We start from the raw sequence: 55,394 nt of genomic DNA on the forward strand, positions 1-55,394 counted from the left end.
CAGCTGGCCAGCCGTTTTCTGTCGAGTGAGGCACTCATCGAGTCGCAGAAGCTGAAAACCGGCAATCTGGACGGTGACGACTGGGTAAAGATCGCGCGTGCGTCCGGCGTGCTGGCAGGACTGAATATCTATGTGGACGACAATCCGGCCATCACGGTTGCGGAGATCAAGGCGAAATGCCGCAGACTGGGCGACGAACTCGGTCTGATCGTCATCGACTATCTGCAGCTGATGCACGTCGGCGGCCGCCACATGGATAACCGTGTGCAGGAGGTCGCAGAGATTTCGCGTTCGCTGAAAATTATGGCGAAGGAACTCAATGTTCCGGTCGTGTGTCTGTCGCAGCTGTCGCGTGCGTCCGAGCAGCGCTCGGATAAGCGCCCGATGCTGTCCGACCTGCGAGAGTCCGGCGCGATCGAGCAGGACGCCGACATCGTTATGTTTATCTACCGCGACGATTACTACGATGATGAAAGCGAAAATAAAAATATCGCAGAAATTATCATTGCGAAAAACCGTCACGGTGCGACCGGCACCATTGAGCTGCAGTGGGTCGGTCAGTATACCACGTTCTCCAATCCGGACCGCATTCACGAGGAGTAAGCCATGCTGGATACGGTAAAACGGACGATTTCTGACTATATGATGCTTGAAACCAGCGAAAATGTGCTGGTTGCCCTGTCCGGCGGTGCGGATTCCACAGCGCTTCTGCTGAGTCTGCGCGAGCTGGGGTATCCGGTGCGGGCATTTCACCTCAACCACTGTCTGCGCGGTGCAGAGTCCGACCGGGACGAAGCCTTCTGCCGCAGGCTGTGTGAGAAGCTCGGCGTGGAACTGACGGTCGAGCGCGTGGACATAGCCGCTGCCGCAGGCGATTCCGCGGTGGAGGAGACCGCGCGGCGTATTCGCTATGCACGGCTGGAGCATGCCGCGCACGGAGCCAAAATCGCGGTGGCGCACAATGCGGACGACAATCTGGAGACCATGCTGTTCCATTTGGTGCGCGGCACAGGTGCGAAAGGTCTCACGGGCATTCCGCCGGTGCGCGGACGCATCATTCGGCCTCTCATCGCGGTCGAGCGCAGCGAGATCGAAGCCTTTCTGCGCGAGCGCGGACAGGATTTCGTCACGGACAGCACGAACGCGGATACAGTTTATACGCGCAACCGCCTTCGTCAGGAGGTCGTTCCCGTTCTGCGGGAATTGAATCCGCAGGCGGCGCAGGCGGCAGCACGGCTTTCGCGTCAGCTTCGGCAGGACGAGACTTGCCTGCAGAGTTATGCACAGACCTGTGTACAACTTTGTGCAGTCGGGAACGGCGCGTGGAAAATTCAGCCTCTGCGGGAAGCCGCACCGGCGGTTCGCAGCCGAGCGCTGCGGCTGCTGCTCGAAAATGCGGATATGCCGCTCAAAGACGTAACTGCAAAGCATATTACTGCGCTCGAGCATCTGCTGGAAACCGCGTCTCCGTCTGCGGAAACCGATTTGCCGAACGGCTATTTCGCAAGACGTGAATATGACGTTCTGCGCATCATTTCCAAGGCTGAAACTGCGGTCGAGCGGCCGGAAATCCCGCTTACCCTACCATTTGCAGGGACGATCTGGAAGGACACGGTAAAGCTCGCCGCAAAAAAATTAGAAAAATCCGAAGTTTTTTACAAAACATTCAATACTTTTTGCCTGGATTGTGGTACAATAGATTTTGAATCGCTGTGTGTTCGCACGCGGCGCACCGGAGATACCCTGCGGCTGACCGAAAACGGCGGCAGCAGATCGCTCAAAAAGCTGATGATCGACCGAAAGATTCCGCGCTATATGCGGAATGCGATGGCCGTCATCGCAGATAAAAACGGCGTGATCGCGGTGCAGGATATCGGTGCGGACTGCAGCAGAACAGCCAAAAATAACGCAAATACACTGCAGATTACAGTAAAGGGGTTATCGAAAAATGGCTTATAATATGCGAGATGACATCAAGGAAGTTTACTTTACCGAGGAGCAGCTTCACGAAAAGGTAGCAGAGCTGGGTGCGCGTATCACGGAGGACTACCGCGACAAGAACCCGCTGATCGTCAGTGTGCTCAAGGGCTCCTATGTGTTCATGGCCGACCTGACCCGCGCCATTGATACGCCGTGCAACGTGGATTTCATGGTCGTATCCAGCTACGGCAAGGGCACCAAGACCTCCGGCGAGGTGCAGATCATCAAGGATATCGCACAGCCGATCGACGGCCGCGACCTGCTGATCGTTGAGGATATTCTGGATTCCGGCGTAACGCTGCATTATCTGATGCAGATCCTTGCAGCACGCGGCGCAAATTCCATCCGCCTGTGCACGCTGCTCTCCAAGCCGGAGCGCCGCAAGATTCAGGTTGATGTGGACTATCTCGGCTTTGAGATTCCGGACGAGTTCGTAGTCGGCTACGGTCTTGACTACGCGGAAAAGTATCGCAATCTGCCGTATATCGGCATACTTAAGCCGTATGTTTACGGCGGCGAGTAATTTAGGGAAGAGGTGTTAAACCGATTTGAAAGGCAAAATGAAAGGCTTCGGCCTTTACCTGATCATACTGGTGTGCCTGCTGGCGGGCGTCAGCTATGTGGTCAGCCAGACACAGCAGACAGAAACGCTGTCCTATAATCAAATCTATAACTATTTTATGGATGGCGATGTTGACCAGTACGACGTGGACGACACCACGCTGACCATGCATTTGAAAAAGGAAAACCAGACGTACACTTACGATTTGGGCGACTACAGAAGCGTGTTCTATAATGATCTGGGTGAGACTATTCAGCAGCAGATGCGGGATGGCACGCTGACCAAGGTCGATTACCGCACGGCGATCATTCCGTGGTGGGCACAGTTCCTGCCGTATGTGATCCTGATCGTGCTGCTGATCGCGTTCTGGTGCTTTATGATGAACAAGCAGTCCGGCGGCGGAGCAGGTCCGATGCAGTTTGGCAAGGCCCGTGCAAAGCTGGCGCAGGACGATAAGCGCAAGGTCACCTTCAATGATGTGGCAGGCGCGGATGAAGAAAAGGCCGAGCTGCAGGAAATTGTTGAGTTCCTCAAGAATCCGCAGAAGTTCGTGCAGATCGGCGCGCGTATTCCGAAGGGCGTGCTGCTGGTCGGCCCTCCGGGCACCGGTAAGACCCTGATCGCGCGTGCGGTTGCAGGCGAGGCGGGCGTACCGTTCCTGTCTATTTCGGGTTCGGACTTCGTTGAGCTGTACGTCGGTGTCGGCGCATCGCGTGTGCGCGACCTGTTCGAGCAGGCCAAGAAGAACGCACCGGCTATCGTGTTCATCGATGAGATCGACGCGGTAGGCCGTCAGCGCGGCGCAGGTCTCGGCGGCGGCCATGACGAGCGCGAGCAGACGCTCAACCAGCTGCTCGTTGAGATGGACGGCTTTGGTGCAAACGAGGGCGTTATCGTCATCGCAGCCACCAACCGCAAGGATATTCTGGATAACGCGCTGCTGCGTCCGGGCCGTTTCGACCGTCAGGTCTATGTCGGTGCACCGGATGTCAAGGGCCGTGAGGCTGTCCTCAAGGTACATGCCCGCAACAAGCAGTTCGACCCGGATGTCAAGTTCTCTGAAATTGCCAAGACGACCGCCGGTTTCACCGGTGCAGACCTCGAAAACCTGCTCAATGAGGCAGCGCTGCTTGCGGCACGCCGCAACAAGAAGCTGATCTCGCAGGAGGAGATCGAGGAGTCGCTGCTCAAGGTCGTAATGGGCGTGGAGAAGAAGAGCCACATCATCAACGAGCACGACAAGCGCCTGACCGCGTACCACGAGGCCGGTCACGCTATCTGCTTCCACGTTCTACCGACGCAGGATCCGGTACACCATGTTACCATTATCCCTCGTTCGTCCGGCGCAGGCGGCTTTACCATGCCGCTGCCTGAGGAGGATCAGGCCTACCGCACCAAGAAGTATATGGAGGAGTACATCATCGTTTGCCTGGGCGGCCGCGTGGCTGAGCAGCTGACGATGGAGGATATCTCCACCGGTGCTTATGGCGACATCAAGCAGGCGACCCAGATGGCACGCGCCATGGTCACCAGCTACGGCATGAGCGAGCGTATCGGCCCGATCGACTACGGTTCGGATAATGGCGAGGTGTTCCTCGGCCGCGATCTGGCAGCCGGCAAGGGCTATTCCGAGGTTAAGGCGGCGGAGATCGACGACGAGATTCACCGCATTATCGAGCACGCATATCACGCCTGTGAAAAGCTGCTGAGCGAGCACATGGACGAGATGAAGCGCGTTGCCGAGTATCTCATCCGTAACGAAACGATGGACGGCGAGACCTTTGTTAAGGTCTACAACGGCGAAATCGTTCCGGATAAGATCGTCGGCGAGGATCTGATGACCGAGCTGCAGCAGGAGCTGCACGCCAAGGTAAGCAAGCCTGCGGAATCCGCAGAGGAGCTTGCCAAGGTCGAAGAAGCTGAAAAGGATCTCGACCCGGATAAGCAGGATCAGTAAACATTCACAAAACCCCACAGAAAATTCTGTGGGGTTTTTCCTTGCCTGAAATGTCAAATACTCTTGACATTTTGCTGTCCGCCTGTTATCTTGAAGATGTAAAGAGAACTTTACATTTTAGCGAACAGCATCAAGGGTAGGAGGTGCTTTTATGCGGTGGAATTTGTACACATCAGCCGAGAAAATGCAGGTATTGTGGGTCTGCATCGGTCTGCCGGTGCTCCTGCTGGCGGCATGGCTGGTAAGAGACTGGATGGATGCCGGAGGATCGAAAAAGGCCCGCAAAGCCGCCAAAGCACTCGGCAGCAGGACCGATGAGATGGAGCACGCCATCAGCATACAGGCGCAGGCGGTCGCGTACCGCGTGACGCAGGCGGGAATCCAGGTGTGCCTGTATTATCGGTTGCTGATAAAAGGGCAGGCGGCAATGGAGTTGTGTGCGCTGCTGGTCGTGTCCGGCATGGCGGAGGTGGCTGTTATACTTGTGCAGACGTTCCGCAAAGCAAAGGACGACGAGGAGCATCCGCCGAGACTGGCTTTCCTTATCGCAAAGCTGACGTTCTGTGCGGTGCTGATCGGATTGGCCGTCGGAATGACGGTTCTAACGCAAAACTGGTAGGAGGTGCGCTTATGAGCTGGGATATGTACGATATGACACAGAAGGTGCAGGTTGTTGTGGTTGCGATTGTGCTGCCGCTGGTTATTCTTGTAGCGAGTCTGTGGCACGACTGGGTAGAAGAAGGACAATCGCCGCGAGCGAGAAAAATCATGAAGGACTGGGAATGGAATATTGATGAGATGGCGCACGCCGTCAATGTGAAGGGTCGCTTGATCGGCTACCGTGTGCTGCAGGCCGGTGTTATCATTTATCTTGGTTACAGCCGCTTTTTTCGTGATTATCGCTCGATTGAACTCAGTGTCCTGGCAATCGTGTCCATTGTTGCTGAGGTGCTGTTTATTATCATCAAAACCATTCGTAATATGGCGGGCGATGAGGATAAAACGCAAATGTGGAAACAGATGGGACATAGTGTGTTCAATAATCTGATGTATCTGTGTATTGTGGTCGATGTTTTCTGGATGTAGGGAGGTGCACCTATGTTTACAACCGAAACCGGTATAGGCGTGGTCGTAATGGTTGTTTTTGCGGCATTCTGGCTGGCTTTTATGCTCTGGGAGGACTGGGGACAGGCCGGGAAAACCGCTCGTGCACGCGCTTCCGCGAAGGCTAACGGCTGGGAGCAGGACGAAATGCAGAACACGATCACACGCAATGGTGCGATTATCGCCTATCGCTTGATGACGGTCGGGCTGTTCGTGGTGATGCTGGTGGATATCATTGCATTCGGCAAAAATGTGAGCGAGTTTGCGATTCTGTGGTTCGTGTGCATGGTGTTCGAGGGTATTTACAGAACAATCGCGACCTACCGTGCCGCAAAAGACGACGAGGAAAATCCGCCGTCTAAAAGTGCGCTCGCCGGGGATATTGTAAAGCGTATTTTCATTCCGGTCGTGATATTCGCAGATTTGATATGGAAGTTCTGGCGCTGAAGATGAAGAACAACATTAAAGAACTCCGCAAGGCGCGCGGCCTGCGGCAGGAGGACATGGCAAAGCTGCTCGGGGTATCGCGGCAGACCATCGTGGCGATGGAGAACGATAAGTACGACCCGACCCTCGAACTGGCGATTAAAACCGCACGGCTTCTGGAACAGCCGGTTGAGAAGATTTTCTTCCTCGATGAAGAATCGTGAAAATTGAGAATTGAAAATGGAGAATGAAGTGCGATGGCATACCTCGATTTTGGGCGGCCAATGGCCGCCCCTGCGGGTACACGTTTGCAAATGGTTCGGAAAATGCAATCTTTACGTTCATTTTCCATTCTCCATTACTGTATGAAAAAAGGACTTCCCGCAGGAAGTCCTTTTGATTAACGAGGTTTACCCAATACCGCCCGGGATAATAAAGCTGAAGAATACGACGAGTGCGGCAAGGAAGATATACACATACTTCGCAAGCGGCGCAAACGCGCGGCTGAGCGGCTTGCTGCGGCCGTTCATCAGCTCCTGCTCCATCTTGTCGATGCCGAGCACCCAGTACGCCATAATCGCACCGAGGATTGCACCGATCGGCACAATGTAAATGGTAATCACGTCCATCAGCGTACCCATGAGCGTATCGCGCTCGATAAACAGGCCAACCGCCAATGCGGCGCCGCACGCCAGCAGGACAGCGGCCTTTCGGCTCAGCTTGAGGCGCGTCTGTGCGGCTTCAGAGACTGCTTCCAGCATATTCGCCAGCGAGGTAATGCCCGCGAACAGCACGGAAATAAAGAAGAAGAACGCGAACAGACGGCCGAACGGCATCTGCTGGAATACACGCGGCAGGGTGATGAACAGCAGCTTGGGACCGGAGGCCGGGTCCAGACCGAACGCGAATACGCTCGGCAGGATGGCGAAGCCGGCCAGCATAGCCGCGCAGGTGTCGAGCACCGCCGTCATGCAGGACGAGTGAACGACATCCTCGTTCTTCGGCAGGTACGAGCCGTAAATGATCATGCCCGAGCCGGTGATCGACAGCGAGAAGAACGCCTGCCCCATCGCCATGATCCATGTGCGCGGGTTGAACAGGTACTCCCACTGCGGTACGAGCAGGTATTTGTAGCCTTCGATCGCATTCGGCAGGAAGGCTACGCGGACAGCAATAATGATGAACAGGATGAAGAATGCGGGCATCATCACCTTGTTGATCTTTTCAATGCCGCCGGACACGCCGAAGATCAGCACAGCCGCCGTCAGCAGGATAACCAGGGTGTGCCACGGCACACTGGAAAAATTCGTGCTGCTCATTTCCGTGAAGAACTGCTCCGGTTCGGTGCTCATCAGCGAGCCGGTCAGTGCACCGAACGCGCTCCGCAGCACCCAGCCGACGATGATGGCGTAGCCGATGGCGATGCCGAGCGAGCCGAGCAGCGGAATCGTACCGAGGATGGCGCCGCCCTTTTTGCCGCGGGACTTCATCGCAAATTCATACGAGCCGATCGGACCTGTGCCGGTCATGCGGCCGAAGGCGAACTCGCCGGACAGGCCGACATAGCCGAACAGCGCAATAAACAGCAGGTAGGGGATTAAAAAAGCCGCGCCGCCGTATTGACCGGTGCGATAGGGGAACATCCAGATGTTGCCCATGCCGACCGCTGAGCCGACAGCCGCCAGCACAAAGCCGATTTTTGAGGTAAAGGTTCCGTTTCCATTTTTCTGATGCATAATAAAATTCTCCGGTTTGTTTACAAGTGTATACTTAGTATAACACAAAATAAAGTAAAAAGCCACTTGTACTTTCAACAGGAAAAGCGGGAGCTTTTGACAGAAGTAACAAAACGCTCGTCGGAATTTAGGGAAATTTATCAGTTATTCTCTTGCGCTCGGTGGATGGATATGGTATGATAGATGAGCGTGAAAAAGACAAGTGTCTTTTTAGGAAGGACAGACATCGCATGGTAAAACCAAAGTATTATCTCGTGGAGCGCACTCTGCTGCCGGAGGTATTTCAGCGCGTGATCGAAGCGAATGAAGCCATCGCTTCGGGCAAGGCGGCTACGGCAAGCGAAGCGGCAAAGATCGCCGGTCTGTCGCGCAGTGCGTACTACAAATATAAGGACGGCGTTCGCCCTTTCTTTGAGGCGACTACCGACCGCATTGTCACCTACCATTTCATGCTGCACGATCAGCCGGGTGTTCTGTCGAGCATCCTCGGACTGATGGCACGCTCGGGTGCAAACCTGCTGACGGTGAACCAGTCCATTCCGATGAGAGGAATGGCATCGGTCACCATTTCGGCCCGCACCGGTGAGATGAAATACTCATCCGAAGAGCTTGTGCATCGCGCAGAAGCAATGGAAGGCGTCAGCAAAGTGGAAATTCTGGCATCTGAATGACCGTCCGACGGTATACAGAACGCTAATTTAACTGATGAAAGGAAATCAGCATATGATTAAAGTAGCAATCATGGGACACGGCACCGTCGGCTCGGGCGTATACGAGGTGTTTGACATGAACGCCGACAAGATCGCAAAGACCGTTGGCGAGCCGGTTGAGGTAAAGTACGTCCTCGACCTGCGCGACTTTTCCTCTCTGCCGTATGGCAATAAATTTGTAACCGATTTCTCCGTCATCGAGAACGACCCCGAGGTAACGGTCGTTGCCGAGGTGATGGGCGGCGTGGGCGCTGCATATCAGTTCACCAAGCGCTGCCTCGAGGCCGGCAAGAGCGTATGCACCTCCAACAAGGAGCTGGTTGCTACCAAGGGTGAGGAGCTGCTCAAGATTGCCGAGGAGCACGGCGTAAACTACATGTTCGAGGCCTCTGTCGGCGGCGGCATTCCGGTCATCCGCCCGATGCTGCAGTGCCTGGCTGCCAACGAGTTTAACGAAATCTGCGGCATCCTGAACGGCACGACCAACTACATCCTCACCCAGATGATCCACAACGGTGTTACCTTTGCGGATGCGCTCAAGCAGGCACAGCTCAACGGCTATGCCGAGAAGGATCCGACCGCTGACATCGAGGGTCACGACGCCTGCCGCAAGATCTGCATTCTGTCCGACCTCGCTTACGGCGACAAGTTCGACCCGGATCAGGTTTCCTGCGAGGGCATCACCAAGATCACCCTCGAGGACGTAGCAAACGCCGATAAGCTGGGCTGCGTTATCAAGCTGCTGGGCCGCTCGGTCCGCTGCGAGGACGGCACCGCTTACGCTTATGTTGCACCGCATCTCATCCACAAGGAAAGCCCGCTGGCCGCTGTTGAGGACGTATTCAACGCCATCATGATCGACGGCAATGCGACCGGCGAGGTTATGTTCTACGGCAAGGGCGCCGGCAAGCTGGCGACCGCTTCCGCTGTTGTTGCCGATATGCTGGACAGCATCGAGCACAAGGACAACCGCCGCCGTATCTTCTGGGGCGATGGCTCCAAGAATCTGCTCCGTCCGCTGGATACCCTGCAGAGTGCATGGTACGTTCGCTTCAAGGGCGCACAGAAGGATGTTGAGGAGCTGCTGCCGGTTGAGAGTCTGACCGAGCCTGCTGAGGGCGTATTCGTGGTTCAGACCCGCAAGCTGTCCACCGCAGAGATGAACGCCGCAGCCGAAAAGCTGAACGCACGCGGTGAAGTTCGTGCGGCAATGCGTATTCTGTAAAGGAGAGAAATACAATGGTTCGTGTAACCGTTCCTGCTACGAGCGCCAATATGGGCTCGGGCTATGACAGCATCGGCATTGCGCTCGAGCTGTATAACGTGATCGACCTCGCAGAGAACGATCATATTGATATTTCGGATAAAAATGGTCAGTACGTCCCGCAGGACGAGAGCAACCTGATCTATCAGTGTGCAAAGCGCGTCTACGACGAGTGCGGCAAGCCGCTTTCCGGCTTGACCATCGTTGAGGACTGCGCTATCCCGCAGACCCGCGGTCTGGGTTCGTCCTCGGCGTGCACGGTTGCGGGCATCATGGGTGCAAACATGCTGCTCGGTGAGCCGCTCGACCGCAACGCGGTCATTGATCTGGCGGCTACCATCGAGGGCCATCCGGATAACTCCACACCGGCGATCCTCGGCGGCTTCTGTGTGGCGCTGCTCGAAAACGGCCATGTGCATCACGTTCGTGTGCCGGTTCACGGCGCGATCGACTTCGTGGTATTCATTCCGGATTTCCAGCTGTCCACCGAAAAGGCGCGTGCGGCGCTGCCCAAGACCATCGACCATCACGATGCGGTTTACAATCTGGCGCGCGCAGCGCTGCTCGCGGGCAGCCTGACCACCGGCAAGCTGGAAAACCTTGATGTGGCAACCGGTGACTGTCTGCACCAGCCGTACCGTTTCGGTCTGATTGAAAACGGTGAGGACATCGTGCGTGAGGCCAAGAAGCTGGGCGCACTCGGCGCTTTCATTTCCGGCGCAGGCCCGTCCATCGTGGCGATCGTCTACAAGGGCGACCGCGACTACATCACCCGTGCACAGGAGCTGTGCGAGAAGCTGTATCCGCACTGGAAGGCCGTACAGCTGCGCTGTGATGAGGTCGGTGCGACCGTAAAACGACTGTAATAGGGGACGGATGAGTGCTCTCGTCCGTGTATATAAGGAGGAAACATAGTTAGTATGAGTCTTATTGTGCAAAAGTTCGGCGGCACTTCGGTTGCCAACACCGAGCGACTGAAGAATGTTGCGGACATTGTTACCAAGACCGCACAGGCAGGCAATCAGGTTGTTGTAGTTGTATCCGCGCAGGGCGATACCACGGATGATCTGATCGTAAAGGCTGCCGAGCTGAACGACCGTCCTTCTAAGCGTGAGATGGACGTTCTGCTCAACACCGGCGAGATGATCTCCATGTCTCTGCTGGCGATGGCTATCCAGAAGCTGGGCTTTCCGGTTGTATCCCTGACCGGCTGGCAGATCGGTCTGGAGACCAACAGCAACTACTCGGATGCCCGCATCAAGCGCATCGCAGGCGAGCGCCTCAAGGCAGAGCTGGACAACGGCCGCATCGTTATTGTTGCAGGCTTCCAGGGCATCAACCAGATGGGCGACGTGACCACGCTCGGCCGCGGCGGCTCGGACACCACCGCAGTTGCTATTGCAGCAACGCTCGGCGCGGATCTCTGCCAGATCTACACCGACGTAGACGGCGTTTACACTGCCGATCCGCGTATCGTAAAGGATGCCAAGAAGCTGGACGCCATCACCTATGATGAGATGCTGGAGCTGGCATCTCTGGGTGCACAGGTGCTGCACAACCGTTCGGTTGAGATGGCAAAGAAGTACAATGTCGATCTTGAGGTCGTTTCGAGCTTTACCCGCAATCCGGGTACCAAAGTCAAGGAGGGTTCTAACATGGAAAAATTGAATGTTTCGGGTGTTGCCCGTGATAATAACTGCGCACGAGTTGCCATCATCAATCTGGATGATACGCCGGGTACCGCGTTCAAGGTATTCTCGCTGATGGCGAAGCACCATGTCAATATCGACATCATCCTGCAGTCCGTCGGCCGCGATAACAAGAAGTCTATTTCCTTCACCATCCGTCAGGACGATGCAGAGCGCGTAGAGTCTATCCTGCGCGACGCGAAGGAGATGCTCGGTTATGAGGATCTGTCCATCAACACCAAGGTTGCAAAGGTTTCCATCGTTGGTGCAGGCATGGCTTCCGCTACCGGTGTTGCTTCCAAGATGTTCGAGGCTCTGGCTATGGCCGGCATCAACATCCGCATGATCTCCACCTCTGAGATCAAGATCTCCGTCCTCATCAACGAGGAGGACAGCGAGAAGGCTGTTAAGGCTATCCACGAGGAGTTCTTCAACGCCTAATTGGGGGCAATACCACACGATTGCATCGGCGGCGTTTGGCGGAAATTTTGTGCGCTGATTTTGTTGCGTTCCCTTGCAATACACAAAGTATTGCTGCGGAACCGCGCCGCATCAGCACGCAAAATTTACTCGCCAACCGCTCACCGCTGAATCGTGTGGTAATGCCCATAAGTGTTTTCTCAGATAGCCTCAAAGTCCCGAAATGTGCATTTCGGGACTTTTTTGCAACCGGAAAGACGTCCGCAACCGTCGGTTGACAAAAAGAAACGATGGGTTGGTGGCGTTTTTGCGGCATTTCAGGCACACTGGAGACAGAAAAGAAAGGCAGGTGGCAGAGATGACAACAGGTGAGAAAATCGCGGCACTGCGAAAAGAGCAGGGCATGAGTCAGGAGGCGCTCGGCGAAAAGCTGGGCTTGAGCCGTCAGGCGGTCAGCAAGTGGGAGGCCGATCAGGCGGTGCCCACGATGGATAATTTAATGGAACTGAGCAAGCTGTTCGGCGTTCCGGTGGATACGTTGCTGCGTCCGGATGCGGAGCTAATGCCAAAGGCAGAGGACTCGGATGAATCGTGGCCGGGTGCAGAGAACCAGCCGGTCAGGAACGGAAACCGTAAGTGGAAAATTGCGGCAATCGCAGCGGCAGGGCTGCTGTGCGTCAGCGTCGTGTGCAGCGCGGTCAGCCTGTGGCGCGTGCTCGCCATGCAGCAGCAGATCGACACGCTGCGGATGCAGAGCGGGCCGAGCACGATTTACTATCCGGATAATACGAGCGCTGAGAACAGCGATTTAGCCGACTGGTCGGAGAACGTGACCGTAGACCGGCAGAACACGGAGAACCTTCTTGTGACGGTGAGCGCGGTTCCGCGCAGTATGCTGGATGGCGAAACCGCAAAGTTTGTGGTGCGCAGCGGCGACCAGTCGTGGGAGTGCGACGCGGAGGATAATAACGGGTACAGCGGAAAACTGAGCGTGCCGTTTGTGGATACGTTTTCTGTCTATTTGACATTAACAGGCACGAATGGTGAGACGCGCAATATTCTGGTTACATCTGAATATGATTTGGAACAGCGGTTCCGGCTGAGTGTGACAGCGCATTGGAACAATGGTGGTATAAGCAGCACCGGCGAAAAAAATCCGACTACCACCGTCAGCGGCGGAGTAGAAGTGAGAGTTTACTGCAGCAGTGAGGATGTTAAGCCTGCCAGCAGCAATATTGTGCTGTATCGGAACGGAAAAGTGCAGGATATGCAGCCGATTGATATAAAAGATTTTACGGGCGACAGCACATTCTACACCGATGTAAACTGGCGCAATCTGGAAGGCGAACTGGGTGAATACCGCGTCAAGGTCGTTATGCTGGATAATTTCGATAAACTCTATACCGCAGACGTTGACTAACAAAAAAGACCGCTTATGCGGTCTTTTTTGTTATTTCCTCGGTGTAAATGTCGCAGCGAGGACGTAAACACGGCTTGCACCCATCTCCCGCAGGGCTTTGACGGCGGCAGCCGCCGTTGCGCCGGTGGTGATAATATCATCGACCAGCACGACGGATTTTCCGGTCAAGTCCACGCCGCCCTTCGGCAGAACGGCGTCTTTCGCGTTGCTCTGCCGCGCGGCGTAATCCTTCTGCGCGGATTGCTTGCCGACAAACCATCGCTTGCGCAAGGTGGCTTCGCATGGAAGAGAAAGCGGCTTTGCCGTCAGCTTTGCCAGCAGTTCCGCTTGATTGTACCCGCGCTTGCGGTAGTGCAGGAATCCAATCGGCATGTAGGTAATCAAATCAGGCTGCCAGTCGTCCAGCCGTGCGGTGAGAGCCACGGACATTTGCGCCGCGAACCAGTCCGCACAGTAGGCGGCGCTGCTGAATTTGAACCGTTTCATGGCATTGCGTACTGTGCCGCGGTAATACAGCGGAGCGATCGTACCGTCCGCTCCGGCGATGGAGATGACCTCAGTGCAGCGGTATTCCCGCCGGACTGCAGCGGCACAGTCCGGACAAAGCTGCAGCGTGCGGCTGGTCGTCACCGGAAAATCCGCGCCGCATAAAACGCACCTGTGACCATAAAGAATGCCCATCGAATCACCTCAACTATGCAAAAAGAGCTGTCCGCGCGGGACAGCTCTTTGATTATGCGATATTGCGGAAACTTACTTCTGGAGCAGCTTCTTCAGACGCTCAGCAGCTTCCTTGGTGCGTGCCTGATCGCCGAATGCGGTCAGACGGAAGAAGCCGTCACCGTTCTTGCCGAAGCCTGCACCCGGCGTACCAACGACGTTGGCATTCTCAAGCAGGTAGTCGAAGAAGGTCCAGGAATCCATGCCGTTCGGGCACTTGAGCCACAGGTACGGGCTGCTCTTGCCGCCGGTGTACCAAATACCCAGCTCATCGAGGGTCGCAGCGAGAACCTTAGCGTTCTGCTTGTAGTAGCCGAGGGTCTCCTTGATCTGCTTCATGCCTTCCTCGGTGAAGCAGGCAGCAGCGCCCTTCTGTACGATATACGGAACGCCGTTGAACTTGGTGGTCTGGCGGCGCAGCCACATCTTGTTCAGCTTGCCGTCCAGCAGAGCGGTCGGAACAACGGTCCAGCCGCAGCGGGTGCCGGTGAAGCCTGCCATCTTGGAGAAGGAGCAGAACTCGATCGCACAGGACTTAGCGCCTTCGATCTCGTAGATGGAGCGCGGCAGAGTCTCATCCTCGATGAAGCACTCGTAAGCTGCATCATACAGGATAACGGCGTTCTGCTTGTTTGCGTAATCTACCCAAGCCTTCAGACCTGCGCGGTCGTAAGCAGCGCCGGTCGGGTTGTTCGGAGAGCAGATATAGATGATGTCGCACTGAACGGACTCGTCCGGCAGCGGCAGGAAGCCGTTTGCCTCGTTTGCATCCGCGAATACGATCTTGCGGCCCGCCATAACGTTGGTATCAACGTAAACCGGGTAAACCGGGTCCGGAACCAGAACGGTGTTGTCAGTGCCGAAAATGTCGAGGATGTTGCCGAGGTCGCTCTTTGCACCGTCCGAGATGAAGATCTCATTGGTGGCGAGCTCTACGCCGTGGGACTTGTAGTAGCCGACCAGCGCCTCGTGCAGGAAGCCGTAGCCCTGCTCATCGCCGTAGCCGTGGAAGGTCTCCTGCTTGGCCTGATCCTCAACGGCTGCGTGCAGTGCGTCGATAACAGCCGGTACCAGCGGACGGGTTACGTCGCCGATGCCCAGACGGATGATATCAGCCTCCGGATGTGCTTCGGAGTACTCACGCACCTTGCGTGCGATGGTGGAGAACAGATAGCTCTGCTCGAGATTGTCGTAGTTCTTGTTAGTCTGCATTGTTGTTCTGGCTCCTTTTCAGAGATGCCGCGACGAACGCCTTGAACAGGGGATGTGCGCGGTTCGGACGGGACTTGAACTCGGGGTGGAACTGCACGCCGATATAGAACGGATGGTTCGGGATCTCAACGGTCTCCACAAGCTCGCCGGTCGGCGAGGTGCCCGTGATCTGCATGCCCTTATTTTCAATCTCCTCGCGGAAATTGTTGTTGAACTCGTAACGGTGGCGGTGACGCTCGGAAATCATTTCCTCGCCGTAGGCCGAGGCCATGATGGTATTCGGACGGATCTTGCACGGATAAGCGCCCAGACGCATCGTGCCGCCCTTCTTGGAGATGCCCTGCTGGCTCTCCATCAGGTCGATGACCGGATGGGTGGAATCCGGGTCAAACTCGCTGGAGTTTGCATCCGCGTAGCCGAGTACGTTGCGTGCGTAGCTCATAACCGCGATCTGCATGCCGAGGCAGATGCCGAAGTAGGGGATACCCTGCGTGCGGGCATAGTTTGCTGCACAGATCATGCCTTCTACGCCGCGTGCGCCGAAGCCGCCCGGCAGGATGATGCCGTCAACCTCACCGAGCAGTTTGTCCACGGTGGAGTCGTTGATCTCTTCGGAGTCTACCCAGTCGATGTCAACGAAGCAGCCGGTTTCGTAGCCGCCGTGCTGCAGCGCCTCTGCAACCGAGAGATATGCGTCGTGCAGCTTGACGTACTTGCCGACCAGTGCAATCTTAACGTGGTTCTTGCGGGCGGCAATGCGCTCGAGCATTTCCTGCCACTCGGTCATATCGCCCTTGCCTGCGCCGATGGACAGCTCACGGCAGACGATGTCGGACAGATGGCTCTCCTCGAGCATCATCGGTGCCTGATACAGAACCGGCAGGGTGCGGTTTTCGATTACGCAGTCCTCCGGCACGGTGCAGAACATGGAAATCTTGCGCTTGATGTCGTCATCCATCGGCTGGTCAACGCGGGCTACGATGATATCCGGAGAGATGCCCAGACCGCGCAGTTCCTTAACCGAGTGCTGGGTCGGCTTGGACTTCGGCTCATTGGAGCCGGAGATGAACGGAACCAGCGTTACATGGATGAACAGGCAGTTGCGGCGGCCAACCTCAGCAGCAACCTGACGGATTGCCTCGAGGAACGGCTGAGACTCAATATCACCGGTGGTGCCGCCAATCTCGGTGATAACAACGTCAGCCGAGGTCTTTTTGCCTACCGAGTAGATGAAGGACTTGATCTCGTTGGTGATGTGCGGGATAACCTGCACGGTCTCACCGAGGTACTCACCGGCGCGTTCCTTGTTCAGAACATTCCAGTATACCTTGCCGGTAGTCAGGTTGGAGAACTTGTTCAGGTCCTCGTCGATGAAGCGCTCGTAGTGGCCGAGGTCGAGGTCGGTCTCTGCGCCGTCGTCGGTAACGTAAACCTCGCCGTGCTGGAACGGGCTCATCGTGCCCGGGTCTACGTTGATGTAGGGATCGAGCTTCTGCGCTGCAATTTTCAGGCCGCGGCTTTTCAGCAGACGGCCGAGAGATGCGGCAGTAATGCCCTTGCCCAGACCGGAAACTACGCCGCCGGTCACGAAGATGTACTTTGTCATATCTCGATTTCCCCCTTGAATACGGTCGTTGCCGCGCCCGTCATGAACACGGTTTCATCTGTATAGCGAATGGTGAGGTCGCCGCCGCGCAGGTGCACGACGATATCCTCGTTTTTGTTTGCAAAGCCGTTCAGACATGCTGCCACGCCGGTCGCACAGGAGCCGGTGCCGCACGCCCATGTTTCACCGGAGCCGCGCTCCCAGACGCGCATTTTCAGGCTGCCGTCCGGCAGGACATTGACAAACTCGGTGTTGACACGCTCCGGGAACAGCGGATGATGCTCGAACTTGGGTCCGATGCGCGTAAGGTCGAGGTCGTCCACATCTTCCTTCTGGAAGATAACGCAGTGCGGGTTGCCCATGGAAACACAGGTCATGTGGTAGACCTTTTCGTCCACAACGATGGGTGCGCTGATGACATTTTCGCCGTCCATATCAACGGGAATCTCCCGCGGAGCAAGAATGGCTGCACCCATGTCCACGCGGGCGGACTGCATTTTGCCGTCCTTGACGGTCAGCTCAAGCGTTTTTACGCCGGAAAGCGTGTCAATGGTGATAGTGGTGCGGCCATCGGTCATGCCGTTGTCGTACAGGTACTTGCCCACGCAGCGGATGCCGTTGCCGCACATTTTTCCCTCCGAGCCGTCGGCGTTGAAGATACGCATCTGCGCATCCGCCTTGTCGGAAGGAGAAATAAGGATAATGCCGTCGCCGCCGATACCGAAGTGCGGCTCACTGAGCTTGATTGAAAGCGACTCGGGATCGGGCACAGTCTGGTCGAAGCAATTGAAATAGATATAATTGTTGCCGCAGCCGTGCATCTTGGTGAAAGCCAGCTTCACACGGATTCCCTCCTTAGAAAATAACAAAAATGGCATATAGGCAGGGAAAGACAGAGCTTCTCTGCTCATACACCATTTAGTATATCATAATCTGTCGGGAATTTCTCTATAAAATCGAAAAAACCGAAAAAATTTTCGCGTGAGATATGAGATGTTTTTAAGCGGTATCGCACAAATCACGGCGTTTTTCCACCGATGATGTCCTCGGCGATATCTCGCTTGGAGCGACGCTGGTTCATAGCCTGCTGCTCGATGTAGGAATGCGCCTCCGGCTCGGTCATGCCGCAGCACTCGATGAGCAGACACTTGGCGCGGTCCACCTGACGGATATCCTCAATGCGCTTTTGCAGACGGCGGTTTTCGCTCTGCAGGCCGGTCAGACGGCTGCGCGCGGCGCGCGTCATGCGGAGCGCCTGCATGAACAGCACGCGCGAGAGCGGCTTGGGTACAACGAACACGCCGTCGTCCTCGACCTTTTCGGCAACACTGTCCGCAATCTCGGCCTTAGCGAGCAGGATCACGCCGGCAAGCGTATCATTTGCAGCCTGCTGTGCCATATCATGCCCGAATTCATCGGGCAGCGGCGTGTTGACGAGGATTAGATCAAACAAGCCGTCCACCAGCATGCGCCGGGCCTCCGCACCGGAGGAAGCAGGTGCAAGCTGAGCCTGTACGCCGCAGGACGTTAAAAACTGGGAAAGCATGGTGCGAGATTTTTCGGTTGCAGAAACGAGAAGAATGCGTTCCATGCGGTGTGCTCCTCCTTTCAAACGGTATTATGTGGGATTAGTAGCGTTCAAAATAGAGGGAGCGTTCGGCAGCCGTGCGGTCGTCGGCAAGCACGATGCGGTCGTGTTCGGCCTGCTTGGCCGCGAAAAAGGCCGTGCGTGCCTTTTCGGGCAGGTACTTGGTGATAAAGTCGCTGTCCTTGGCGATGCGGATCGCATCGCACAGAGCGCCGGGCAGAGTCTTGTAACGGGCGCGTACCTCGTCGGAGGCGGTGAACAGGTTTTCGTCGCAGGCGGGCGGCAGGGGCAGTCCCTGCTCGATGCCGTCCAGACCGGCGTGGATGAGCAGCGCAAATACGATGTACGGGTTGATGCAGCCGTCGAACGCACGCAGCTTGAAGCGGTGCGCCGTGCTGTCTTCGGAGAGCGGCACGGTGATGAGCGGACGGCTGTTCTGATGCGACCAGGTGATGTACTTGGGCGCTTCAAACTCGCCCAGACGCTGGAACGAGTTGGTGAGCGGATTGCAGAAGATGGTCATCTCGGCAGCACGCTGCAGAATGCCCGCCACAAAGCTCTGGCCCTCGGCAGATTCTTCAAACGAGGGTTGGAACAGATTCTTGCCGTTTTTGTTTATCGAAACAGACAGATGCAGTCCGCTGCCCGGCGCATGCGGGAGCGGCTTGGGCAGGAAGGACGCAAACAAGCCGCTTGAAGACGCCATGGACTTGACAACCCACTTGAAGGTGACAAAATTGTCGGCTGCTTCAAGGGCTTCGGCGTAGCGGAAGTCAACCTCGTTCTGGCCGGGACCCTGCTCGTGGTGCGAGGACTCCGGCTGGATGTTCATCTCCTCAAGCGTCAGGCAGATCTGACGGCGCACGTTTTCCGCCTTGTCGAGCGGCGCTACATCGAAATACTCGCCGTGATCGTGCGGAATGGTGGTTGGATGGCCGTTTTCATCCAGCTCGAACAGGTAAAACTCGCTTGCCGTGCCCATGGTCAGCGAGTAGCCTGCGCGGCGCGCACGGCGGTTGGCCTCACGCAGCAAATGACGGCCGTCGCCCTCGAACGGCGTGCCGTCCGGATAGCGAATGTCGCAGTAAAAGCGCACTACACGGCCCTGAGCCGGCCGCCACGGCAGAACGGAAAGCGTTGCCGGATCGGGAAACAGCAGCAGATCAGACGCTTCTACATTGAGAAAGCCGCGCAGCGCCGCCGCGTTGAAGTGGATGCCCTGCTCGAAGGCGCGTTCCAGCTCGGTCGGCATGATGGCGATGTTCTTCTGGTTGCCGAAAATATCGCAAAACGCAAGACGAATGAACTTTACGTCGTTCTCCTGAATAAATTGTACGACTTCGCTCATGGTGGTGTCCATAAAGTCATACCTCCTTTAAGAATGAAAGATTTTCTTCAGAGTGAAGAGTGGAGAGTGAAGAGTTGGTGTAAGGTAGGAGTTAGGAGTGAAGAGATAGGAGTTGACAGATAGGTGCAATTCGCAGGTGCCGTCCACAATCTCCAGATAAACGAGTTGTGCGACACGGGTATGTCGCGCCTGCGTAGATGAAACCACCGGTGTAGCAGTAAGCTATCTGTGAACTGCGAATATTTCACGAAAGACACGCAATGGTAACCCGACTGCCGTTCTCCTTTTCGCAGCGGTCTCGCCTCTCCGATTTTCGCCGTGTTATGATAGGAAAAGGGTGATTCACAAGAGGGTACGCACTCATTAAATCCGCGCACAGCGCGGGAAAAAGGTTTAGTGGCCTACGGGCAAACCTTGGTGTCTACCCTCTTGTGCCCCTGCCGGGCAGGCAAGTTACGTTCGCTTCGTAAGCGAAAATCTCACGAATGGAGATCATTCCGCAAAGCGGGATTACGCCTCGAAGGTATAAAGCTGCTTATACCCAGCCTCCGGGTTCGGCGTGAGGACGAAATACTTCTGCGAAAGCAGATTTTCCGCGTCTGCACCGAACAGCTGCGCGTATTCCTTGATATACGGTGCAAATTCGGTCATATCGTCCTCGGAGACCTCGCTCACGAGGACCTGACGCGGCAGATCGGTCGGTGCTTTATCACATCTTAACACAATTTTGCCGCCGTGCATACCGGTTCCGCAGAAATTGTTGACCGGATACGCGCCGTTCTGACCGATGCCGAGCACAAGAATGAGACCGCCGGCGAGATACTCGCCGAGGAACGAACCTGCCTTGCCGCCGACTACCATAACAGGGAAGTGCTGCTGGTAGGCCTTCATGTGGATGCCGGCGCGGTAGCCGCAGTCGCCCTTGATATAGATCTTGCCGCCGCGCATCGCGTAGCCGCAGGCATCGCCGACACTGCCGTGCACAACGATCTCACCGGCGTTCATGGTGTCACCGACGGCCTCCTGCGCGTTGCCGAAGACCTCAATGGTGGAGCCGTTCAGATACTGACCGAGACCGTTGCCTGCCGTGCCGTGCACGGTGATCTTGCGGTCGGTGGAGCCGCAGCCGATGTAGCGCTGGCCGATCACGTTTTCAACCGTGATCTCGCTGTCCTGCGCTGCGCGGATCTGCTCGTTTACTTGTTTATAATAGGTAAGTCCTGCCTGTACAGTTGTCATTTTCGCGCACCTCCTGTGCTTATTCGCCTGCGTGCTTGATGCCGAGGATGTTCAGCTCACGGTCGGTCAGACTGATGCCGCGCAGCATAAGACGGTTGCCGCGCAGTGCCTCGATGGAGTTGATGCCCATGCCGCCCATCATTTCCTTGAGCTCGTGATCCCATGCAGTGAGCAGGTTGATGAGACGCTGGGAGCCGATATCCGGATTCAGGCGCTTGACCAGCTCCGGACGCTGGGTTGCAATGCCCCAGTTGCACTTGCCGGTCTGGCAGGTGCGGCACAGGTGACAGCCCATTGCTAGCAGAGCCGCGGTGCCGATGTAGCATGCATCCGCGCCGAGCGCGATGGCCTTGAGCAGATCGGCGGAGTTGCGGATGGAGCCGCCGACAACGACCGAAACCTCATCACGGATGCCCTCGTCGCGCAGACGCTGATCGACAGCGGCGAGCGCCAGCTCGATCGGGATGCCGACGTTGTCGCGGATGCGGGTCGGAGCCGCGCCGGTGCCGCCGCGGTAGCCGTCGATGCAGATGATGTCTGCACCCGAGCGGGCCACGCCGGAAGCGACTGCTGCTACATTATTTACGGCTGCAATCTTGACCATAACCGGCTTCTTATATTCGGTAGCCTCCTTCAGCGAGTAAACCAGCTGACGCAGGTCCTCGATGGAGTAGATATCATGATGCGGCGCCGGAGAGATCGCGTCCGTGCCCTCCGGGATCATACGGGTCTTGGAGATATCCGGGCCGACCTTGAGTCCGGGCAGATGGCCGCCGATACCCGGCTTTGCGCCCTGACCCATCTTGATTTCAATAGCAGCACCGGCTTCGAGGTAATCCTTATGTACGCCGAAACGGCCGGATGCAACCTGCACGATGGTGTGCGGGCCGTACTGGTAGAAGTCCTGATGCAGACCGCCTTCACCGGTATTATAATAGGTGCCGAGCGCGCTTGCAGCGCGTGCGAGTGCGGCATGTGCGTTGTAGGAGATCGAGCCGTAGCTCATTGCGGAGAACATGATCGGCAGGTTGAGCTCCAGCTGCGGTGCCAGATTGGGAACCAGATTGCCGTTCTCGTCACGCTCAATCTTGCCCGGCTTTTTGCCGAGGAAGGTCTTGGTCTCCATCGGCTCGCGCAGCGGGTCGATGGACGGATTGGTAACCTGCGAAGCGTTGATGAGAATTTTATCCCAGTAGATGGGGTGCGGGTCCGGGTTGCCCATCGAGGACAGCAGCACGCCGCCCGAGCCTGCCTGGCGGTAAACCTCGGAGATCGCCTTGCCGGTCCAGTTGGCGTTCTCACGGAACGTGTGGTCGGTCTTTACGATTTTAAGGGCACGGGTCGGGCACAGCGCCACGCAGCGGTGGCAGGCTACGCATTTTGACTCGTCCGCCTGCATGCGGTTGTTGTCGGCGTCCCAAAAGTGTACTTCGTTCGCGCACTGACGCTCGCAGGCGCGGCAGTTGATGCAGCGGTCGTTGTTGCGGACGACCTCATACTGCGGATATAAGAAATCGATAGCCATTACTGGTTCCCTCCGTTCTTCAGATTAACGATGACCGGCTCGCCGCCCTTGGGCGCCCACAGCTTATCCAGCTCAGGCTGGATGACGCGGATCGCGCATTCCTCGGAGGCGATGTATACGGTGTCGTCCTTTTCGCCGACAACCATGCTGCGCAGCTTGAGTCGGTCGTTGAGTGCCATCAGGCCGCCGGTGTAGCCGACCAGAATGGAGAACGGACCGGTAACCATCAGCGAAGCGAAGGCATTGCGCAGATAGGTCAGGCGCTCGCGCTCTTTGGGCTCCTGCTTTTCGATGGTGGACCAGAACGGAGCCGCAATGACATTTGCAATCTCGCTGTACGTCATGCCCAGCTTGCGGCCAAGGTAATCAATAATGTAGGTGATAACCTCGGTGTCGGTCAGCAGATCGCACGAGTAGCCGAACATCTCAATGAAGCGGCGGTTTGCATCATAAGAGGAAATCTCGCCGTTGTGGACAACGGTGGTATCGAGCAGCGCAAACGGGTGCGCGCCGCCCCACCAGCCCGGTGTGTTGGTCGGATAACGGCCGTGGCAGGTCCAGGAGTAGGCCTCGTAGTTTTCCAGCATGTAGTACTCGCCGACGTCCTCGGGAAAGCCGTTTGCCTTGAAAACGCCCATGTTCTTGCCGGAGGAGAAGATGTAAGCGCCGTTCAGCGTGTGATTGATGCGGATGACAAAGCGGGAGGTGAACTCACGCTCCTCGAGCTGGCTGGCTGCCAGCTTGGTCGGCAGGGGCGTAACGAAGTAGCGCCAGATCATCGGGGCATCCGTGATGCGCGGATGCTGGCGTGTCGGGATCTTGGACAGGTTTACAATGTCAAAGTGACGCTCGATTTCGCGCTCGCACTCTTCTTTAGCCGCCTGCGTATCATAGAATACATGGAACGCATAGTAGTCGGCGTATTCAGGGTAGATGCCGTAGCCGGCAAAGCCGCCGCCCAGGCCGTTGGAACGATCGTGCATGGTGCGGATAGAGTCGATAATGCGGGTGCCGTTCTCACGGGTGCCGTCCTTGTGGAAGATACCGGAGATCGCGCAGCCTGCGGGGATGCGGACTTGCCCTTCTTTTTGTAACATGGTGCTTCCTCCTTATATGTTGCGCTGAAATTACGGATTCAGAGAAGCAGGCTTCGGCGGGTGCTTTCAGATAGAAGGCGATATGTACCGGCTGCTTAACAAAATAAAAAGGTGCTCGCCGCAGCAGAGGATCAAAAGCCTTAAATCCTCAGCTATGGCGAACACCTTTGTTCGCTTCATATTTTATAGCAGGGAACCGGGAATCGTCAAGCGCAAAGAACATAAAAAAGTGAATTTTCACATTTTGCACAGGAAGTGACGGTGCGGACAAGCGAAAATTAAGTATGTTGTAGCAAATCTTCCGGAAATGAAAAAAACACCATAATCTCCCTTGACAAAGCAAGGCAGGACGGCTATAATGCAAAGTGTAAACAGCAAAGGCGCTGTGGGCACACGACCCGCAGCGCCTGTTTTGTTTTATTCAGTTTGTTTGCTATTAAAATTAACATATGTAAGGAGCGAACCATTCATGAGCATTACGAATGTTCCCGAGCTGTTCGGCAGCATGGTGTTTAGCGACACTGTGATGAAAGAACGTCTTCCCAAGGACGTTTACAAGAAGCTGAAGAAGACCATGCGCGAGGGCACCGCGATTGACGCCGATGTTGCTGCTGTTGTTGCAACGGCAATGAAGGACTGGGCGATCAGCAAGGGGGCAACCCATTACACGCACTGGTTCCAGCCGATGACCGGCATCACCGCCGAGAAGCACGACTCGTTCATCTCTCCGACCGACGACGGTCATGTGATGATGGAGTTCTCCGGCAAGGAGCTGATCAAGGGCGAACCGGACGCATCGTCCTTCCCGTCCGGCGGTCTGCGCGCAACCTTCGAGGCACGCGGCTACACCGCATGGGACCCGACCAGCTACGCATTTGTAAAGGATGGTTCCCTTTACATTCCGACCGCATTCTGCTCCTACACCGGTCAGATCCTCGATAAGAAGACGCCGCTGCTGCGCTCGATGGACGCCATCAGCACACAGGCGTGCCGCATCCTCAAGCTGTTCGGCAAGGATGTTAAGCGTGTAACCACCACCGTAGGCCCGGAGCAGGAGTACTTCCTGATCGACCGCAAGGATTACACGAAGCGCAAGGACCTGATCTTCACCGGCCGCACTCTGTTCGGCGCAATGCCCCCGAAGGGTCAGGAGATGGACGATCACTACTTTGGCGCACTCCGTCCGCGTGTAGCTGCCTTCATGAAGGATCTTGACGAGGAACTGTGGAAGCTGGGTATCCTCTCCAAGACCAAGCATAACGAGGTTGCACCGTGCCAGCACGAGATGGCGCCGATCTTCTCCACCACCAACATCGCTACTGACCACAATCAGCTGACCATGGAGGTCATGCGCACGGTGGCACAGAAGCACGGTTTCACCTGCCTGCTGCATGAGAAGCCGTTTGAAGGCGTAAACGGCTCCGGCAAGCACAACAACTGGTCGATTTCCACCGATGCAGGCGAGAACCTGCTCGAGCCGGGCAAGAACCCGAGCGAAAACACCCAGTTCATCCTGTTTCTGACCGCCGTTATCAAGGCTGTTGACGAATATCAGGATCTGCTCCGCATTTCCGTCGCTTCTGCCGGCAACGATCACCGTCTGGGCGCGAACGAGGCGCCTCCGGCGATCATCTCCATGTTCATCGGCGACGAGCTGCAGGCTATTCTGGATTCCATCGAGTCCGGCGAGGACTACACCGACGTTTACAAGACCAAGATGGATCTGGGCGCTGCGGTTCTGCCGGTGATTCCGAAGGACACCACCGATCGCAACCGTACCTCTCCGTTCGCCTTCACCGGCAACAAGTTCGAGTTCCGTTCGCTGGGCTCTGCGGTCAACATCGCATGCGCAAACGTTATGCTGAACACCGCAGTCGCTGAGGAGCTCCGCCAGTTCGCTGACGAACTGGAGGGCGCCGAGGACTTTGAGAAGGCGCTGATGGCACTCGTAAAGCGCGAGATCAAGGCGCACAAGCGCATCATCTTCAACGGCAACGGCTACGACGAGTCCTGGGTTGCCGAGGCGGAGAAGCGCGGCCTGCTCAACTTCAAGAGCGCGGCAGATGCATTCCCGCATTACGTTGACCAGAAGAACCTCGACCTGTTCGCAAAGCACAATGTTTACACCTCTGCGGAGATCTATTCCCGTATGGAGACCCAGCTTGAGGAGTACAACAAGATCCTGCACATCGAGGCTATGACCATGAGCGACATGGTACGCGAGGAGATCACTCCGGCGTGCATCGCATTTGAAAACGAGCTGGCAGGCACCGTCAATGCCAAGAAGGCAGCAGGCGTTACCGGCGGCATGGAGGCAGGTCTGCTGGGCAAGGTTTCCGAGCTGACCGAGGAGCTGTACACCAAGAGCGCAGCGCTCGACGAGGCTATTGCAGCCGTTCCGACCGACGACAACGAAAAGGCAGCACATTACTACCACGATGTTGTCATCTCCGCGATGGACGAAGTCCGTGCACCGGCCGACAAGCTGGAGGGTCTGGTAGGCAAGAAGTTCTGGCCGTTCCCGACCTACTCCGACATTCTGTTCTACGTTTAATAGAGCAGACATCAATTACATTCGTTAGAAAATATATTTCTATACACAATGGCGTGTATTTCCACTGTTTCTTCGGGGCGGTGGAGATATACGCCGTTTCTATTTCCAAGGGGGTTATTAAAAATGGATATCATGGAACTTGCTACGTCGATGGACATAGGCTGGACACTCGTTGCGGCGGCGCTGGTATTCTTCATGCAGGCCGGCTTCGCAATGGTTGAGACCGGCTTCACCAGAGCAAAGAATGCCGGCAACATCATTATGAAGAACCTGATGGACTTCTCGCTCGGCACGCCGATCTTCTGGATCCTCGGCTTCGGCATCATGTTCGGCGCGGCAAGCCCGTTCTTTGGCGGCTTTGATTTCTTCGCTGACGGCGTTGTCGGTGAGGGCTACGACTGGACGACCCTGATCTTCCAGACCGTATTCTGTGCGACTGCCGCGACCATCGTTTCCGGTTCGATGGCAGAGCGCACCAAATTCTCTGCATACTGCATTTACTCGATGATTATTTCTGCGGTCATTTACCCGGTTTCCGGTCACTGGATCTGGGGCGGCGGCTGGCTCGCAGAGCTTGGCTTCCATGATTTCGCAGGCTCCACGGCGGTACATATGGTCGGCGGCGTTGCCGCTCTGATCGGTGCAGCTATCCTCGGTCCCCGTATCGGTAAGTACACCAAGGACGGCAAGGCTCGTGCAATCCCGGGTCACTCCCTGACGCTCGGCGCTCTCGGCTGCTTCATCCTGTGGTTCTGCTGGTTCGGCTTCAACGGCGGTTCTACCGTTGCTCTGTCGGGCGGCGGTGCTGAGGTTGCATCCCGTGTATTTGTAACCACCAACATGGCAGCTGCTGTTGCAACCGTTACCGTTATGTGCATCACCTGGATCCGCTACAAGAAGCCGGACGTTTCCATGACGCTGAACGGCTCTCTGGCAGGTCTGGTAGCCATCACCGCAGGCTGCGATGTGGTTACTCCGTTCGGTTCGGTTATCATCGGTATCTGCGCAGGCTTTGCCGTTGTATTCGGCATCGAATTTGTCGATCAGAAGCTCAAGGTCGATGATCCGGTCGGCGCTGTTGGCGTGCACTGCATCAACGGCGCACTGGGCACCATCCTTACCGGCCTGTTCGCTTACTACAACGGTACAGAAGTTGAGCCTCTCGGCGTATTCTACGGCGGCGGCTTCCACTTCTTCGGCATTCAGGTTCTCGGCGTAGTCGCAGTCATCGCTTGGGTTGCGATCACCATGACCATCGTATTCAATGTTATCAAGCACACCATCGGCCTGCGCGTAAGCGAGGCTGAGGAGATCATGGGTCTGGATAAGCCTGAGCATGGCCTGTCCTCCGCATACGCAGATTTTATGCCGGTCGTTCCTACTGTTCTGGGCACCAAGGCTGGCGAAACTGCTGCAAAGATCAAGGATACCATCCCGGTAGCAGTCGAGAAGGCTGTTCCGGTCACCAAGGTGACGACCGAGGGCGCTTCGCACGAGCATAAGCTCAGCAAGATCGTTATTATTGCAAAGCAGTCCAAGTTTGAGGTGCTCAAGGAAGCACTGGCATCCATCGGCGTATCCGGCATGACTGTGACCAACGTAGTCGGCTGCGGCGTACAGAAGGGCGCTCCCGAGTATTACCGCGGCGCTGAGGTTGACGTAACCCTGCTGCCCAAGCTGAAGATGGAGGTTGTTGTATCCAAGGTTCCGGTTGAAACCGTTGTTGAAACGGTCAAGAAGGTTCTGTATACCGGTCATATCGGTGACGGCAAGATCTTCGTTTACGATGTGGAGAACGTCGTAAAGGTTCGTACCGGCGCAGAAGGCTTTGATGCCCTGCAGGACGATAACTAAATCGTATAAAGGAAAACGCTGAGCGGTGGCTCAGCGTTTTCTTTTTGCGGAATGAAACCGTTGTGTTCATTTTCCGCTTTCCAGTACTCACGGCTTGAAATTCGGAAAATACTTCTTCACGAACGGAATATCTTTAACCTTAAAGGTTTTCCCGTTGAGGTACTGCAAGGCTCCCGCGTCCTGCGCGAATCGGAAGGTGAGGGAATAGGCATAGAGCGCCTGACCGGTCTCGCCGTAGGGACGGTTGAGTTCGTTCGTGCCGTATTTGCCGTCACCGAGCAGCGGGCAGCCGATGGACGCCATATGTGCGCGGATCTGGTGCGTACGGCCGGTCAGCAGTTCACACTCCACGAGCGACAGTCTGCCGTGCGACGTGAGCGTGCGGTAGCGTGTGCGTGCGGTCTTGGCACCCGGCACGCGGGTCCTGTGCAGCGTGACCTGCTTGCGCTTTTCATCACGGCGGAGATAATTCTCGATCAGTCCCTCAGGCGGCTTGGGTCTGCCGTGCACGATGCACAGATACCGCTTTTCCATCTCGCGGTCCTTGATCTTATCATTTAATATGCGCAGCGCTTCAGCGGTCTTTGCCGCGATGACGATGCCGCCGGTGTTGCGGTCGATACGGTTGCACAGGGCTGGTGCAAATGACGCGGCATCATCCGGATTCCACGCACCGGACTGAAACAGGTACGCCTGAATGTGTGCGATGAGCGTATCCGTGTCGCCGTGCTCATCTGCGTGAACGACCATGCCCGGCGCCTTATCCGCCAGCAGGATGTGCTCGTCCTCGTACACGACGCGCACGCGCGGTGTTTTGATGCGGCGGAAGGCTTCTTCCTCCTTGGGTGCGTCAAAATATTCGTCATTGAGGTAAAGCTGCACGGAATCGCCCTCGGCGAGCTTGTAGGCAGCTTCAGTGCGCTTGTTATTGACCTTGATGCGCTTTAATCGCAGGTATTTGTGCATCATGCCGCCGGATAAAAGCGGCACAGCTTTCTCTAAAAATTTATTCAGACGTTGTCCGCTGTCGTTTTTTGTGATATAATATTCTCTCAAGGCAGGGTATCCTTTTCCGTTGATTTGCCCGTTTGGGTGAAACCAGTATACCGCATTTTCCGAAAAAAGAAAAGTGCGGGCGGACAGTTCGGAAAAATACCGTGTTTTGTAGATTTTTTGGTTGACAAAGACCGATTGTTTGTAGTATACTATCTTAGTACCATGTGAGGTTGACATGAAGATTGACTTAAAAAAGCTGAACACGTCTGCACATGCGTCGATTCCGTTCGATGAAACGATCGACCTGACGGACGAAAAGCTCTATGGCGCGAAGCCGTTTCAAAGCCCTGTCCACATCAAAGGCGTGGTTTCCAATGAAAGCGGTGTTGTGAGACTGGCGGGTTCGATCGAAACGATCTACTCCACCGAATGTGCACGCTGCCTGAAACCGCTCGAGATTCCGCTCTCAGCCGAGGCCGATATGATGCTCTCGGATGACCCCGAGGCGGAGGAAGAGGACGATCTTTTTGTGCTGACCAGCGACAGCGTGGATCCTGCGGACGTATTGGTGCCGGCATTGATCCTGCAGGTACAGATGACCTATCTGTGCAAAGAGGACTGTAAAGGCCTCTGTCCGCACTGCGGCGCCGACCGCAATGTGACCGACTGCGATTGCGATAAAAAGCAGATCGATCCGCGATTTGCCGCGCTGCGCGCCCTGCTCGATTCCGACAAGGGCGAATGAGTTCGTATTGAAAAATAAGACGATAGAGTAGGAGGTGTATCCAACATGGCAGTACCTAAGGGTAAAATTTCTAAGGCACGCCGCGACAAGCGTCGTAACTCCCACTGGAAGCTCTCTCTGCCCGGCATGGCTAAGTGCCCGAAGTGCGGCGAGATGAAGCTGGCGCACAGAATGTGCAAGGCCTGCGGCTATTACAACGGTCGTGAGGTTAAGTCCGTTAAGGAAGCGTAAGCCTTAAAACAGAACAGGAAAAATGGAGAAGGCCGGATAGCTTTCTCCATTTTTTTTCAGGTTTCGATGAAAAGGTTCGCCTTTGCATCGAGGGGGACGTACCGAGCACGGCTCGGATATGTTCCGGGCGCAAATCAGCGCGTCCTTGCGGGCATACTGATTTGCTTTCTTGTATCAAAAGCCACATATATGCTGCGGCTTTTTGTGAATTTTCTGCGGAAATTCTATTGAATGCGCGCTGACGCGCGGTTTTAACGAATTTCTTGCTTGCAATTTGTTTGCAAATGTCTTAAACTGACCTTAAAGGAGGGGAAATTTATGGCAAAGCCTATTGTTGCGATCGTCGGCCGTCCAAACGTCGGCAAGTCGCAGCTGTTCAACCGCTTGGCGGGCAAGCGGCTTTCCATCGTTGAGGATACGCCGGGCGTTACCCGCGACCGCCTGTACGCTGACAGCGACTGGCGCGGTCGTGATTTCACCGTCATCGACACCGGCGGCATTGAGCCGTCGAACGATAACGAGATTCTGCAGTTCATGCGCTTTCAGGCAGAGACTGCGATCTCGCATGCGGATGTCATTATTCTGATCACCGACCTGCGCACCGGCATTACTGCCGCCGATCAGGACGTTGCGTCCATGCTGCTGCGCTCGGGCAAGCCGCTCGTGCTGGCTGTCAACAAGTGCGACAAGCCGGGTGATCCTCCGGCGGAGTTTTATGAGTTCTACAACCTCGGTCTGGGCGAGCCGTACGGCATTTCCGCACTGCACGGCTACGGTGTCGGTGAGCTGCTGGATGCGGCTTACGAATACTTCCCGCCGGCAGACGAGGAAGAGGAGGACGCGGACCGCATTCGCGTGGCTCTCATCGGCAAGCCGAACGTCGGCAAGTCCAGTCTGCTCAACCGCGTGCTCGGTGAGGAGCGTGTTATTGTCTCCAACATCGCCGGTACGACCCGCGACAGTGTTGATGCCGATGTGGACAACACGCACGGCAAGTTTACGTTCATCGACACCGCCGGTATCCGTAAGAAGAGCAAGGTGGACGAGAAGATCGAGAAATTCTCGGTTATGCGTTCGCTGCTGGCGGTAGAGCGCGCCGATGTATGCGTTATCATGATTGACGCGACCGAAGGTGTTACCGAGCAGGACACCAAGGTGGCCGGAGAGGCGCACAACGCCGGTAAGGCGTGCATCATCGTGGTAAACAAGTGGGATCTGGTTGAAAAGGACGGCTCCACCATGAAGGAGTACACGCTGCGTGTCCGTGAGGGTCTGGCATACATGCCGTACGCACCGGTGCTGTTCATTTCCGCGCAGACCGGTCAGCGTGTGGATAAGCTGTTCTCGCTCATCCACGAGGTATACGAGCAGAACCACATGCGCATTCCGACCGGCCGACTCAACGCCATTCTCGCAGAGGCAACCGCACGCGTGCAGCCGCCTACGGACAAGGGCCGCCGTCTGCGTATCTTCTACATGACGCAGGCCTCCACCTGCCCGCCGACATTCGTCTGCTTCTGCAATGACGCGCGTCTGTTCCATTTCTCCTATCAGCGCTATCTGGAAAACCAGATCCGTGAGGTGTTCGGTCTGACCGGTACGCCGGTACGCATGGTCATCCGCGAGCGCAGCGACAAGTCGCAGTAAGGAGAGGGCAACATGACACTTACGCATTTTGCGATCATTGCCGTGTGCGCGTACCTGCTCGGCTCGCTCAGCTTTGCGATCATTGTCAGCAAGGTGACGCTTGGCAAGGATATCCGCAACTACGGCAGCGGCAACGCCGGTCTGACGAACGCGTACCGCACGATGGGTGCGAAAAAGACGCTGTTCGTTCTGCTCGGTGACATTGCCAAGGGTGCCGCAGCGGTTTCGGTCGGCTGGGCGCTCGGCGGTCCGGTCGGCAAGCTGACAGCGGGTATTTTTGTTATCCTCGGCCACATGTTTCCGCTGTATTTCGGCTTTAAGGGCGGCAAGGGCGTGCTGGTCGGCGCGGTTATGCTCGCGTTTTTTGACTGGCGCGTGTTCGTCATTGCATTCGCGCTGTTCATCCTGTCGGTCGTGCTGACAAAGTGGATCTCGCTCGGTTCGATCCTCGGCGCGGTCAGCTTTCCGATCACGACATGGCTGTTCTATCGCGATCCGGTGCTGACGGCGATGGCGTTCGGCATGGCGGCGGCAGTTGTTTTCATGCACCGCTCGAATATCGGACGCATCCTGCACGGCACGGAAAATAAATTCTCTTTTAAGAGCAAAAAGACGATCGAAGCATCGCCTGACGGAGAGGAGAAGTAACATGAAGGTTTTTGTACTGGGTACCGGCGGTTGGGGCATCGCACTGGCGATGCTGCTGCACCAGAACGGACATGAAGTAACCTCGTGGACCTATCTGCAGGAGGAGTGTGACCTGCTGCACCGCGAGCGCTGCAACGAGAAGCTGCTGCCGGGTGTTGTCATTCCGGAGGGTATTGAGATTACGACCGACATGTCCGGCGCTGCCAAAGCGGATCTGGTCGTGCTGGCGGTGCCGTCCTTCGCGGTAGCGAGCACGGCAGAGCGGCTGGCGAAGATCGTGCCGCCGCATACGGTTATCGTCAACGTCGGCAAGGGCCTGGACTCCAAGCACGGCTACTGCCGGTTCTCCGAGACCATCTCGAACGCGATGAACGGCAGCAATCCGGTCGTTGCACTGACCGGTCCGACGCACGCCGAGGAGGTTGCACGCGGCATTCCGACGGCTATCGTAGCCGCTTCGGAGAGCCGTGCGGCGGCTGAGCTGACGCAGGCGGCGTTCATGAACGACACCAACTTCCGAGTGTACACCTCGTCCGACATTATCGGCTGTGAGCTGGGCGGTGCGTTCAAGAACATTATCGCACTCGGTGCCGGTATTTCGGATGGTCTGGGTCTGGGCGACAACTCCAAGGCGGCGTTCATGACCCGTGGTCTGACCGAGATCGCGCGTCTGGGCGTCAAGCTGGGCGCCAAGCAGGAGACATTTGCAGGTCTGTCCGGTGTGGGCGATCTGATCGTAACCTGCTGCTCTATGCACTCGCGCAACCGCCGTGCCGGTATCCTGATCGGCAAGGGCGCAACGGCGCAGGAGGCGATGAAGGAGGTTGGCGCAACGGTCGAGGGCTATTACGCGACCGAGGCGGGCTATCACCTTGCACAGCAGCAGGGCGTGTCCATGCCGATCACCGAAGCGATGTACGCTGTGCTGTACGGCGGAATGCCTGCTCAGGAGGCGATCAAGCATCTGCTCAATCGTCCGCGTCGCGGCGAGCACGAAGAGGTCTGGGTGCACTGAGAAGCTGAAAAGGAAAAGAGAAAGAGAAAACCGACGGTGTGTGCCGTCGGTTTTCTGTATTTCGGAAAAATTTGCGAAAAAAGAAAGAAAAGTGTTGACAGGGGACACATTACCTGATATAATAAATCTTGCTTTGAGGCGGTAAGCCAAAAGCGAGATGAAAGGAATATGCGGCTGTAGCTCATCTGGTAGAGCGCCACCTTGCCAAGGTGGAGGTAGCGAGTTCGAGCCTCGTCAGCCGCTCCACCTTTTCTTCTCAAAATCACATATGCGGCTGTAGCTCATCTGGTAGAGCGCCACCTTGCCAAGGTGGAGGTAGCGAGTTCGAGCCTCGTCAGCCGCTCCAGTTAGTCCACTTGCGAAAGCAAGTGGATTTTTTGCTTTTTCTGTTCGCTGAAGATTGAGGAATGGGCGCCAATCTTTGGCGGGAAGTCGCCGCACCCTGCGGCGGGGCAAGAGGGTAGACACCAAGGTTTGCCCGTAGGCCACTAAACCTTGTTCCCGCGCCGTGCGCGGATTAAATGAGTACTACCCTCTTAACTCCCACTTCCTTTTGTTTGTTAGTCTGGCGCAGATCAGAGACCGGCGACCGCTTCGAAAAAGGGGAACAGCAGAGGATTTTTATTACCGCAGGGGAGCACAGTGTGCTCCCATTTCTTTACCTCTGCGCAGTGCCGGATTCCGTACTGCTACACATACCGGCTGCTCTGCGCAGGCGCGACACAAGGTGAATTGCCCGAAGAGCAAGAGAGGGTCCCCTGGGGGATATCCGTGTCGCGCAACTCGTTTGCTCGGTGGTCATGGACGGCATCTGCGGGTTTTGTTTGATAACGGATGATACCGTAGCGTGCGACCTCGGCGCACCGCTTGTAACCCATCTGCACCTTGCGTAACCGCAGGGGCGGCTGTTGGCCGCCCGCACAACGCTTTACCGCTGCGTAATTCTCCATTCTCCATTTTCAATTCTCAATTTGCAGAATCTCCTCCGCAAACTGTTCCCGAACGCCTTCTTTATCCGATAGAAAATCATTCCACCGGAACAACCCTGTATGCGGATTCTCCGACAGCTTCCCATAAACCGAATAGGGCAGCAGCTGCGCCTGATACCTTGCGCTCCATCTCGAGTACCGTTGCATAAAGCGTTCTGCAAGCCGATACGCCTGACAATCCTTATCCGCATCACGCGCGGGATTGAGCGCGCTGAGCTGCACGCCGCCGCCTTTACAATCGGTTTTACTGGGCGAGGGCGTAGAGTGCACGATGACAATGCTGCCGTCCCGGCAGGGACCGATGCACAGCCACACATGGCCGTCCATGCTGAAGATATCGCCGGGACGGAACGAGGACGGCTCCTGCAGGCCGTTGCCGCAGTCCTGACGGGAAAGGGTACCCCAGGCTCTTTGGGAAAGCGTATGGGCAAACTCGGCGGCGGGCGCGACATAGCCGTCGCAGTCGGAGACAGACGCACTCTCGGTATGCAGGGTATTGTACAGCGTCCAGCCGAGGTAGCCCGAGCAATCCAGACCGGCATAGCCGTACTGGTTCCAGCCGCCGGTCGGGTAGTAGCTGTGCGCGGGATTGCTGTCGTTGCGGTAGGTATAGCAGGCGTTCTGACGGTCGAAAAAGTCAATCCAGCTTTGCGGCAGACCAATGTGCATAGCGGTGTTGCCGGAGCTGGTATCCTGCCGGTTCCAGCCGCCGCCGTAGACGTACAGGGCGGTGCCGACAGGCATCAAGGCGGTTCTGAGCAGGTTTTGCAGGGTGCGCTGACCGGGAACACCGTGAACCGGCGGATGATACATCTGCGGAGCAGGCCGGATATACGCAACATCGCCGAACACCTGTGCATAACTTCCGACGATCCGGCCGGTGAGAAAGCACGGCAGAACGACAGCGCCGCCGGCTCGTGTGCGGATTTCAAACACAGCGCGGCAGGGAAGGTGCATGCCGTCTACCGTGATGGAATTGCCGCTGACGGCATTGATTACGCCTTGTGCATCCGGACGGGTGAGAACGGCCTGTGTCACCGTTCCCTGCCGGATGGTCAAATGATACGCCTGACCTTCCTGCAGGCGGTTCTGGATGGCGTAGCGGCCTTTATTGCACACGGCATAGCAGCGCACGCTGTCGTCCTGCCGAAACCGATGCGCAAACCGGTCTTTATCCTCGGCGCGGATGCAGCCGTAGCCCTGTACGCCTAAGTAAATGGATGGACCCATTTCATCACACTCCTTACCATCACAGTATAGGGCGGAGAAATGCGGAATATGAAAACAGCGTCCCGATCGGAGCGCTGAATGCAAAAAAACGAGCCTGTTTTCACAGACTCGTTTTTGTTATGCAATTAAAGTGCAGCCTTAGCCTTCTCAGCCAGTGCAGCGAATGCAGCCTGGTCGTTTACAGCCAGGTCAGCCAGCATCTTGCGGTTCAGGTCGATACCAGCCTTCTTCAGACCGTTCATGAAACGGCTGTAGTTGATATCGCAGGTCTTGCAAGCTGCAGAGATGCGGGTGATCCACAGACGACGGAAGTCACGCTTCTTGTGCTTACGGCCGATGTAAGCGTACTTCAGGCTCTTCATTACGGCCTGGTTAGCTACACGGTAGTGGGTAGACTTGGAACCCCAGTAACCCTTAGCACGCTTCAGGATCTTCTTTCTTCTTTTACGGGTCATCATTGCGCCCTTAACTCTTGCCATTGTGTTTGCCTCCTATATGAAAGATGTTGTTTTCTAACTTACTTGTACGGCAGCAGACGCTTCAGCTGTGCTACGTTGGTAGAATCTGCGAAGCCTTCCTTGCGGAGGTGGCGCTTCAGCTTAGTGGTCTTGCCATGGCCGTTGAGCAGGTGGCGCTTGCCAACGTGACCGCGCTTGAACTTACCGTTCTTGGTAACGGAAAATCTCTTTTTTGCACCGCTGTGCGTTTTGATCTTAGGCATAAGGTTTTGCTCCTCTCTGAATTTGCGCTATATCTGCGCGTTGGTTTTACTTGTCCTTTGCGGGCGCCAGAAACATCAGCATCTGGCGGCCTTCGAGCTTGGGCTGCTTTTCTACCGTGCTGCACTCCGAGCACAGCTCCGCGAAGCGATGGAGCAGATCCTGACCAAGCGACGCGTGCGTGACCTCGCGGCCACGGAAGCGAACCGAAACCTTGACCTTGTTGCCGTCCTGCAGGAAGCGGCAAGCGTTCTTTACCTTGGTGTTCAGGTCGCCGATGTCGATATTAGGCGTCAGGCGAATCTCTTTGATCTCCACGACACGCTGATTCTTTCGCGCTTCCTTCTCGCGCTTTGCCTGCTCGAAGCGGAATTTACCGTAATCCATGATCTTGCAGACAGGCGGCTTAGCCTGCGGCGCGATTTTGACCAGATCCATGCCCTTTTCTACGGCAATATCCTGTGCCTGCTGAATAGGCAGAATGCCGAGCTGTTCGCCGTCGTCACCGATCAGACGAACTTCCTTGTCGCGGATCTCTTCATTGATTTGATGTTCCATGCTGCTGATTGGTAAGCACCTCCAAACGAAATCGGTTTAAGACAAAAAGAAAAAGGACTGATCGAATGACCGTCCTCCAGAATAAAATCGCAGAGCGCGCAAAGCGGCTTCTGTGCTTTATTGACCCGTTTGCTTCGCTGCGGGTGAGGACCTGCCTTCTTCCTTGTTACCTCAAATACTATACCAGAATTAATTTACAAAGTCAAGGCTTTATTTCACGTTTTTTAACTGGTATGATTATTACAGTAACAGACATACTATGATCGTGTAAAGTGTAGTGCTGAATGCACAACATAAGGCTTTACAAATACGTCATAATTTGTTATGCTTAATACAAGGGACAGGAAACACCTGATTTCTCCCCTTTACTATGAATTTAAGGAGGTGCCGGACCCATGAGCGAGGAATACGGCAATGATTTTGTAACCCTGATCGACGAGGACGGCAACGAGGTCGAGTTTGAGCATATCGACACCGTGGAATATAATGGCGTGACCTATCTGGCGTTTATCCCTGCAGAAATCTCCATCGAGGAGGATGCAGAGGTTGTTATCATGCAGATCGTTGAGGAGAACGGCGAAGAGCTGCTCGAGGCAGTCGAGGATGACGAGATTGCAGATGCAGTGTTCGACATCGTTATGGAACGCGCCGAGGCAGAGGAGGAGTAATTCTCCGGCCGAGAGCATAAAATAAGAGTAAACAGCGCAGCTTCGTTATCGGAAGCAAAGCATTTTATTTCGGTAAGATCCTGCCCTGTTCGACAGCAGTCCTTTTTTAACCCACATTTTTAGTACGGGACTTCGGAAAGTTTTGATACTGAGCAGCAGGCCTCCCGGGTATACACGGAAGTTGGAAGCGCAGAGGTATCAAACAGAGGACCCACCTGCATGAGTCGTGCAGGTTACTAATTGGACTGCATCGGCAGGGTGGGGTTTTATTTTTTGCATGAGTACGGAAATCGAACCTCGGGTTTGTTAAATCGTTATATACGAAGGTTTGTCGCTTGCGAAGCGAACGAATCTTGCCTGCCCGGCAGGGGCACAAGAGGGTAGACACCAAGGTTTCCACCCTCTTGTGAATCACCCCTTTCCTTTGGGATAGCCTGGCGAAAATCGGAGAGCGGCGACCGCTCCGAAATAGGGGAACGGCAGAGGATTTTTATTACCGTAGGGGAGCACAGTGTGCTCCCATTTCTTTACCTATACGCAGTGTCAGATACTTTGCTGCTACACATAAGGGCAACTCTGCGCTGGGTGCGGCACAAGGTGAATTGCCCGAAGGGCAAGAGAGGGTCCCCTGGGGGATAACAGTGCCGCACAATTCGTTAGCGTGTTATTACAGACAGCACCTGCGGATTTAATCTTTGAAATTTATATTATATCCGTAGAGCACCCCGCCCTACGATAACATTTAACGGTATATGTCATTCGCAGGCGCTGTTCGTAATCTCTAGACTAACAGAAAAGAAAACACCCGAGGCATTGAAAATGCTTCGGGTGTTACATTTTTGTCCGTGACGCGGGACTGGATGATTCCATTTTTATATGTTTCCTTTCAAAAACAGGTATAAAAAAACCACGCGGCTGCTGTTTCTCTGCAAGCCCTGCGTGGAACCGATCAAAAAGTGCGGTTACTTTTCGCTCTGCGTCTTATGGTCATCACCAAAGATCAGATCGTCGATGTCCGGACGGTCGGGCTTCTGCGGAATAGAGAGTCTTCTCATGATGTCATGCCTCCTTGCTAATTTACTCTATATATTATTATAGCATGTTATTCTAAAATTGCAAATTAAATTCCTGTAAAGTTACACAAATTTCACAAAAGATAAGGGGCGGCTAACGATAAGCCGTCCCTTCTTGTGCCATTTCGTATGTAGTGCTTAGCGGCCGAAGTAGCTGAAGTGCATGTAGTCGCGCTTGCTGTGCCAGCCGTTGCCGCCCCAGGTGAAGCCGTACTTGGTGAAGGCATTGTAAACATCGCCGCCCTCGGGGATGGAGTACGGATCAATATACGGCGTCCAGTGGGTGCCGCAGGTCGGAGACAGAGAACCGTCCGAGTTGATGGTAGCTTCCATGTTCTCGTCCGGGTTGATATCAACTGCGGTGCCCTGCGAGTGCTCGCCGGTACGCCACGAGTAGCAGCCTACATCATAGATCGGGAACTTCTCGGAACCGTTGAAGATCTCCTCAAAGATGGCCTGATAGATGGAAGCCAGCGAAGCGTTTACCTGCAGGTAAGCCTTGGAGGCCACCTTGGTGCCGTCGGACTGCAGATGCCATACCGGAACCACGATCTCTACCATGTGAGCCTCAGCCTCAGCTGCGGACTGGTACTTGCCGTTGCCTGCGCCGTAAACATAGGTCATCTTCTCAGCCTCGGTCTGCGGCAGACCGGCGATGGTGGTTGCGGCAGAGGCGGAAGAACCAGCGGTGGTCGGCAGGTTAGCGGAGCCGTCAACCGCTGCAATCGGCGTCTTATCCGGCTTGAAGGCGGTGCAGAAGCGGTTTGCCATGATCAGCGCCTGCTCACGGGTGGTGGTGCCGGACGGGGCCAGAATGGTGGTGTCCGTGCTGGTATCGGTGATGCCGTTGATGACCGAATGATCGACCATGGTAACGACCGGCTGCATTGCGTAATCGCTGATCATGCTTACATCGGGGTAATCCTCGATGCAGGCATCACCGGCGATCTCAGTTGCTTCGATATCGGCAGCGGCGAGGATGTTGTCGAGCATGGTGCACATTTCCTCGCGGCTGATCTTGGCATCCGGATCAAAGTTGCCGTTGGTGCGGCCTTTTACAATGCCGAGCAGGTAAGCTGCGGTGACATTGGGGTCTGAGCAGTCCTCGAACGGCTTTTTGCCCGAAACATAGACAGCCTTGCCGCTGACAGCCTTGTAGGCGTTCAGCGCAACGGCACAGAACTCTGCGCGGGTGATAGAGCCGGAAGCGGCACTGTTGGACAGGGACGAAGGTGCCAGACCGGCATTCTGCGCAGCGGCAACGCCTTCCTGCGCCCAGTTGGACACATCGGATAATGCTCCCGCGCTCGGCATGAGCATTGCGGCAGTCAGCGCAAGCATACCGGCACGGCGAGCGATAGGATGAGACATTGAATTTTCCTCCTGACTGGTTGTTGGTTTGCCGATAAAACAAACCAGTATGTCAATAAATGGTCGAATTTAGGTGAAATTACAGTAATTGTAAATTTATACACATAGTCCACAGACTTTTCCACAAGCTGTCAAGAACCCGCGGCTCTGTCGAGTGAACGGTACTGCAGAGCCTCGGCGAGATGCTCAGCCTCGATGACACTGCTGTCTGCCAGATCGGCGATCGTGCGGGCAACACGCAGTACGCGGTCATGCGCACGGGCGGTCAGCCCCAGTCGCTGAAATGCGGCCGCAAACATACGAGACGCATCCGCACTCAGCGGGCAGTGCTCGGCAAGCTGCGGCGGCGGAATGGCGGCATTGCATACGTCGGCGCCCTGCCGGGCATACTGCCGCTCGCGCGCGGCGAGCACACGGGCACGAATGTCGGCGGAGTGTTCCTCACTGGCCTGACCTCGTGCGGCAAGCGCGGCGTATTCAACCGGCTGCACAGCAACCTGCAGGTCGATTCGGTCGAGCAGCGGACCGGACAGACGGTGCAGATACTGCTGAACGGCAGCCTTGGTGCAGGTGCAGCGTTCCGTGCCGTACCAGCCGCATTTGCAGGGATTCATCGCGGCAATGAGCTGAAACCGTGCCGGATACGTCACCTGACCGGCGACACGCGAGATGGTAACTCTGCCGTCCTCAAGCGGCTGGCGCAGGGTTTCGAGCACATCGCGGCGGAATTCCGGAAATTCATCCAGAAACAGCACACCGCGGTGCGCGAGCGTGATCTCGCCGGGGACGGGCAGCCGCCCTGCGGCCCCCGAACCGCCAGCCATCGCGTTAGCCGAGGAATTATGGTGCGGTGCACGGAACGGCCGTTCGGCACGTTCGACCGCCTCCTGTCCTCTGCCGATGGCGGACCAGACACGGATAACCTCCAGCCGTTCGCTGTCAGACAGCGGCGGCAGGATGGTGGAAAAGCGCTTTGCAGCCATGCTCTTGCCCGAACCGGGCGGTCCGGAAAGAAGCACGTTGTGTCCGCCTGCAGCCGCGATCTCGAGCGCGCGTTTGACCGCGTGCTGACCGAGCACATGCGCAAAATCCAGCGCATCGTCCTGCGGTTCGGGCCTGGGCGGAGGAGCACACGGCGTGAGCGGCTTTCTGCCGTTCAAATGTCCGAGCAGCTCATTTAATGTACGGATCGGAAACACCGTCACACCGGAAGCATAGGATGCTTCAGCGGCATTCATCGCGGGAACGAACACGGTTTTGAAACCGGCATCACGCGCGGCAAGCGCCATGGAAAGCGCACCGCAGACAGGCCGCAGCTCTCCGGTGAGGGAAAGCTCGCCGAAGAAGAGAGCGTTGTCGGGCGGTGCATCAATCTCGCCCGCTGCCGCCAGAATGGAAAGCAGAATGGGCAGATCGTATGCTGTTCCTGCCTTTTTTGTGTCGGCAGGTGCGAGGTTGACGGTCAGTCGGGACACGGGCCAGTCAAAGGCGCAGGCCTTTGCGGCGGCACGGACGCGCTCTCCGGCTTCGGATACCGCGCCGGTCGGCAGACCGACGACATCCAGCCGGGGAAGACCGCCGGAGAGGAAGCACTCGACGGTGACAATGTAGCCGTCAATGCCGCTCAGTCCTGCGGAGAATACGCGAGATACCATGCCGATCCCTCCGATACTTATGGCATAACCATATAACTATACATCTAATACTATACTATGTGTCATCAGATTACGCAATAAAAAACACGGAAAAAACACAGAAACTCCATGATAAAAAGTTTGCACGCGTTTCATAATACGAAACGGCTTATCAAAATTTGAAAAATAGTGCGGAAAATAGTACATTTACTGTTTACAACTTTGTGCGTGAGTGCTACAATGAAGGGGCAGGTAAGGCTTAGTTTAGGTTAAAATACACCAAAACGAGGGCTTTTAATTCCGATTGAGAATTATAATTTTTTATAGGAGGACATCAACATGGCAAGAAAGATGAAGTCCATGGACGGCAACACTGCGGCCGCGCACGTATCGTACGCGTTTACCGAAGTTGCGGGTATCTATCCGATCACCCCGTCCAGCCCCATGGCAGACAGCGTTGACCAGTGGGCTGCCGCAGGTCAGAAGAACATTTTCGGTACTACCGTTAAGGTAATCGAAATGCAGTCCGAGGCAGGTGCGGCGGGTACCGTACACGGCTCTCTGGCAGCAGGTGCGCTCACTACCACCTACACTGCTTCTCAGGGTCTTCTGCTGATGATCCCGAATATGTACAAGATCGCAGGCGAGCTGCTTCCGTGTGTATTCCACGTTTCCGCTCGTACCGTTGCATCTCATGCACTGAACATCTTCGGTGACCATTCCGACGTTATGGCTTGCCGCCAGACCGGTTTCGCTATGCTGGCTGAGACCAACCCGCAGGAGGTCATGGACCTTTCTGCAGTAGCACATCTGGCTACCATCAAGTCCCGTGTTCCGTTCATCAACTTCTTCGACGGCTTCCGTACCTCCCACGAGATCCAGAAGATCCAGGTTTGGGATTACGAGGATCTGAAGGAAATGTGCGACATGGATGCTGTTGAAGCATTCCGCAAGCGCGCACTGAACCCGGAGCACGCTATGATGCGCGGCTCTCACGAGAACGGCGACGTATTCTTCCAGCACCGCGAGGCTGCCAACAAGTACTACGAAGCTGTTCCGGGCATCGTTGAGGAGTACATGGGCAAGGTAAATGCCAAGCTCGGCACCAACTACCAGCTGTTCAACTACTACGGCGCTGCTGACGCTGACCGCGTTATCATCGCTATGGGCTCCATCTGCGACGTTGCAGAGGAAGTTATCGATTACCTGAACGCACACGGCGAGAAGGTCGGCCTGGTTAAGGTTCGTCTGTACCGTCCGTTCCGTGCTGACAAGCTGATCGCAGCTATCCCGGAGACCGCTAAGAAGATCGCAGTCCTCGACCGTACCAAGGAGCCGGGCTCCCAGGGCGAGCCGCTTTACATGGACGTTGTTACCGCTCTGGCTGATGCAGGCATCACCGATAAGGTAGTAACCGGCGGCCGTTACGGTCTGGGTTCCAAGGATACGCCCCCGTCCTCCGTATTCGCTGTATACGAGGAGCTGGCTAAGGCAGAGCCGAAGAAGATGTTCACCCTGGGCATCAACGACGACGTTACCTACCTCTCCCTCGAGGAGAAGCCGGCACCGAACACCGCAGCAGAAGGCACGACCGAGTGCAAGTTCTGGGGTCTCGGCGGCGATGGTACCGTTGGTGCGAACAAGAACTCCATCAAGATCATCGGCGACCACACCGACAAGTTCGTACAGGCTTACTTCCAGTACGACTCCAAGAAGACCGGCGGCGTAACCGTTTCGCATCTGCGTTTTGGCGACAAGCCGATCCGTTCTCCTTACTACATCAACAAGGCTGACTTCGTAGCATGCCACAACCCGTCCTACATCACCAAGCACTTCCCGATCGTGCGTGACGTTAAGCCGGGCGGCGTATTCCTCATCAACTGCCAGTGGTCTCCGGAAGAGCTGAGCAAGCATCTGGCAGCTTCCGAGAAGCGCTACATTGCTAAGAACAACGTTCAGCTTTACACCATCAACGCAATCGACCTCGCTATCGAGATCGGCATGGGCAAGCGCACCAACACCATTCTGCAGTCTGCATTCTTCGCACTGGCTAAGGTAATGCCGAGCGAGCAGGCTATCCAGTTCATGAAGGACGCTGCTACCAAGTCCTACCTGAAGAAGGGCCAGGACATCGTTGATATGAACCACAAGGCTATCGACATCGGCGCTACCGCATACCAGAAGATCGACGTACCGGCTGACTGGGCTGACGCACAGGACGAGGTTGATACCCGCGATCTGCAGGGCCGTCCGGAAGTTGTCAAGATGGTCAAGGACGTTATGGAGCCGATCGGCCGCATGGACGGCGACTCCCTGCCGGTATCCGCATTCGCAGGCGAGCATGTTGACGGCTCCTTCGAGCACGGCGCAGCTGCTTACGAGAAGCGCGGCGTAGCAGTTACCGTTCCGCAGTGGAACGAGGCTACCTGTGTTCAGTGTAACCAGTGTGCTTACGTCTGCCCGCACGCTACCATTCGTCCGTTTGCACTGACCGAAGAAGAGGCTGCTGCTGCACCGGCTTCCACCAAGCTGGTTGACATCAAGGCAGGCAAGGGCAAGGGCGTTTACAAGTACACCATGGCTGTATCTCCGCTGGACTGCATGGGCTGCGGCGTATGTATCGGCGTCTGCCCGACCAAGTCCCTCAAGATGGTACCGCAGGCAGAGGAAGCTGCTCAGCAGGATGCATTCGATTACTGCGTAGCAAAGGTTTCCGAGAAGGCCGACATGATCTCCACGAACTCCGTAAAGGATTCGCAGTTCAAGAAGCCGCTGCTTGAGTTCTCCGGTTCCTGCGCAGGCTGTGCAGAGACCTCTTACGCCCGCCTGATCACTCAGGTTTGCGGCGACCGTATGTACATCTCCAACGCTACTGGCTGTTCGTCCATTTGGGGCGGCCCGGCTGCTACCTCGCCGTACACCGTTGATGCAAACGGCCACGGTCCGGCATGGGCTAACTCCCTGTTCGAGGATAACGCAGAGCACGGCCTTGGCATGTACTATGGTCAGGAAGCTCTCCGTGAGCGCCTGATCTCCAAGCTGGAAGTTATGGCTGGCTCTGAGAACGCTACCGACAGCTTCAAGAACGCTGTTAACAGCTTCATGGATACCAAGGACAACGGCGCTGCTAACGCTGAGCCGGCAAAGGCACTGGTTGCAGAGCTCGAAAAGGGCGCAGCAGCAGGCTGCCCGGACTGCAAGGATGTTCTGGCTCACAAGGAATACCTCGCTAAGAAGTCCGTTTGGATCTTCGGCGGCGACGGCTGGGCATACGATATCGGCTTCGGCGGTCTGGATCACGTTCTGGCATCCGGCAAGGACGTAAACGTTATGGTATTCGATACCGAGGTTTACTCCAACACCGGCGGACAGGCTTCCAAGGCTACCAACATCGGCGCTGTTGCACAGTTCGCAGCTTCCGGTAAGACCACCAAGAAGAAGAGCCTTGCTGAGATCGCTATGAGCTACGGCTACGTTTACGTTGCACAGGTAGCTATGGGCGCTAACCCGGCTCAGACCCTGAAGGCCATCGCTGAGGCTGAGGCTTATCCGGGCCCGTCGCTGGTAATCGGCTATGCTCCGTGTGAGATGCACTCCATCAAGGGCGGCATGACCAACTGCCAGGCTGAGATGAAGAAGGCTGTTGACTGCGGTTACTGGAACCTGTTCCGCTTCAACCCGCAGCTGGCTGACGAGGGCAAGAACCCGTTCATTCTGGAGTCCAAGGAGCCCAAGACCGAGGATTACCGCAAGTTCATGATGGGCGAGGCTCGTTACTCTGCACTGACCCGTTCGTTCCCGGATCGTGCAGAGGGCCTGTTCGAGCGTTCCGAGGTAGAGTCTACCAAGCGTTACGCTCACCTGAAGCGCCTGCAGGATCTGTACGCTCCCGAGGCGTAAGATCGCGCAAAACGCTTGCTGAAATAGCATAATAAATCCCGCAGAGGTTTTCTCTGCGGGATTTTTTTGCGTTTATTTCGTAACATACGCGAATTGTATCCGATGTTAGACTTTACCATAGGGTGCGGCAAGGTGAATTGCCCGTCAGGGCAAGAGAAGGTGCCCTGGGGTGCGACCTCGGCGCACCGCCGGTAAATTCAGCTGCACACGCGCAATCGCAGGGGAGCACACTGTGCTCCCGCACCGTCGCCAACCGGGCGCAGACAAACGATTTTGCCGCTGCATGATACATTTCTGTTTCAAAATACAAAGAGATATATCCTTCCGGAAAAATTTATGCTATACTGAAACCAGATAAGACAGGCAGGACAATCGGATAGAGAAAGGCGGATGTTTATGAACAAAGATCTGCTCAAACGTGTGGGAATGTTGACGGCGGCAACTGCCGTCTGTACAGCTGGGGTTTTCGGGGCGCTGGCGGTGAATGGCTTGCGCTACATGAGGCCAACGACAGATAACTGGTGGCTGCTGCCGTGGGTCGCACCGGCGGCAAGAATCGAACAGTCCGTTATGGACTTCGGTGAGGGCGACCCGACCTACACTGTCACCGGATACGATGCACAGAACCGTGAGATTTGGTCGAGTACGACGTTCGGCAAGCTGGCATCGGTCGGCAGCAGCCGTGATGTGTACATCGGCAATACATCGGCGCGGTATTTCTTCGGTCAGGGCGGAAAAGCGGACTCGGTTTGCCAGTATGATGAACAGGGACGGCTTATCCGTATGGAAACCGACTATGGCGGCATATCGACGTATTACTACCGCGGCGATGCGACTGAAACGTATCTGGAGGAAACGCACAACGCGCAGGGCGCGTTGACCGGCCGCAAGATCACCGAAACCGACCCGCAAACAGGCAGTACCGTCACCAATATGGACATATACGAAGACGATGGTACCTATCTTGCCTCGCAGTACTGCATACTGGATTCGCATGGCAACATCGTAAAGCAAGTGCATGTCAGCGCGGGCGGACAGATGAGAACCTGTGACTATCAGTGGACGTATGACGATGCCGCGCGCACGGCCACCTGTGTGGACGAGGCGGAGGGCACGACCGAGAAATACTGGTATGACGAACAGGGACGCTGGATAAAAAATAGTAGAATTTTTCTCTCTGCCGCAAGATGATTTTAGGTCGGTTGAGGGATTAGAAAACGCCGGAAACCCGCATAAACTCTATGTTTTTGCGCGTTCTCGGCGTTTCTTTTATCGCCTGTGTTAGTGGTGCTTTTTCGGTAAATGGTGCCCAAATGGTGCCCAAATCCCACGCGGGGCTATAAAACGATATAAGAAGCGGTAAAGAGATACAGCGGTTAAAGCTCTAAATCGCTGCTCTTTTTCTTTGCCGCGCTCTTTGCTTTCTTCGGCTCGGCTTTCTCTGCCTTTGCCGGGTCTGCCTGTTTGACCGCCCCATGATAAGCGTCTAAGACTTCTTTTTTGCGTTCAAGCCGCACGTCCACATAACGGGCGGTAACAGCTTCAAAGTTCATAGACAGCCCAAGCGATACGCCGATACCCGCAAGTGTATGTCCTAACACTTCGCCTACGGTGTAGAAGTCGCCTGTCAGTTGGTGCATATTTGTAGCTGCTGTATGCCCTTACGGTATAATTACGACAAACCGGAAAAGCCCCGTATATCAAGGGTTTTCGGTTATCTGGCAAGGTTTTTCATCCTTTTCCAAACCGAAAAATCGAGCCGCGAAGTAGTTATTTCGTAGGGGGTGTTATAGTAACGACAAAAATAAAATACCGTTTGGGCGGGCTGTCAGCCCGTCCAAAAAATCAGGACATTTCCTCTGCAAAGAAGAAATGTCCTTTTTTTGTACCCAAAATCAGATGCCGACAGGAGGAACACAATGCCTGAAAAAACCGTGCAGAAGGAACCGGGCAAAAAGCCCGTGCCATCCAAAAAGCCGAAACCGCAGCAGGAAGTAGTTGTTCAGATTTCGCTCTCTGAGCTGCATCCGTTCCCGGATCACCCCTTTCAGGTGCGAGAGGATGCGTCCATGCAGGAAACCGCCGAAAGCGTCAAGGAATACGGCGTCCTCGTCCCCGCGCTGGCACGGCCACGGGAGGACGGCGGTTATGAGCTGATTGCAGGCCACCGCCGCAAACACGCCTGCGAGCTGGCTGGGCTGGCCACCATGCCAGTCATTGTCCGCGACATTGACCGGGACGCTGCCACCATCATCATGGTGGACAGCAACCTCCAGCGAGAGAACATTCTCCCCTCCGAACGCGCCAAAGCCTACAAGATGAAGATGGAGGCCATCAAGCGGCAGGGCGCACGGACGGATCTGACTTCGCCGAAAATTTCGGCGAAGTTCCGCAGCGATGATGAAGTTGGTCAGGATGCCGGGGTGAGCGGAGATACCATCCGCAACTACATCGCCTTGACGCAGTTAGTCCCGGAGCTTCAGCAGATGGTGGACGAGAAGAAAATCGCCCTCAGTCCCGCCTATCAGCTTGCGGCGCTGACACCCAAGGAACAAGGGCTGCTTCTGGAAACCATCGACAGCGAACAGGCCACCCCCTCGCTCTCGCAGGCGCAGCGGATGAAAAAGCTCAGTCAGAGCGGTGAGCTGAACGAGGACACCATGCTCTCCATTATGATGGAGCAGAAGAAACCGGAGAAGAACGACATCACCCTTTCCGGTGAAAAGCTCCGCAAATATTTCCCACGTTCCTATACCCCATTTCAGATTGAGAACACCATCTTCAAATTACTGGACGCATGGCAGAAAAAGCGCCAGCGCGATCAGAGCCGATGAGCGGACAAGCAGTTTGTTTGTCCGCTATTTTCATGCCAAAAGGAGGACGCCATGTATATCAACACATTCAAATATACCCCCAAGGATGTGAGCTGCCAGCTCTGTACCGAGTATGTGAAAAAGCTGGGCTGTACCGCCCTGCGTTGCCCGTGGCTGGCCGAGCGTATCGAGGCCGGTGTGGTCGGCTACCGCGAGGCAGTCTTAGAGACATTTCCCCATGAACGCCGCCTGTTCCAGCGCCTGAACCTGCTGATCAAGCACTATCCCGGAAGCCTTTGGAGCAACGAGCAGCATGAGCGCCGAATGCAGTATCAATGCGCCGTGCAGGGCTACCGCCGCCGCAGGGATACCAACGCCTACTATGCGGCCATGTACCTGCTGACTTCCAACGACGATATTTACCGCCGCACGGCAAACTGCTTCTGCAAGGACGGGATCGAGTTCGGCTATGCGGTGCTGAAAAACACCTCGCCGCACAACTACGCGCTGTTCATGGCGGCGCGTGACCTCTGCGACAAGACGGAGGCCGTCACAATGGCGGACTTGGCAGAACCGGAGGTCATTGACCCGGAGGCGCTGCGCCTGATCGTCAACGCCACTTTGATCGCCCGCTATGGGCTTGCCGCCTTTCAGATCAGAGCGCGAGGTGCCGAATATGAACGCTGATGATTTTGTCGGCGGGCACAGCATCCTTGCGCTGGAGCGCTTTATGGACGAAACCCGCCACATGATTATTTTTGATGTCCTGTCGTGGAAATCCCCCGTAGGCGAAAAGGGCGAACGGCTGCGACTGTTCCTCTCCGACGTGGGATACGCCAAGGCGCAGGCATCCGAGAAACGCGGAGAAATCAAAATCCGCAAACACGCCGCCGTTATTGAGGGGCATATCCTCCCTGACCGGAAAAAGCGGCGTCACTAAAATGATTGGAGGAATTACCATGAGCAGAGTAACAGAGCTGGAAAAAGCGCTGACCACGCTGTTCCGCAAGGGTACGGAGGTCGGCTACACGGAAACGGAGATCGACGAGTTTCTGGAAAACATCGACTATCACGCCCTGCTGCAAGCCGTTTGGAACAAGGCTGAAACGGTCTATGCCTACCGCGCAGACGGCAAAAATGCGCTGAGCTTGGACTATCGAAGCGCGGAGCTGTTCAAGCAGCGAGCGACGCTTCTCTATGAGGACGTGGGCGACAGCTATATCGGCGCGGTGTTTGCCGCCCGGTCGATGGAGCTGTGGCTGCTGGAGGATATGGGCTTTGCCGTCGTTGCCAAATTCAGCGTGAACGCTGGAGAAGGCGAATACGTCACCGAGTACCGTGTCTACAAGGGCAGCGATTGGGCGGACAGCGAGATTTCTCTGGATTTGGAGGACTTGGTGGCCGAGCTTGCCGCCCTGTGCGATCCCTATTACGAACACGAGCAGCCCATCTATGAGCTGTGATGTGGGAAAGGAGTGAAAACGGAGCGGCTTCCCCATGCGGGAAACCATTCAGAACACAAACGGCAAGCAGTTTCACGCCGTCAGCCTGTCCGGTGGCAAGGACAGTACCGCCATGCTGCTTTTGATGATCGAGCGCGGTATGTCCATCGACATGGTGCTGTCGGCGGACACCGGCATGGAGTTTCCCGAAATGTATGCGCATCTTGCCAAGCTGGACGAGCATCTTTACAGGGAGCGCGGCATCCATATCACTACGCTGCGGCATCCCAAGGGCTTTGAATACCTGATGTTCGATGAACCCAAGCAGAAGCCCCGCAGTCTGGAAAACCGTGCAAAACTGGGCATCCCGCCCTACGGCAACGGCTGGCCGGGAATCCGCGTCCGCTGGTGTACCGGGCTGCTCAAAACCCACCTCATCACCAAGGAAGTCAACCGGCTCAAAGGCGAGCTGGGCGCGCTGCATTATGTCGGCATCGCCGCCGATGAAGCGTGGCGCTGCAAGGATGAGCGGTATCCCCTCGTGGAATGGGGCATCACGGAGGCGCAGGCACTCCAAGCTTGCTATGACCGGGGCTTTGACTTCAGCGGGCTGTATGAGATATACCACCGTGCGTCCTGCTGGTGCTGCCCATTCCAGCGTATCGACGAGCTGCGGAAGCTGCGAAAGCATCACCCGGAGCTGTGGGAAAAGCTGCTGGAGCTGGATCGCCGTGCGCTGGCGCAGTTCGGCCCCGGCCCGCTGGGACAGTTCAAGCAGAACTGGAGCGTGGAGCGGCTGGACGAGCGATTTGCCAAGGAGGACGGTCAAACAGCCTGACCATTCTGCGGAAAGGATTGAAGCAATATGGCTGTATTTCGCGTTGAACGGACGCGGGATTACACGGTGATGTGCAACCATCACCTGAAAGACAGCAATCTTTCCCTGAAAGCCAAGGGGCTGCTCTCCATGATGCTCTCCCTCCCCGACGAGTGGAATTACACCACGCGGGGGCTGGCTACGATCTGCAAGGAGGGCGTGGACGCCATCGGGAAAACGCTCAAGGAGCTGGAGCTGGCGGGCTACATCATCCGCCGTCAGCTTCGCGGCAAGGACGGGCGCATTTCCGACACGGAGTACACCATCTTCGAGAAGCCCCGAAAGCCCTCTCCACCGGATACGACTTTACCAGATACGGAAAACCCGTATCTGGATAACCCGGATACGGAGGCACCGGATACGGATAATCCCGCGCAATTAAATACTAAGAAATCTAATACTCAAAAATCAAATACTGATCTATCAAGCACTCATTCATTCTTTCTGCCTGCGGCGGACGGAATGACGGACGGATTTGAGAAAAAAGCGGAGATCAGAGAGCAAATCGAATACGCCATTCTCTGTCAGCAGTATGACCGGATGCAGCTTGATGAGCTGGTGGAGATTATGCTGGAGGTTGCTATGAACCGCAGCCCCACAGTCAAGATCGGGCGGGATGCGGAGTATCCCACCGGCTTCGTCCAACAGCGCTTTGAAAAGATCACCTCCATGCATATCGAAAAGGTCATGGACGGTATCCGCGAGAACACCACTCGCGTTTGGAATACGAAAGCCTATCTCATGGCGGCGCTGTTCAATTCCGTTTCCACCATCGACAACCACTATGCCATGCTGGTCAATCACGATTTTCACGGCGGCCCCTAAAGGCCGTCATTTTTCATGCCCGATTCCGGGAGAAAGGATTTGATACCGATGAAACGCCCCCTTGCCTACATCACCGCTCCGTGGAGCGAGAACGAGTTTGAGAACACCGAAAATGCCGCCAAGTATTGCAGGGCGGTCTATGACGCGGGCTTTTCGCCCGTCTGCCCCACGCTGTTTCTGCCGCTGTTCCTGCGCGATGAGATTCCGCAGGAGCACAAGGACTGCATCGACATGGCGCGGGAGTATCTGCGCCGCGCTCGTGTGCTGGTGGTTTGCGGCGGCACCGTGAATGAAAGCGTGAAAAACGACATCGCCGTGGCCGAGCGCCTGCGGATCACCGCCACCACGCTGGACGGCATCCTGACCGTCAAGGGACAGGGGCGCAGAAATGAATGAGCATCTTCTGCACCGGCTGGTGGTACCGCCTTAGTGTCCCGGCGTTCTCCCTGCAAATCGGAGGAAAGGAGCGTGATAAGTCATGCAGGAAGAAGTTGAACAGAGAATCGTATCCCTGATGATCTCCTGCGGAAAGCTGGGCGAACAGGAATTTCGCAAAGCCATTGCCAAGCTGCTGGAGCAGCTGAAAAACGACCGCCAGAAGCATCAGTACAGCAAGGCCAATCCCCACGGAAAAATGACCGTCAAGCAGCTTGCCGCCAAGGATAAGGGATTGCAGAGCATTGAAGTCACCGATCAGAATATCGGCTCATTCAACCGGATTGCCCGGAAGTATGGCATTGACTTCGCTCCATTCAAGGTCAAGGGCGAAAAGCGATACATGGTGTTCTTCAAAGCGCCGGACGCCGACGCCATGACCGCCGCGTTCAAGGAATATACCGCCAAGCAGGTCAGAAAGGCGGAGCGCCCCTCGGTGCTGGAAAAGCTGCAACACTTCAAGTCGCTCATTCAGGCGGCTGTGGTAGACAGGACAAAGCGGAAGGAGCTGGAACGATGAAGCAAGTCAATGTCAAAAAGCTCATTCTTCCCAATATTCCGTATGTGTTCATCGCACTGCTGGCCACCAAGGTCAGCGAGGCGGTGCGGCTGGCTTCCGGTTCAGACGCTTCCACGAAGCTCCTGAACATTATGACCGGCCTGAACACGGCGTTTCACTCCCTTGTCCCCAGCTTTCATCCCATTGACCTGTGCGTGGGCGTTGCCGCCGCCATCGCCATTCGGCTGGCGGTCTATATCAAGGGCAAAAACACCAAGAAATTTCGCAAAAATCTGGAGTACGGCAGCGCCCGTTGGGGAACCGCCGAGGACATCAAGCCCTACGTCGATCCCGCATTTGAGAACAACATCATTCTCACGCAGACGGAGCGGCTGACGATGAACAGCCGCCCCAAAGACCCGAAAACGGCGCGGAACAAAAATGTCCTGATCGTCGGCGGCAGCGGTTCGGGCAAGACCCGCTTTTGGTTGAAGCCCAATCTGCTCCAATGCACATCAAAAACCTATCCCACCAGCTTCGTCGTCACCGATCCCAAAGGGGACATCGTGGTTTCCTGCGGCCATGCGCTGCAAAAGAACGGGTATCAGATCAAGATTCTCAATTCCCTGAACTTCAAGAAGTCCATGCACTACAACCCGTTCGCCTACATCCACTCGGAAAAGGACATTTTGAAGCTGGTCACGACGCTGATTGCCAACACCAAGGGCGAGGGCAAAGCCGGTGACGATTTCTGGGTGAAAGCGGAAACGCTGCTCTACACCGCCCTTATCGGGTACATCCACTATGAAGCGCCGGTGGAGGAACAGAATTTCTCTACGCTCATTGAGTTTATCAATGCGATGGAGGTGCGCGAGGACGATGAGGACTTCAAAAATCCGGTGGACTTGATGTTCGACGAGCTGAAAAAGCGCAAGCCAGACCACTTCGCCGTCCGCCAATATGCCAAATTCAAGCTAAGTGCCGGCAAGACCGCTAAGAGCATCTTGATTTCCTGCGGCGCACGGCTTGCTCCCTTTGACATTCAGGAGCTTCGGGAGCTGACGGCCTATGACGAGCTGCAACTGGACACGCTGGGCGACCGGAAAACCGCCCTGTTCATCATCATGTCCGACACGGATGATACCTTTAACTTTCTCATTTCCATGTGCTATACCCAGCTTTTCAATCTGCTTTGCGAAAAGGCAGATGATGTGTACGGCGGACGCTTGCCGGTTCATGTCCGCTGCCTGATCGACGAGGCCGCGAATATCGGGCAGATACCGCGACTTGAAAAGCTGGTTGCGACGATCCGTTCCAGAGAAATCTCCTGCTGCCTTGTCTTGCAGGCACAGAGCCAGCTTAAAGCCCTGTATAAAGACAGCGCGGATACGATTGTCGGCAACATGGACTGTTCCATCTTTTTGGGTGGAAAGGAACCCGGTACGCTGAAAGAGCTGGCGGCGGCGCTGGGCAAGGAAACCATCGACAGCTATAACACCGGCGAGAGCCGTGGCCGCGAGGTTTCCCATTCGCTGAACTATCAGAAATTGGGCAAGGAGCTGATGAGCGTAGATGAGCTTGCCGTGCTGGATGGCGGCAAGTGCATCTTGCAGCTTCGCGGCGTCCGCCCGTTTCTGTCCAACAAATATGATCTCACCAAGCATCCCCTCTACCGCTACACAGCGGATTATGACAAGAAATACGCCTTTGACATAGAGCGTTTTCTGTCCCATCGCCTCAAGCTCAAGCCGGATGATGCAGTTGAGGTGTATCAGGCAGACCTTTCCGGTGAACCTGTCGCCTGACGGCGGCAGCCTAATTTGACAACGACTCGATGAAACTTCGTGGAAGAAATGTACCCTCCAAAATCTAAAACATATTTTTCGGAGGTACTATTTATGGCTTTCTTTAATTCTGCTGTTGGTGTTCTTCAGACCCTCGTTGTGGCGCTGGGCGCTGGCCTCGGCATTTGGGGTGCGATCAATCTGCTGGAGGGCTACGGCAACGACAACCGTGCGATGCGTTCCTGACTGAAAAGGTCAGGCACAGGTCGAAGGACGAATGAAGTCCAAAACCTTGGAGAACTGATATTTCGATGGATGAAATGAGGGGGTAACGCCCCGAAGCGTCCACACTAATACTCCGACTGGCATAGGTGCGCAACCGCCGATTGTCAGAAGCTCGGTGAAGTCGGCAGAGAGATGCCGTAGTTTTGGCTGCAAGGCTGAAATCGAAAGCTGTCCAGAGGTGGATAGCGCATCCTATATGCCGGGTGTCAGCCGCACATGGTTAGTATGTATGGAAATACTGACGAACTTCTGAATGTACAAGTCTAAACGTTGATACCATCGAAACGGTGGTACTCCTTATACGGAGGTATTCGTGGACAAGTAAAAATGGTTGTTATGAAAGTCCATGTGCCGTTACAGGCGGCACGATTCGTAAAGAATTGAATACAGGCTTAGAGGAAGAACCTAAATGCGGCCCATGATAGAAATATCGGAACGCAGGAAGCTGAAAACATTTAGCCTGTTGCAAGGCTGCGAGATGGTGGATGGGAATACCTTCGTGAGAAGGCAATAACCATTCTTTGTTTCAGTGAAAGTAGTGGCGTAGTACCTATGAAGCCGTGAAAAAGTAAACGGTGGAGGAAAGGCCACAAGTCGAATTTGGCAAAAGAAGCACACACAAAGTGTCGCAAGCCCTGTATGACCAAATTCGATGGAACGCCGTGTGCGGTGAAAGCTGCACGCACGGTGTGGAGCCGGGGAAAAGCTGGAGATCATATCAAATGCTTACCTATGGCTATCTGGTGCTAAATCTCAGGGCATGAAGCAGTTCATGGCTAATTAAAGGGAACAAAAAAGAAAGGAAAACCAATCCAGACGGTATCAGCGGCAGGATACAAGAATAAATTGTGATTTCACAAGATTGGTGCTATAATAAGAGAAAAGTTCCTGCCGGGGCAGCCGCCCCGGTGGTATAGATAGAAAGGCAGGAAAACAATATGCACATCAGCTATAAGCCACTCTGGCACACACTGTTAGAGCGTGATATGAGGAAAGAGGA

Annotated in this window: 50 protein-coding genes, 2 tRNA genes, 1 other RNA gene and 2 pseudogenes (1 of these 55 cut by a window edge); 37 read left to right on the forward strand and 18 right to left on the reverse strand. The window is 55.6% G+C overall.

The genetic code is table 11. From position 1 onward, the window contains the following. The 8 genes from dnaB to C7386_RS07295 form a co-directional block, all read left to right on the forward strand. A protein-coding gene (gene dnaB / locus C7386_RS07260; RefSeq protein WP_188886039.1) for a replicative DNA helicase crosses the window boundary here: on the forward strand, positions 1-603 show its 3' end. 765 nt of this gene lie to the left of the window's left edge; only the last 603 of its 1,368 coding nucleotides appear in the window; its start codon lies beyond the left edge, outside the window; it ends in the stop codon at positions 601-603. Between the two features lie 3 nt (positions 604-606). Continuing rightward, positions 607-1,959 carry a tRNA lysidine(34) synthetase TilS gene (gene tilS / locus C7386_RS07265; RefSeq protein WP_110436127.1) on the forward strand — a complete coding sequence of 451 codons (1,353 nt, stop codon included), beginning with the start codon at positions 607-609 and terminating at the stop codon, positions 1,957-1,959. After that, positions 1,949-2,503, forward strand: coding sequence for a hypoxanthine phosphoribosyltransferase (gene hpt, locus C7386_RS07270; protein WP_227109570.1), 555 nt, complete (start codon positions 1,949-1,951; stop codon positions 2,501-2,503). Before tilS ends, hpt begins: the two co-directional genes overlap by 11 nt. 37 nt (positions 2,504-2,540) lie before the next feature. Further along, positions 2,541-4,499, forward strand: a complete 1,959-nt coding sequence (ftsH, locus tag C7386_RS07275; RefSeq protein ID WP_110437192.1) for an ATP-dependent zinc metalloprotease FtsH — start codon at positions 2,541-2,543, stop codon at positions 4,497-4,499. A gap of 151 nt (positions 4,500-4,650) precedes the next feature. Then, positions 4,651-5,118, forward strand: a complete 468-nt coding sequence (locus tag C7386_RS07280; protein ID WP_110436128.1) for a hypothetical protein — start codon at positions 4,651-4,653, stop codon at positions 5,116-5,118. Between the two features lie 11 nt (positions 5,119-5,129). After that, a complete protein-coding gene (locus tag C7386_RS07285; protein WP_110436129.1) occupies positions 5,130-5,585 on the forward strand; it encodes a hypothetical protein in 456 nt (151 codons plus the stop codon). Positions 5,586-5,597: 12 nt separating this feature from the next. Next, positions 5,598-6,050, forward strand: a complete 453-nt coding sequence (locus C7386_RS07290; RefSeq protein WP_110436130.1) for a hypothetical protein — start codon at positions 5,598-5,600, stop codon at positions 6,048-6,050. Positions 6,051-6,052: 2 nt separating this feature from the next. Next, the gene (locus C7386_RS07295; protein ID WP_110437193.1) at positions 6,053-6,253 is read left to right on the forward strand and encodes a helix-turn-helix domain-containing protein; all 201 of its coding nucleotides are present in this window, start codon (positions 6,053-6,055) and stop codon (positions 6,251-6,253) included. A gap of 186 nt (positions 6,254-6,439) precedes the next feature. Here the strand turns inward: C7386_RS07295 and C7386_RS07300 are convergent, their stop codons facing one another. Then, positions 6,440-7,765, reverse strand: a complete 1,326-nt coding sequence (locus tag C7386_RS07300; protein WP_110436131.1) for a sodium-dependent transporter — start codon at positions 7,763-7,765, stop codon at positions 6,440-6,442. A 230-nt stretch (positions 7,766-7,995) separates the two neighbouring features. Between C7386_RS07300 and C7386_RS07305 the strand changes: the two genes are divergently transcribed. From C7386_RS07305 to C7386_RS07325, 5 genes are all read left to right on the forward strand, one after another. After that, on the forward strand, positions 7,996-8,436 hold the full coding sequence (locus tag C7386_RS07305) for an ACT domain-containing protein (protein WP_110436132.1): 441 nt from the start codon (positions 7,996-7,998) through the stop codon (positions 8,434-8,436). Between the two features lie 52 nt (positions 8,437-8,488). After that, positions 8,489-9,700, forward strand: a complete 1,212-nt coding sequence (locus C7386_RS07310; RefSeq protein ID WP_110436133.1) for a homoserine dehydrogenase — start codon at positions 8,489-8,491, stop codon at positions 9,698-9,700. Between the two features lie 14 nt (positions 9,701-9,714). Beyond that, complete coding sequence (thrB, locus tag C7386_RS07315) at positions 9,715-10,605, forward strand: homoserine kinase (protein ID WP_110436134.1); 891 nt, start codon at positions 9,715-9,717, stop codon at positions 10,603-10,605. Between the two features lie 54 nt (positions 10,606-10,659). Next, a complete protein-coding gene (locus tag C7386_RS07320; protein ID WP_110436135.1) occupies positions 10,660-11,868 on the forward strand; it encodes an aspartate kinase in 1,209 nt (402 codons plus the stop codon). A gap of 337 nt (positions 11,869-12,205) precedes the next feature. After that, positions 12,206-13,267 carry a helix-turn-helix domain-containing protein gene (locus C7386_RS07325; RefSeq protein WP_165815496.1) on the forward strand — a complete coding sequence of 354 codons (1,062 nt, stop codon included), beginning with the start codon at positions 12,206-12,208 and terminating at the stop codon, positions 13,265-13,267. Between the two features lie 30 nt (positions 13,268-13,297). Here C7386_RS07325 and C7386_RS07330 read toward each other — a convergent pair whose 3' ends face one another. From C7386_RS07330 to C7386_RS07370, 9 genes are all read right to left on the reverse strand, one after another. Continuing rightward, on the reverse strand, positions 13,298-13,948 hold the full coding sequence (locus C7386_RS07330; protein WP_110436137.1) for a ComF family protein: 651 nt from the start codon (positions 13,946-13,948) through the stop codon (positions 13,298-13,300). A 72-nt stretch (positions 13,949-14,020) separates the two neighbouring features. Continuing rightward, positions 14,021-15,199 carry an LL-diaminopimelate aminotransferase gene (locus C7386_RS07335; RefSeq protein ID WP_110436138.1) on the reverse strand — a complete coding sequence of 393 codons (1,179 nt, stop codon included), beginning with the start codon at positions 15,197-15,199 and terminating at the stop codon, positions 14,021-14,023. Continuing rightward, positions 15,189-16,805, reverse strand: a complete 1,617-nt coding sequence (gene pyrG, locus C7386_RS07340) for a CTP synthase (protein WP_110436139.1) — start codon at positions 16,803-16,805, stop codon at positions 15,189-15,191. The genes C7386_RS07335 and pyrG overlap by 11 nt, the downstream gene beginning before the upstream one ends. Beyond that, positions 16,802-17,647 (reverse strand): diaminopimelate epimerase, encoded by an 846-nt coding sequence (gene dapF, locus C7386_RS07345; protein ID WP_318261265.1) that lies wholly within the window; start codon positions 17,645-17,647, stop codon positions 16,802-16,804. The genes pyrG and dapF overlap by 4 nt, the downstream gene beginning before the upstream one ends. 176 nt (positions 17,648-17,823) lie before the next feature. Then, positions 17,824-18,396, reverse strand: a complete 573-nt coding sequence (locus C7386_RS07350; RefSeq protein WP_110436141.1) for an ANTAR domain-containing response regulator — start codon at positions 18,394-18,396, stop codon at positions 17,824-17,826. 37 nt (positions 18,397-18,433) lie between these two features. Then, positions 18,434-19,753 carry a glutamine synthetase family protein gene (locus C7386_RS07355; RefSeq protein WP_110436142.1) on the reverse strand — a complete coding sequence of 440 codons (1,320 nt, stop codon included), beginning with the start codon at positions 19,751-19,753 and terminating at the stop codon, positions 18,434-18,436. Positions 19,754-20,251: 498 nt separating this feature from the next. Then, positions 20,252-20,980, reverse strand: a complete 729-nt coding sequence (locus tag C7386_RS07360) for a GltB/FmdC/FwdC-like GXGXG domain-containing protein (RefSeq protein ID WP_116705161.1) — start codon at positions 20,978-20,980, stop codon at positions 20,252-20,254. Between the two features lie 19 nt (positions 20,981-20,999). After that, complete coding sequence (locus C7386_RS07365) at positions 21,000-22,505, reverse strand: glutamate synthase-related protein (RefSeq protein WP_116705162.1); 1,506 nt, start codon at positions 22,503-22,505, stop codon at positions 21,000-21,002. Then, entirely contained in the window at positions 22,505-23,602 is a 1,098-nt protein-coding gene (locus tag C7386_RS07370) for a class II glutamine amidotransferase (RefSeq protein WP_116705163.1), read from the reverse strand. The genes C7386_RS07365 and C7386_RS07370 overlap by 1 nt, the downstream gene beginning before the upstream one ends. A gap of 475 nt (positions 23,603-24,077) precedes the next feature. Here C7386_RS07370 and C7386_RS07375 point away from each other — a divergent pair, with 475 nt between their 5' ends. Next, positions 24,078-26,156 carry a glutamine synthetase III family protein gene (locus tag C7386_RS07375; protein WP_116705177.1) on the forward strand — a complete coding sequence of 693 codons (2,079 nt, stop codon included), beginning with the start codon at positions 24,078-24,080 and terminating at the stop codon, positions 26,154-26,156. A gap of 123 nt (positions 26,157-26,279) precedes the next feature. Further along, entirely contained in the window at positions 26,280-28,010 is a 1,731-nt protein-coding gene (locus tag C7386_RS07380) for an ammonium transporter (protein WP_386026903.1), read from the forward strand. A gap of 87 nt (positions 28,011-28,097) precedes the next feature. Here C7386_RS07380 and C7386_RS07385 read toward each other — a convergent pair whose 3' ends face one another. Then, positions 28,098-29,066 (reverse strand): RluA family pseudouridine synthase, encoded by a 969-nt coding sequence (locus tag C7386_RS07385; protein ID WP_110436147.1) that lies wholly within the window; start codon positions 29,064-29,066, stop codon positions 28,098-28,100. 175 nt (positions 29,067-29,241) lie between these two features. On the opposite strand from C7386_RS07385, the gene C7386_RS07390 reads away from it, so the two are divergent. The 7 genes from C7386_RS07390 to C7386_RS07420 all read left to right on the forward strand — a co-directional run bounded on the left by C7386_RS07390 (position 29,242) and on the right by C7386_RS07420 (position 33,638). Further along, the gene (locus C7386_RS07390) at positions 29,242-29,751 is read left to right on the forward strand and encodes a YceD family protein (RefSeq protein ID WP_110436148.1); all 510 of its coding nucleotides are present in this window, start codon (positions 29,242-29,244) and stop codon (positions 29,749-29,751) included. Between the two features lie 45 nt (positions 29,752-29,796). Then, positions 29,797-29,982, forward strand: a complete 186-nt coding sequence (rpmF, locus tag C7386_RS07395) for a 50S ribosomal protein L32 (protein ID WP_110436149.1) — start codon at positions 29,797-29,799, stop codon at positions 29,980-29,982. Positions 29,983-30,300: 318 nt separating this feature from the next. After that, complete coding sequence (der, locus tag C7386_RS07400; protein WP_110436150.1) at positions 30,301-31,629, forward strand: ribosome biogenesis GTPase Der; 1,329 nt, start codon at positions 30,301-30,303, stop codon at positions 31,627-31,629. Positions 31,630-31,641: 12 nt separating this feature from the next. Continuing rightward, a complete protein-coding gene (gene plsY, locus C7386_RS07405) occupies positions 31,642-32,277 on the forward strand; it encodes a glycerol-3-phosphate 1-O-acyltransferase PlsY (protein WP_110436151.1) in 636 nt (211 codons plus the stop codon). Between the two features lies 1 nt (position 32,278). Continuing rightward, a complete protein-coding gene (locus C7386_RS07410; RefSeq protein WP_110436152.1) occupies positions 32,279-33,292 on the forward strand; it encodes an NAD(P)H-dependent glycerol-3-phosphate dehydrogenase in 1,014 nt (337 codons plus the stop codon). Positions 33,293-33,462: 170 nt separating this feature from the next. Then, a tRNA-Gly gene (locus tag C7386_RS07415) sits at positions 33,463-33,538 on the forward strand. A gap of 24 nt (positions 33,539-33,562) precedes the next feature. Beyond that, positions 33,563-33,638, forward strand: a tRNA-Gly gene (locus C7386_RS07420). Positions 33,639-34,251: 613 nt separating this feature from the next. Here C7386_RS07420 and C7386_RS07430 read toward each other — a convergent pair. From C7386_RS07430 to infC, 4 genes are all read right to left on the reverse strand, one after another. Then, on the reverse strand, positions 34,252-35,511 hold the full coding sequence (locus C7386_RS07430) for a hypothetical protein (RefSeq protein WP_110436154.1): 1,260 nt from the start codon (positions 35,509-35,511) through the stop codon (positions 34,252-34,254). A gap of 125 nt (positions 35,512-35,636) precedes the next feature. Next, positions 35,637-35,990, reverse strand: coding sequence for a 50S ribosomal protein L20 (rplT, locus tag C7386_RS07435; protein ID WP_110436155.1), 354 nt, complete (start codon positions 35,988-35,990; stop codon positions 35,637-35,639). Between the two features lie 38 nt (positions 35,991-36,028). Next, the gene (rpmI, locus tag C7386_RS07440; protein WP_054327617.1) at positions 36,029-36,232 is read right to left on the reverse strand and encodes a 50S ribosomal protein L35; all 204 of its coding nucleotides are present in this window, start codon (positions 36,230-36,232) and stop codon (positions 36,029-36,031) included. Between the two features lie 46 nt (positions 36,233-36,278). Next, positions 36,279-36,788 carry a translation initiation factor IF-3 gene (infC, locus tag C7386_RS07445; RefSeq protein WP_118360706.1) on the reverse strand — a complete coding sequence of 170 codons (510 nt, stop codon included), beginning with the start codon at positions 36,786-36,788 and terminating at the stop codon, positions 36,279-36,281. Positions 36,789-37,183: 395 nt separating this feature from the next. Here infC and C7386_RS07450 point away from each other — a divergent pair, with 395 nt between their 5' ends. Together C7386_RS07450 and ssrS are read left to right on the forward strand one after the other, a co-directional pair. Then, a complete protein-coding gene (locus C7386_RS07450; RefSeq protein ID WP_110436156.1) occupies positions 37,184-37,456 on the forward strand; it encodes a DUF1292 domain-containing protein in 273 nt (90 codons plus the stop codon). A 74-nt stretch (positions 37,457-37,530) separates the two neighbouring features. Beyond that, a non-coding RNA gene (gene ssrS, locus C7386_RS07455) (6S RNA) lies at positions 37,531-37,725 on the forward strand. A 942-nt stretch (positions 37,726-38,667) separates the two neighbouring features. Here ssrS and C7386_RS07460 read toward each other — a convergent pair. Beyond that, positions 38,668-39,900, reverse strand: a complete 1,233-nt coding sequence (locus C7386_RS07460) for an S-layer homology domain-containing protein (RefSeq protein ID WP_116705164.1) — start codon at positions 39,898-39,900, stop codon at positions 38,668-38,670. A 131-nt stretch (positions 39,901-40,031) separates the two neighbouring features. Continuing rightward, positions 40,032-41,555: a YifB family Mg chelatase-like AAA ATPase gene (locus tag C7386_RS07465; RefSeq protein WP_116705165.1), complete on the reverse strand. Its 1,524-nt coding sequence runs from the start codon at positions 41,553-41,555 to the stop codon at positions 40,032-40,034. A gap of 318 nt (positions 41,556-41,873) precedes the next feature. Between C7386_RS07465 and nifJ the strand changes: the two genes are divergently transcribed. Beyond that, complete coding sequence (nifJ, locus tag C7386_RS07470) at positions 41,874-45,434, forward strand: pyruvate:ferredoxin (flavodoxin) oxidoreductase (protein WP_116705166.1); 3,561 nt, start codon at positions 41,874-41,876, stop codon at positions 45,432-45,434. 396 nt (positions 45,435-45,830) lie between these two features. Beyond that, positions 45,831-46,625 (forward strand): hypothetical protein, encoded by a 795-nt coding sequence (locus C7386_RS07475; protein WP_116705167.1) that lies wholly within the window; start codon positions 45,831-45,833, stop codon positions 46,623-46,625. A 185-nt stretch (positions 46,626-46,810) separates the two neighbouring features. Here C7386_RS07475 and C7386_RS07480 read toward each other — a convergent pair whose 3' ends face one another. After that, entirely contained in the window at positions 46,811-47,074 is a 264-nt protein-coding gene (locus C7386_RS07480) for a hypothetical protein (protein WP_254175641.1), read from the reverse strand. A gap of 279 nt (positions 47,075-47,353) precedes the next feature. On the opposite strand from C7386_RS07480, the gene C7386_RS07485 reads away from it, so the two are divergent. From C7386_RS07485 to C7386_RS13965, 11 genes and pseudogenes are all read left to right on the forward strand, one after another. Beyond that, positions 47,354-48,268: a ParB/RepB/Spo0J family partition protein gene (locus tag C7386_RS07485; protein WP_116705168.1), complete on the forward strand. Its 915-nt coding sequence runs from the start codon at positions 47,354-47,356 to the stop codon at positions 48,266-48,268. A 51-nt stretch (positions 48,269-48,319) separates the two neighbouring features. Beyond that, positions 48,320-48,934: a hypothetical protein gene (locus C7386_RS07490; protein WP_116705169.1), complete on the forward strand. Its 615-nt coding sequence runs from the start codon at positions 48,320-48,322 to the stop codon at positions 48,932-48,934. After that, on the forward strand, positions 48,924-49,187 hold the full coding sequence (locus C7386_RS07495; protein WP_007883217.1) for a DUF5720 family protein: 264 nt from the start codon (positions 48,924-48,926) through the stop codon (positions 49,185-49,187). The genes C7386_RS07490 and C7386_RS07495 overlap by 11 nt, the downstream gene beginning before the upstream one ends. 19 nt (positions 49,188-49,206) lie before the next feature. Further along, positions 49,207-49,710, forward strand: a complete 504-nt coding sequence (locus C7386_RS07500) for a hypothetical protein (protein ID WP_007883215.1) — start codon at positions 49,207-49,209, stop codon at positions 49,708-49,710. A 34-nt stretch (positions 49,711-49,744) separates the two neighbouring features. Beyond that, positions 49,745-50,527 carry a phosphoadenosine phosphosulfate reductase domain-containing protein gene (locus C7386_RS07505; RefSeq protein WP_116705170.1) on the forward strand — a complete coding sequence of 261 codons (783 nt, stop codon included), beginning with the start codon at positions 49,745-49,747 and terminating at the stop codon, positions 50,525-50,527. A gap of 27 nt (positions 50,528-50,554) precedes the next feature. Further along, positions 50,555-51,391 (forward strand): DUF6017 domain-containing protein, encoded by an 837-nt coding sequence (locus C7386_RS07510; RefSeq protein ID WP_116705171.1) that lies wholly within the window; start codon positions 50,555-50,557, stop codon positions 51,389-51,391. Between the two features lie 48 nt (positions 51,392-51,439). Next, positions 51,440-51,787: a DUF7768 domain-containing protein gene (locus C7386_RS07515; protein WP_116705172.1), complete on the forward strand. Its 348-nt coding sequence runs from the start codon at positions 51,440-51,442 to the stop codon at positions 51,785-51,787. Positions 51,788-51,869: 82 nt separating this feature from the next. Further along, positions 51,870-52,346, forward strand: a complete 477-nt coding sequence (locus C7386_RS07520; RefSeq protein ID WP_055270781.1) for a PcfB family protein — start codon at positions 51,870-51,872, stop codon at positions 52,344-52,346. After that, entirely contained in the window at positions 52,343-54,130 is a 1,788-nt protein-coding gene (locus C7386_RS07525; protein WP_116705173.1) for a VirD4-like conjugal transfer protein, CD1115 family, read from the forward strand. The genes C7386_RS07520 and C7386_RS07525 overlap by 4 nt, the downstream gene beginning before the upstream one ends. Positions 54,131-54,223: 93 nt before the next feature. Next, a pseudogene (locus C7386_RS07530) lies at positions 54,224-54,352 on the forward strand (Maff2 family mobile element protein); the annotation flags it as partial. A gap of 890 nt (positions 54,353-55,242) precedes the next feature. Further along, positions 55,243-55,394: pseudogene (locus tag C7386_RS13965) on the forward strand (helix-turn-helix domain-containing protein); the annotation flags it as partial.

Source organism: Agathobaculum butyriciproducens, assembly GCA_003096535.1.
Taxonomy (GTDB): Bacteria; Bacillota; Clostridia; order Oscillospirales; family Butyricicoccaceae; genus Agathobaculum; species Agathobaculum butyriciproducens.

Coding starts and splice junctions, on each gene's coding strand:
- tilS (WP_110436127.1), top strand. CDS start 607: ATGCTGGATACGGTAAAACGGACGATTTCTGACTATATGATGCTTGAA.
- hpt (WP_227109570.1), top strand. CDS start 1,949: ATGGCTTATAATATGCGAGATGACATCAAGGAAGTTTACTTTACCGAG.
- ftsH (WP_110437192.1), top strand. CDS start 2,541: ATGAAAGGCTTCGGCCTTTACCTGATCATACTGGTGTGCCTGCTGGCG.
- C7386_RS07280 (WP_110436128.1), top strand. CDS start 4,651: ATGCGGTGGAATTTGTACACATCAGCCGAGAAAATGCAGGTATTGTGG.
- C7386_RS07285 (WP_110436129.1), top strand. CDS start 5,130: ATGAGCTGGGATATGTACGATATGACACAGAAGGTGCAGGTTGTTGTG.
- C7386_RS07290 (WP_110436130.1), top strand. CDS start 5,598: ATGTTTACAACCGAAACCGGTATAGGCGTGGTCGTAATGGTTGTTTTT.
- C7386_RS07295 (WP_110437193.1), top strand. CDS start 6,053: ATGAAGAACAACATTAAAGAACTCCGCAAGGCGCGCGGCCTGCGGCAG.
- C7386_RS07300 (WP_110436131.1), bottom strand. CDS start 7,765: ATGCATCAGAAAAATGGAAACGGAACCTTTACCTCAAAAATCGGCTTT.
- C7386_RS07305 (WP_110436132.1), top strand. CDS start 7,996: ATGGTAAAACCAAAGTATTATCTCGTGGAGCGCACTCTGCTGCCGGAG.
- C7386_RS07310 (WP_110436133.1), top strand. CDS start 8,489: ATGATTAAAGTAGCAATCATGGGACACGGCACCGTCGGCTCGGGCGTA.
- thrB (WP_110436134.1), top strand. CDS start 9,715: ATGGTTCGTGTAACCGTTCCTGCTACGAGCGCCAATATGGGCTCGGGC.
- C7386_RS07320 (WP_110436135.1), top strand. CDS start 10,660: ATGAGTCTTATTGTGCAAAAGTTCGGCGGCACTTCGGTTGCCAACACC.
- C7386_RS07325 (WP_165815496.1), top strand. CDS start 12,206: ATGACAACAGGTGAGAAAATCGCGGCACTGCGAAAAGAGCAGGGCATG.
- C7386_RS07330 (WP_110436137.1), bottom strand. CDS start 13,948: ATGGGCATTCTTTATGGTCACAGGTGCGTTTTATGCGGCGCGGATTTT.
- C7386_RS07335 (WP_110436138.1), bottom strand. CDS start 15,199: ATGCAGACTAACAAGAACTACGACAATCTCGAGCAGAGCTATCTGTTC.
- pyrG (WP_110436139.1), bottom strand. CDS start 16,805: ATGACAAAGTACATCTTCGTGACCGGCGGCGTAGTTTCCGGTCTGGGC.
- C7386_RS07350 (WP_110436141.1), bottom strand. CDS start 18,396: ATGGAACGCATTCTTCTCGTTTCTGCAACCGAAAAATCTCGCACCATG.
- C7386_RS07355 (WP_110436142.1), bottom strand. CDS start 19,753: ATGGACACCACCATGAGCGAAGTCGTACAATTTATTCAGGAGAACGAC.
- C7386_RS07360 (WP_116705161.1), bottom strand. CDS start 20,980: ATGACAACTGTACAGGCAGGACTTACCTATTATAAACAAGTAAACGAG.
- C7386_RS07365 (WP_116705162.1), bottom strand. CDS start 22,505: ATGGCTATCGATTTCTTATATCCGCAGTATGAGGTCGTCCGCAACAAC.
- C7386_RS07370 (WP_116705163.1), bottom strand. CDS start 23,602: ATGTTACAAAAAGAAGGGCAAGTCCGCATCCCCGCAGGCTGCGCGATC.
- C7386_RS07380 (WP_386026903.1), top strand. CDS start 26,280: ATGGATATCATGGAACTTGCTACGTCGATGGACATAGGCTGGACACTC.
- C7386_RS07390 (WP_110436148.1), top strand. CDS start 29,242: ATGAAGATTGACTTAAAAAAGCTGAACACGTCTGCACATGCGTCGATT.
- rpmF (WP_110436149.1), top strand. CDS start 29,797: ATGGCAGTACCTAAGGGTAAAATTTCTAAGGCACGCCGCGACAAGCGT.
- der (WP_110436150.1), top strand. CDS start 30,301: ATGGCAAAGCCTATTGTTGCGATCGTCGGCCGTCCAAACGTCGGCAAG.
- plsY (WP_110436151.1), top strand. CDS start 31,642: ATGACACTTACGCATTTTGCGATCATTGCCGTGTGCGCGTACCTGCTC.
- C7386_RS07410 (WP_110436152.1), top strand. CDS start 32,279: ATGAAGGTTTTTGTACTGGGTACCGGCGGTTGGGGCATCGCACTGGCG.
- C7386_RS07430 (WP_110436154.1), bottom strand. CDS start 35,511: ATGGGTCCATCCATTTACTTAGGCGTACAGGGCTACGGCTGCATCCGC.
- rplT (WP_110436155.1), bottom strand. CDS start 35,990: ATGGCAAGAGTTAAGGGCGCAATGATGACCCGTAAAAGAAGAAAGAAG.
- rpmI (WP_054327617.1), bottom strand. CDS start 36,232: ATGCCTAAGATCAAAACGCACAGCGGTGCAAAAAAGAGATTTTCCGTT.
- infC (WP_118360706.1), bottom strand. CDS start 36,788: ATGGAACATCAAATCAATGAAGAGATCCGCGACAAGGAAGTTCGTCTG.
- C7386_RS07450 (WP_110436156.1), top strand. CDS start 37,184: ATGAGCGAGGAATACGGCAATGATTTTGTAACCCTGATCGACGAGGAC.
- C7386_RS07460 (WP_116705164.1), bottom strand. CDS start 39,900: ATGTCTCATCCTATCGCTCGCCGTGCCGGTATGCTTGCGCTGACTGCC.
- C7386_RS07465 (WP_116705165.1), bottom strand. CDS start 41,555: ATGGTATCTCGCGTATTCTCCGCAGGACTGAGCGGCATTGACGGCTAC.
- nifJ (WP_116705166.1), top strand. CDS start 41,874: ATGGCAAGAAAGATGAAGTCCATGGACGGCAACACTGCGGCCGCGCAC.
- C7386_RS07475 (WP_116705167.1), top strand. CDS start 45,831: ATGAACAAAGATCTGCTCAAACGTGTGGGAATGTTGACGGCGGCAACT.
- C7386_RS07480 (WP_254175641.1), bottom strand. CDS start 47,074: ATGCACCAACTGACAGGCGACTTCTACACCGTAGGCGAAGTGTTAGGA.
- C7386_RS07485 (WP_116705168.1), top strand. CDS start 47,354: ATGCCTGAAAAAACCGTGCAGAAGGAACCGGGCAAAAAGCCCGTGCCA.
- C7386_RS07490 (WP_116705169.1), top strand. CDS start 48,320: ATGTATATCAACACATTCAAATATACCCCCAAGGATGTGAGCTGCCAG.
- C7386_RS07495 (WP_007883217.1), top strand. CDS start 48,924: ATGAACGCTGATGATTTTGTCGGCGGGCACAGCATCCTTGCGCTGGAG.
- C7386_RS07500 (WP_007883215.1), top strand. CDS start 49,207: ATGAGCAGAGTAACAGAGCTGGAAAAAGCGCTGACCACGCTGTTCCGC.
- C7386_RS07505 (WP_116705170.1), top strand. CDS start 49,745: ATGCGGGAAACCATTCAGAACACAAACGGCAAGCAGTTTCACGCCGTC.
- C7386_RS07510 (WP_116705171.1), top strand. CDS start 50,555: ATGGCTGTATTTCGCGTTGAACGGACGCGGGATTACACGGTGATGTGC.
- C7386_RS07515 (WP_116705172.1), top strand. CDS start 51,440: ATGAAACGCCCCCTTGCCTACATCACCGCTCCGTGGAGCGAGAACGAG.
- C7386_RS07520 (WP_055270781.1), top strand. CDS start 51,870: ATGCAGGAAGAAGTTGAACAGAGAATCGTATCCCTGATGATCTCCTGC.
- C7386_RS07525 (WP_116705173.1), top strand. CDS start 52,343: ATGAAGCAAGTCAATGTCAAAAAGCTCATTCTTCCCAATATTCCGTAT.